Origin of the sequence: Micromonospora sp. NBC_00389, assembly GCF_036059255.1 — a bacterium.
Lineage (GTDB): Bacteria > Actinomycetota > Actinomycetes > Mycobacteriales > Micromonosporaceae > Micromonospora.
On record NZ_CP107947.1, the window covers coordinates 4,045,465 to 4,101,583 of the forward strand.

The window sequence follows — 56,119 nt, forward strand, 5'->3', positions numbered from 1 at the left end:
GGGGTCTGCCTGACCGTGGTGGAGGTGGCCGACGGGACCTTCACCGCCGACGTGATGGGCGAGACGCTGCGCCGCTCCGCGCTCGGCGCACTGCGCCCCGGCGACCCGGTCAACCTGGAGCGGGCCGCCGCGCTGGGCAGCCGGCTCGGCGGGCACCTGGTGCAGGGGCACGTGGACGGGGTCGGTGAGCTGATCTCCCGGGAGCCGGCCGAGCAGTGGGAGACGGTCCGGTTCCGGCTGCCCGCCGCCCTGTCCCGGTACGTCGTGGAGAAGGGCTCGATCACCATTGACGGCGTCTCGCTGACCGTCGCCGAGGTGGGCGCGGACCAGTTCGCCGTCGGGCTGATCCCGACCACGCTCAAGCTGACCACGCTCGGCGCGAAGGGCGTCGGCGACCCGGTCAACCTGGAAGTCGACGTGCTGGCCAAGTACGTCGAGCGGCTGCTCGGCGCCCGGCTGACCGACGGCCCGACCGGCCCGGTCGGCGGCGTCGCCGCCCTGGACGGGGTGGCCTGATGGGCCCGCTCGGCTGGCTGCTGGACGCCCAGGTGCAGATCGCCGGCTCGCCGGTGCTGGTCCGGGAGATCGTCGGCAACGTGTTCGGGCTGGTCTCCGCGCTGCTCGGGCTGCGTCGGCTGGTCTGGGCCTGGCCGGTCGGCATGATCGGCAACGCGTTGCTGTTCACCGTCTTCCTCGGCGGGGCGTTCGCCACCCCGCAGGCGCACGACCTGTACGGGCAGGCCGGCCGGCAGGTGTTCTTCTTCGCGGTCAGCGTCTACGGCTGGTGGCGCTGGCAGCGCAACCGCAGCGCCGGCGCCGGGCACGCCGCGGTGCTCCCGCGCTGGGCCACCGGGCGGGAGCGGCTGGCGATGCTGCTGGCCGCCGCCGTCGGCACCGCCGTGGCATACCCGGTGCTCGCCGCGCTGGGCTCCTGGGGCCCGCTGCCGGACGCCTGGATCCTCACCGGCAGCCTGCTGGCCACCTACGGCATGGCCCGCGGCTGGGTGGAGTTCTGGCTGGTCTGGATCGCGGTGGACGCGGTCGGCGTGCCACTGCTGCTGCGCGGCGGGTTCTACCCGTCGGCGGTCATGTACCTGATCTATGGCGCCTTCTGCGCCTGGGGCTTCGCCGCCTGGTGGCGCACCTCGCGCGCCGTCCGTCCGGTCGCCTCGATCCCGCCCACCTACACGGAGGCTGTCGCATGAGCGAGCGAATCATCAGGTCCAGCGCCGTGGTGCCGGCATGAGCACCTTCGCGAGCATCGAGCAGGCGGTCGCCGAGATCGCGGCCGGTCGTCCGGTCGTCGTGGTCGACGACGCCGACCGGGAGAACGAGGGCGATCTGATCTTCGCGGCCGAGCTGGCCACGCCGGAACTGCTGGCCTTCATGGTGCGGCACACCTCCGGCTACGTCTGCGTGCCGTTGACCGAGAGCGAGTGCGACCGGCTCGACCTGCCGCCGATGCACCACACCAACCAGGACCGCCGCGGCACCGCGTACACCGTGACCGTGGACGCCCGGGAGGGGGTCAGCACCGGCATCTCGGCGGCCGACCGCGCGCACACCATCCGGCTGCTCGCCGACCCGACCACCGACCCCACGGACCTGGCCCGACCCGGGCACGTGGTGCCGCTGCGGGCCCGCGAGGGCGGGGTGCTGCGCCGGCCGGGACACACCGAGGCGGCGGTCGACCTGACCCGGCTGGCCGGGCTGCGCCCGGCGGGCGTGCTCTGTGAGCTGGTCAACGACGACGGCACCATGATGCGCGTGCCGGACCTGGAGAAGTTCTGCGCCGAGCACGGCCTCACGCTGATCACCATCGCCGACCTGATCGCCTACCGACGGCGGACCGAGAAGCAGGTCGAGCTGGTCGCCGACGCCCGGATGCCAACCCGGCACGGGGTGTTCCGGGCGCTCGGCTACCGCGCCGAGCACGACCCGGCCGAACACATCGCGATGGTGCTGGGCGACCTCGGTGACGGCCAGGACGTACTGGTCCGGGTGCACTCCGAGTGCCTCACCGGGGACGTGTTCGGCTCCCTGCGCTGCGACTGCGGGCCGCAACTGGACGCCGCGCTGGCCCGCGTCGGGCAGGAGGGCCGGGGCGTGGTGCTCTACGTGCGCGGGCACGAGGGGCGCGGCATCGGGCTGCTGCACAAGCTGCAGGCGTACCAGCTGCAGGACCTGGGCCGGGACACCGTGGATGCCAACCTCGACCTGGGCCTGCCGGCGGACGCCCGCGACTACGGCACCGGCGCGCAGATCCTGTACGACCTGGGCGTGCGTTCGATGCGGCTGCTCACCAACAACCCGGCCAAGCGCGCCGGGCTGGAGGGCTACGGGCTGACCATCACCGGCCGGGAGGGACTGCCGGCCGGCGCGCACCCGGAGAACCTGCGCTACCTGCGCACCAAGCGGGACCGGATGGGTCACCTGCTGGACGAGTTGGACGAGGTGACCGAGGCTCCCACGGGGCGTGCGGTTGCCAGCGACGAGATCGGAGCATAGACATGGCGGGTTTCGGGGAGCCGGGCGTCGACGCGGTGGACGCGGCCGGGATGACCGTCGGGGTGGTGGCCGCCCGTTGGCACGGTGAGTTGACCGACCACATGCTGGAGCGGGCCGTCGCCGCCGCCGAGGCGTGTGGCGCGCGGGCCGTGGTGGCCCGGGTCGCCGGGTCGGTCGAGCTGCCGGTGGTGGCCCAGGCCCTCGCGCGCCGCTGCGACGTGGTGGTCGCACTCGGCGTGGTGGTCCGTGGCGCCACGGCACACTTCGACTACGTCTGCCGTTCGGTCACCGACGGGCTCACCCGGGTGGCGCTGGACGAGGGCAAGCCGGTGGCGCACGGTGTGCTCACCGTGGAGACCATCGAGCAGGCCCGGGACCGGGCCGGGCTGCCCGGATCGGCGGAGGACAAGGGCTGGTCGGCCACCGTCGCCGCGCTGGACGCCGCGCTGGCCGTCCGGACGCTGGCCAGCAACGGTCAGCGGGTCGGCTTCGGCGGCTGACCGGCCGACTGGAAGAATCGGGTTCCGTGAAGACGTTCGAGGAGTTGTTCGCCGAGCTGCAGGCCAAGGCCGCCGCCGGCACCCCGGGCTCGGGCACCGTCGCCGCCCTGGACAAGGGGGTGCACTTCATCGGCAAGAAGGTCGTCGAGGAGGCGGCCGAGTCGTGGATGGCCGCCGAGCACGAGGGGCCGCAGCGCACCGCCGAGGAGATCTCCCAGCTGCTCTACCAGGTCCAGGTGCTGATGCTCGCCAGCGGTCTCGAGCTCAAGGACGTCTACCGACATCTGTGAGTGCCCCCACCCGTTGATCAGAACCGCGATCGAAGGAGCACTCCGTCATGCTGCGTGTCGCCATTCCCAACAAGGGCACCCTGGCCGAACCGGCCGCCCAGATGCTGCGCGAGGCGGGCTACCGCCAGCGCACCGACCCCAAGGACCTCATCTGCCGGGACGAGGCCAACGACGTCGAATTCTTCTACCTGCGCCCCAAGGACATCGCCACCTACGTCGGCTCCGGTGACCTCGACCTCGGTATCACCGGCCGGGACCTGCTGATCGACTCGGCCGCGCCGGCCGAGGAGGTCGTCGACCTCGCCTTCGGCCGGGCCACCTTCCGCTTCGCCGCCCGCCCCGACGACATCGCCTCCGTGCAGGACCTGGGCGGGCACCGGATCGCCACCGCATACCCGGGCCTGGTCGAGCGGCACCTCGGCGAGGTAGGCGTCAAGGCCGACGTGATCCGCCTCGACGGCGCGGTGGAGAACGCCGTCCGGCTCGGCGTCGCCGACGTGATCGCCGACGTGGTGGAGACCGGCGCCACCCTGCGCCAGGCCGGCCTGGTCGTCTTCGGCGAGCCGCTGCTGCGCTCCTCCGCGGTGCTGGTCCGTCGGGCCGCTGCACCGGCGCACCCGCAGGCCGAGCAGTTGCTGCGCCGCCTGCACGGTGTGCTGGTGGCCCGCCGCTACGTGATGCTCGCCTACGACGTGCCGGCCGGCCTGCTGGACCGGGCCAGCGGGCTCACCCCGGGTATCGAGTCGCCCACCGTGTCGCCGCTGCACCGCGAGGGCTGGGTGGCGGTGCAGGCCATGGTGCTTCGCGATGACGTGCACCGGATCATGGACGAGCTGTACGAGCTGGGCGCCCGGGCCATCCTGGTCACCAACATCCACGCCTGCCGACTCTGACCGCCGCCTGACCGCCGGGCCGCTGCCTGGCCGCTGCCTGGCCGCCTGTGCAGCGCTGCCCGAAGGCCGGCGCAGCGCACTCGGGCGGTCGACCTGCTTGATCGACTCGGGATCGCCGATATGGGGGTGTCGGCCCGCTCGGGACACCCCCACATCGCCGATCTCGAGTCGACCTACCGCACCGCGCGGCACCTGCCGGCGTGAGTGGCCGCGCGACGATCACGCACGAACGTGGAAGATCACGCTCGAACATGGAAGTAGTGGCCTCCGGCGCGGCCGAGGCCACTAGATCCCGGATCGAGCGTGATCTTCCGCAGCGCCGCGCGGTCGGCTCGGCGGCCTCGGCGCGGCTCGGCTCCGGCTCGGCGGGTGGTGCGGTCGTCGGGCGAGGGCGGATGGCAGACTGATGGGGTGAGTGACACCGAACTGGTCCGCCTGAAGCCCCGCCGCATCCGAGTGGTCTGCTGGTCTGCGGCGGTCGCGCTGGTGGTGGTGTTCAGTCTGGTGGCCACATCGCTGAGCGGCCCGACCGGCAACGGCTACGGCAGCTTCCAGCGTGGCGACCAGTTGGCCATGATCGGTCTGGGCATCTTCGGGGCGCTGGCCTTCCTGCTGTTCACCCGCCCCCGGGTCGAGGCCGACGCGCGCGGTGTCCGGGTGCGCAACGTGATCAGCTCGTACGAGCTGCCCTGGGAGGTCGTCCGGGGGGTCCGGTTCGACCGGGGCGCGCCGTGGGCCAGCCTCGAGTTGCACGACGACGACCTGATGCCGATGGTCGCCTTGCAGGCCGCCGACAAGGAGTCGGCCGTCGAGGGGGTCCGCTCGCTGCGCCGGCTGCACGAAGCGCACCAGGCTCGCCTAGCCGAGCGCGCCACCGGGCGCTAACCCACGCCGCCCCCACCAATCCGCGCTGCGGGTCGCGCCGGGTTGCACCGGCCTACGGCGTGGCACCGCCGGGGGCCAGGGCGGTGATCGGTCGACCTTCGGGCGGGCAGCAGGTGGTGGGTGGTGTCCGGTTTGGGGGCGACCGGGTCAGGGGTGTAGTGTTATCGAGTCGACCAGGCTGTCTCCGCGTGCGAGCAGGCAGCCACGAAAGCGGAGCGCCTGCTCCCACCCGAGTCGCCGCTACGGTGGCCGGGTCCGGTCCCCGGTTCCGGGCATGTCCCGGTGCCGGATGCGCGATCATATGATCGTGCCGGCCGGTCGAGCGGGCCCTGGCGTATGCCGGGGCCTTCTGCTTTCCGGGTCGGTTCCCACCCGGGAGCCGCGGGGTCGGCACGAAAGCAGAAACGACTCGAGGAGGCCCCATCAGCGTCGAACCACGCGTGAACGAGCAGATCCGGGCACGTGAGGTCCGACTGGTCGGCCCCGAGGGTGAGCAGGTGGGCATCGTCCCACTGGAGCGCGCCCTTCAGCTGGCCGCGGACGTCGACCTGGACCTGGTCGAGGTTGCGCCGATGGCGCGCCCGCCGGTGTGCAAGCTCATGGACTTCGGCAAGTTCAAGTACGAGAGCGCACTGAAGGCGCGCGAAGCGCGGCGTAACCAGCAGCAGACCGTCATCAAGGAAATGAAGCTTCGGCCGAAGATCGACCCGCACGACTACGAGACCAAAAAGGGTCACGTGGTGCGGTTCCTCAAGGCGGGCGACAAGGTCAAGGTGACGATCATGTTCCGCGGTCGCGAGCAGAGCCGCCCGGAGCTGGGCTACCGGCTCCTGCGCCGGCTCGAATCCGAGATCACGGAACTGGGATACGTCGAGGCCGCTCCGAAGCAGGACGGTCGAAACATGATCATGGTTCTCGCTCCGCATCGGGCCGTCAAGGCCTCCGCGGTTGCCGCAACGGCGTCCCGCGGTGCACCTCGGGACCGGGCAGCGGACGAGTCCGCCGCTCCGGAAGCCGATGAGACCGCGGCGGCCGGCGAGACCGCAGCAGCCGGTAATACCGGCACCGCCGCCGACACCAGCGGCGAGTAACAGGGGAGAAGACGTTCCACATGCCGAAGATGAAGAGCCACACGGGTATGGGTAAGCGGGTCAAGGTCACCGGCAAGGGCAAGATCGTTGCCCAGCAGGCCGGCCTCCGCCACAACCTGGAGAAGAAGCCCTCCACCCACACCCGCCGGCTGACCGGCACGGTCGTGCTTGCCAAGGCCGACGTCAAGCGCATCAAGAAGCTGCTCGGCCGCTGACGCGCGCCACCTTTACGTAAGAAGGAGTTGAGATGGCACGCGTCAAGCGGGCTGTAAACGCCCAGAAGAAGCGTCGTACCCTGCTGGAGTCCGCGAGTGGTTACCGCGGTCAGCGCTCCCGGCTGTACCGCAAGGCCAAGGAGCAGGTGCTGCACTCGATGCAGTACGCCTACCGGGACCGTCGTGACCGCAAGGGCGACTTCCGGCAGCTGTGGATCCAGCGGATCAACGCGGGTGCCCGGGCCAACGGGATGACCTACAACCGCCTGATCCAGGGCCTGCGTCTGGCCGGTATCGAGGTCGACCGCAAGATCCTGGCCGACCTGGCCGTCAACGACGCCGCCGCCTTCGCGGCGATCGTCGAGCTGGCCCGGGCCGCGGTCGCGGCCGAGGGCACCGGCGGCGCGGCGGCCCAGGCCGCCTGATCCCCGCGCACAAGAGCGAGGCGTCTCCCGTGTCGGCACCGCCGTCCGGGGGGCGCCTCAATCGTGCCGGAGGACCCCACACCATGGCCTTCACCCCGCGTACACCCAGGGTTGTCACCGCCCGCCGGTTGCAGCGCCGCCGGGACCGCGAGGCCACCGGCCGCTTCCTGGCCGAGGGACCGCAGGCGGTCCGCGAGGCGCTGGCCCGGCCCGGGGTGGTCACCGAGCTGTTCGGTACGCCCACCGCCCTCGACCGGTACGCGGAGCTGGCCGCTGCCGCGGCCCGAGCCGACGTGCCGGTCTCCGAGGTGACCGACGAGGCGCTGGCCGCGCTGGCCGAGACCGTCGCCCCGCAGGGGCTGGTCGCCGTCTGCCGGCACCTGGACGTGCCGCTGGAGCAGGCGCTCGCGGGCAGGCCCCGTCTGGTGGCGGTGCTCGCCGAGATCCGTGATCCGGGCAACGCCGGCACCGTGCTGCGCACCGCCGACGCCGCCGGGGCGGGCGCGGTGGTCTTCGCCGGCGACGCCGTCGACCCGTACAACGGCAAGTGCGTGCGGGCCTCCGCCGGCAGCCTCTTCCACGTCGACGTGGTTCGCGCCGCCGACCCGGTCGAGGTGGTCGGCGCACTACGCGCCGCCGGGCTGACCGTGCTGGCCACCACGGGCTACGGCGACAGCGACCTGGACGACCTGGCCGACTCCGGACGGCTCGCCGAGCCCACCGCATGGCTGTTCGGCTCCGAGGCGCACGGGCTGCCCGAGGAGTTGACCGCCGCGGCCGACGCCCGGGTCCGGGTGCCGCTGCACGGGAGCGCGGAGAGCCTGAACCTGGCTGCGGCCGCCGCGGTCTGCCTGTACGCTTCGGCGAGAGCACAGCGCTGATGGTGGCCTCACCCGGCGGATCAGCAGGGGAGTCTCCGTCGATGAACGCGCCACGGCGTTCGTTTAGCCAGCCCGCCGGTGTCGGTGGGCGGCGGGTCTGACCTGCTCCCTGCACAACTCCTACCGGCGGGCTGCGGCGCAGCCGCGCGTCCGTAGACTCGCTTAGCCGCCCCGGTGAGGGCTGGCGCCGCCGTGAGGGAGTGCCCGTACGCCATGAGCTACCGCAACGATCCGTACGACCCGAAGCAGGTCGCCCTACTCGACCCGGCCGCCCTGGCCGAGGCCGTCGCCGACGCCACGAAGGCGTTCACGGCCGCCGCCGACCCGGACGCGCTGACCGCGCTACGCCCCGCGCACCTCGGTGACCGGTCTCCGGTCTCGCTGGCCCGCCGGGAGATCGGCGCGCTGCCACCGGCCGCGAAGTCCGACGCCGGCAAGCGGGTCAACGAGGCCCGCCGGGCAATCGAGACCGCCTACGCCGACCGCGCCGAGGTCGTGGAGCGCGAGCAGGCCGAGCGGGTGTTGGTCGAGGAGCGGGTGGACGTCACCCTGCCGTACGACCGCCGTCCGCGCGGCGCCCGGCACCCGCTGAACACCCTGATGGAGTCGGTCAGCGACCTGTTCGTCGGGATGGGCTACGAGGTGGCCGAGGGCCCCGAGGTCGATCTGGAGTGGGTCAACTTCGACGCGTTGAACATCCCCGCCGACCACCCGGCGCGCGGGCTGATGGACACCTTCCACATCGCACCGGAGGGTTCCGGCCTGGTGCTGCGGACGCACACCTCGAACGTGCAGACCCGCACCATGCTCAGCCGCAAGCCGCCGATCTACGTGATCTGCCCGGGCCGGGTCTACCGCACCGACGAGGTGGACGCCACCCACAGCCCGGTCTTCCACCAGGCCGAGGGTCTCGTCGTGGACAAGGGCATCACGATGGCCCACCTGCGCGGCACCCTCGACCATTTCGCCCGGGCGATCTTCGGCCCGGAGGCGAAGACCCGGTGGCGGCCGCACTACTTCCCGTTCACCGAGCCGTCGGCGGAGTTCGACGTCTGGTTCCCGGAGCACCGCGACGGCCCCCAGTGGGTCGAGTGGGGCGGCTGCGGGATGGTCAACCCGCGGGTGCTGCGCGCCTGCGGCGTGGACCCGGAGGTCTACTCCGGATTCGCGTTCGGCATGGGCATCGACCGGACCCTGATGATCCGGCACGGGGTGAGCGACATCCGCCATCTCTTCGAGGGCGACGTGCGGTTCAGCCGCGCGCTCGGGACCGGGGCGTAGGCGATGCGGGTACGAGACACGGGAACGGTGGTCTGAAGTCATGCGAGTTTCTGTCAGTTGGCTGCGGGAGTACGTCGACCTCCCCGCCGACCTGCCCACCGGTGACCTGGAGCAGGCCCTGGTCGACCTCGGCATCGAGGTCGAGTCCGTGGTGGACCTGCGGGAGACCGTCACCGGCCAGTTGGTCGTCGGCGAGGTGCGCGAGATCGAGGAGCTCACCGGCTTCAAGAAGCCGATCCGGTTCTGCCGGGTCGACGTGGGCGACGCCAACGGCACCGGCGAACCGCAGGAGATCGTCTGCGGAGCGCGCAACTTCGCCCCTGGCGACCGAGTGGTGGTGATCCTGCCCGGCGGTGTGCTGCCCGGCGGCTTCGCCATCGGCGCCCGCAAGACGTACGGGCACAACTCCGCCGGCATGATCTGCTCGGCCAAGGAGTTGGGCCTGGGCGACGACCACTCCGGCATCATCGTGCTGCCGCCGGACGTGGCGGCCAAGCCCGGCGACGACGCGCGGCCGGTGGTCGGCCTCGACGACGTGGTGCTGGAGCTGGAGATCACCCCGGACCGGGGGTACGCGCTGAGCCTGCGCGGCCTGGCCCGCGAGTTGTCGCACGCGTTCGACGTGCCGCTGCGTGACCCGGCCCTGGTGCCGGCGCCGGGCGGCACGGCCGAACCGGCGTACCCGGTGGAGGTGCGCGACCCGGTCGGCTGCGACCGGTTCGCTGCCCGCCTGGTCCGTGGCGTCGACCCGACCGCGCCCACACCGTCCTGGATGCAGCAGCGGCTCGTCACCGCCGGCATCCGCAGCATCTCGCTGCCGGTCGACATCACCAACTACGTGATGCTGGAGCTGGGCCAGCCGATGCACGCCTTCGACGCCGACCGGATCGTGGGGGCGCTGGTGGTGCGCCGGGCCGAGCCGGGGGAGAAGCTGACCACCCTGGACGGGGTCCTGCGGGTGCTCGCCTCCGACGACATGGTCATCTGCGACGCTGGGCTGCCCAACCCCGGCGCGGGCGAGGGTGCCGGCATCCCGATCTCGCTCGCCGCGGTGATGGGCGGTGAGACCAGCGAGGTCATCGCCGGCACCACCGATGTGCTCTTCGAGGCGGCGCACTGGGACCCGGCGATGGTCGGGCGGACCGCCCGCCGGCACAAGCTGTTCAGCGAGGCCGCGAAGCGCTGGGAGCGTGGCGTCGACCCGGCCCTGCCGCTGGTCGCGCTGGAGCGGGCGGTGCGGCTGCTCACCGAGCACGGCGGCGGCACGCCCGGCGCGGAGATCCTGGATATCGATCACGTCCGCCCGCGTACCCCGATCAGCCTGCCGGCGGACCTGCCCACCCGGCGGATCGGCGTCGAGTACCCGCCGGCGCGGGTCGTCGCCCTGCTGGAGCGGGTCGGCTGCACGGTCGCGCAGGGCGCGGACCGGTTGGCCGAGGACCCGGGCTCGGTCGGCATGGCCAGCGGCGCCGGTGTCGCGCTCAGCGTCACCCCGCCGAGCTGGCGGCCCGACCTGACCGACCCCGCCGACCTGGTCGAGGAGGTGGTCCGCCTCGACGGGTACGACCGGGTGCCGTCGGTGCTGCCGACCGCGCCTCCCGGCCGTGGGCTGACCCCGGAGCAGCATCGGCGCCGGGCGATCGCCCGGTCCCTGGCCGAGCGGGGATACGTGGAGGTACTCGCGCACCCGTTCGTGTCGTCCGAGCTGGCCGACCTGCTCGGGCTGCCGGCCGACGACCCGCGGCGGCAGGCGGTGCGGCTGGCCAACCCGCTGTCCGAGGAGGAGCCGCTGCTGCGTACCACGCTGCTCGGCCCGCTGCTCGGCATCCTCAAGCGCAACCTCGGCCGGGGCCTTCGCGACCTGGCGCTCTCCGAGATCGGTGCGGTCTTCCACCCGCGGGTGGACGCCGGCAGCCCGCCGGCGATGGGTGTGGACCGGCGTCCCACCGACGCAGAGTTCGCGGCCGCCGACGCGGTGGTGCCGGCGCAGCCGGTGCACGTCGCGGTGGTGCTGACCGGCGACCTCGACCCGGCCGGCTGGTGGGGTCCGGGTCGGCCGGCCGGCTGGGCGGACGCGATCGAGGCGGCCCGCGCCGTGCTGGACGCCGCCGGCGTTCCGGCCGAGCGGGTCGAGGTACGTGCCGCCGAGTACGCCCCGTGGCACCCGGGCCGCTGCGCCGAGGTGCGGGTCGACGGCACAGTCGTCGGACACGCCGGCGAGCTGCACCCGGTGGTGGTGGCGGCGCTGGAGCTCCCGCGCCGTACCTGTGCCATGGAGCTGGACCTGGACGCGTTGCCGTCCGCGCCGGTGACGCCCGCCCCGGCGGTCTCCGGCTTCCCGCCGGCGCTGATCGACGTGGCCCTGGTGGTGGACGACTCGGTGCCGGCGGAGCAGGTGCGCCGGGCGCTGGAGGCGGGCGCCGGCGAGCTGCTGGAGGACGTGCGGCTGTTCGACGTGTACGCCGGTGAGCAGCTCGGTGCGGGTCGCCGGTCGCTGGCCTACAAGCTCACCTTCCGGGCGCCGGACCGGACGCTGACCGTCGAGGAGGCGGTGGCCGCCCGCGACGCGGCGGTCGCCGTCGCGGCGGAGCGCCTGGGGGCGATCCTGCGCGGCGCCTGAGGCGATCTGACACTGGCGTGTCCTCCGTCGGCATGGTCCGACGGAGGACACGTCCGTATCGGGTGTGCCGCGCGTCACCCTCTCATCTCCATGCACTCGCCTGTATGAAGTTGCAACGGCTGATCATGGCTGCTAGCCTTCGTTGCATAGTCATGCGGAGGTGAGTATGGGAATCCGAGTCGCGGTCGCCGGAGCGAGCGGCTACGCCGGGGGCGAGCTGCTGCGCCTGGTCGCCGGGCACCCGGAGTTCGACCTGGTCGCTGCCACCGCGCACCGCCAGGCCGGGCACCGCGTCGACGTGGTGCACCCGCAGCTCACCGGTCTGGACCTGGTGCTCGGCGAGACCGACCCGGCGACCCTGGCCGACGCGGACCTGGTCTTCCTGGCCCTGCCGCACGGTGAGTCGGCGGCTCTTGCTGCCCAACTGCCGGCCGATGTCCGGATCGTGGACCTCAGCGCCGACCACCGGCTCGCCGACCCGTACGCCTGGGCGCAGTACTACGGCGGTACGCACGCCGGCCAGTGGACCTACGGCCTGCCCGAGCTGCCAGGCCAGCGGGAGCTGATCGCCGGCTCCACCCGGGTGGCGAACACCGGCTGCTACGCCGCAGCGATCACCCTGGCGCTCGCGCCGCTGATCGCGGCCGGTGCGGCCAGCCCCGCCGACGTGGTGGTGGTCGCCGCCTCCGGCACCTCCGGCGCCGGGCGGGCCGCCAAGCCGCACCTGCTGGGCAGCGAGGTGATGGGGGACCTGTCGCCGTACCGGGTCGGCACCCACCAGCACGTACCGGAGATCAAGCAGGCCGCCGGCGCGACCAGCCTCTCGCTCACCCCGGTGCTGGCGCCGATGTCGCGCGGCATCCTGGCCACGGTCACCGCGACGCCGGCGCGCGGCGTCGACCCGCAGCAGGTGCTGGCCCAGGCGTACGCGGACGCGCCGTTCGTGCACGTGCTGCCGGAGGGTCGTTGGCCGCACACCGGCGCCACCCTCGGCTCGAACTCCTGCCACCTGCAGGCCACCGTCGACGTCGACTCCGGCCGTCTGATCGTGCTCAGCGCGTTGGACAACCTGGGCAAGGGCGCGGCCGGCCAGGCCGTCCAGAACGCCAACCTGATGCTCGGCCTGCCGGAGACGACAGGACTTTCCGTCTGGGGGGTAGCCCCGTGAGCGTCACCACCCCTCGCGGGTTCCGGGCGGCCGGCGTGGCCGCCGGGCTGAAGGCCAGCGGTGGCGCCGACGTCGCGCTGGTGGTCAACGACGGCCCGGACGCCGGGGTCGCCGGGGTCTTCACCACCAACCGGGTCAAGGCGGCACCGGTGCGCTGGACCCAGCAGGTCGTGCACGGCGGCGTGGTCCGCGCGGTGGTGCTCAACTCCGGGGGCGCCAACGCCTGCACCGGCCCGGCCGGTTTCCAGGACACCCACGCCACCGCCGAGCACACCGCCGCCGCGCTGACCTCGGTCAGCCCACGGCTGATCCTCGGCGCCGGCGAGGTGGCGGTCTGCTCCACCGGCCTGATCGGTGAGCGACTGCCGATGCCGAAGCTGCTGCCCGGGGTCCGCTCGGCGATCCGGGGTCTGTCCCGTGACGGCGGCCCGGCCGCCGCCGAGGCGATCATGACCACGGACACCCGGCCGAAGACCACGGTGGCCCGGGGCAGCGGCTGGACGGTCGGCGGTATGGCCAAGGGCGCCGGGATGCTCGCGCCGGGGATGGCCACCATGCTCTGTGTGCTGACCACCGACGCGGTGGCCGGGCCGGCGATCCTGGACGAGGCGCTGCGCGCGGCCACCCGGGTCAGCTTCGACCGGGTCGACTCCGACGGCTGCATGTCCACCAATGACACGGTGCTGCTGCTGGCCAGCGGCGCGAGCGGCATCGAGCCGACCCCGGCCGAGCTGACCGCCGCGGTCACCGCGGCCTGTCACGACCTGGCCCAGCAGTTGATCGCCGACGCCGAGGGCGCCACCAAGCAGATCGCCATCGACGTGGTCGGTGCGGCCGACGAGGACGACGCGGTCGAGGTGGGCCGCTCGGTGGCCCGCAACAACCTGGTCAAGACCGCGCTGTTCGGCAACGACCCGAACTGGGGCCGGATCCTCGCCGCCGTCGGCACCACCGCCGCCGCGTTCGAGCCGGACGGAGTGGACGTGGCGGTCAACGAGGTGTGGGTGTGCAAGGCCGGCGCCGCCGCCGAGGACCGCTCGAAGGTCGACCTGACCGGGCGGGACGTGACCATCCGGATCGACCTGCACGCTGGCACATCGGCCGCGACGATCTGGACCAACGACCTGTCCCACGCGTACGTGCACGAGAACTCGGCGTACTCCACATGAGCCTCAGCACCGACCTCACCCGGGCCCAGGTCAAGGCGGAGGCGCTGATCGAGGCGCTGCCCTGGCTGGCGCGTTTCTCCGGCTCCACGGTGGTGGTCAAGTACGGCGGCAACGCCATGACCGACCCCGAGCTGCAGCGGGCGTTCGCCGCCGACATGGTCTTCCTGCGCTACGCCGGCCTCAAGCCCGTGGTGGTGCACGGCGGCGGCCCGCAGATCTCCGCCATGCTGGGCCGGCTCGGCATCGCCAGCGAGTTCCGGGGTGGGCTGCGGGTGACCACCGCCGAGGCGATGGACGTGGTCCGGATGGTCCTGGTCGGGCAGGTGGGCCGGGAGCTGGTCGGTCTGATCAACTCGCACGGCCCGTTCGCCGTGGGTCTCTCCGGCGAGGACGCCCGGCTGTTCACCGCGGTACGCCGCCCGGCGTACGTGGACGGGCTGCCGGTCGACGTCGGCCAGGTCGGCGACGTCGAGTCGGTCGACGTGTCGGCGGTGACCGACCTGATCGGGGCCGGCCGGATCCCGGTGATCTCCACGGTCGCGCCGGACGCCGACGGTGTGCTGCACAACCTCAACGCGGACACCGCCGCCGCCGCGCTGGCCGTCGCGTTGCAGGCCCGCAAGCTGGTCGTGCTCACCGACGTGGCCGGCCTGTACGCCGACTGGCCGGACACCACCAGCCTGATCTCCGAGATCAACACCGACGACCTGGCGAAGCTGCTGCCCAGCCTCGAATCGGGGATGGTGCCGAAGATGGAAGCCTGCCTGCGGGCGGTGAGCGGGGGAGTGCCTGCCGCACACGTCGTCGATGGTCGGGTGGCCCACTCCACGTTGCTCGAGGTCTTCACCTCGGAAGGGTTCGGAACGATGGTGATTGCGGCATGAGCACGTTGGTGCAGCGCTGGGGACAGTCCATGATGGACAACTACGCCACCCCACCGCTGGCGCTGGTCTCCGGCGCCGGTGCGGTCGTGGTCGACGACGCCGGCCGGGAGTACCTCGACCTGGTGGGCGGGATCGCGGTGAACGCGCTCGGCCACGCCCACCCGGCCGTGGTGGCCGCCGTCTCCAAGCAGGTCGCCACCCTCGGGCACGTCTCCAACCTCTACGTCGCCGAGCCGCCGGTCGCGCTGGCCGAGCTGCTGCTGGCCCTCGCCGGCCGGCCCGGCCGGGTCTTCTTCGCCAACTCCGGCGCGGAGGCGAACGAGGCCGCGTTCAAGCTCTCCCGGCGGACCGGCCGCAGCCACGTGGTCGCCACCCGGGGCGGGTTCCACGGCCGCACCATGGGAGCCCTCGCGCTGACCGGCCAGCCGGCCAAGGCCGACCCGTTCCGCCCGCTGCCCGGCGACGTGACCCACGTCGACTACGGCGACGTCGCCGCCCTCGACGCGGCGGTCACCGACGCCACCGCCATGGTGATCCTGGAGCCGATCCAGGGCGAGGCCGGCGTGGTCGTACCGCCGGCCGGCTACCTCGCTGCGGCGCGGAAGATCACCGCCCGGCACGGTGCGCTGCTGGTGCTCGACGAGGTGCAGACCGGCATCGGTCGTACCGGACACTGGTTCGCCCACCAGGCCGAGGGCGTGGAGCCGGACGTGGTCACCCTGGCCAAGGGGCTGGGCGGCGGGCTGCCGCTCGGCGCCACGCTGGCCTTCGGCCGGGCCGCCGACCTGCTCACCCCGGGCTCACACGGCACCACCTTCGGTGGCAACCCGGTCAGCTGCGCCGCCGCGCTCGCCGTGGTGGCGACCATCGCCAACGAAGGGCTGCTCGACCACGTGAAGCGGGTCGGCGAGCGGCTGCGCGGCGGGATCGAGGCGTTGGACCACCCGCTGGTCGCCGGGGTGCGGGGCGCCGGGCTGCTGCTCGGTGTGGCGCTCACCGCGCCGGTGGCGCCGGTGCTGTCCGAGGCGCTGCGCGAGGCCGGTTTCCTGGTCAACCCGGTGCAGCCGGGCGTGGTCCGGCTCGCCCCGCCGCTGATCCTCACCACCGCCCAGGTCGACGCCTTCCTCGCCGCGCTGCCCGCCGCTCTGAACGCGTCAACCCCCGCCGCTGCCGCAGATCTCGGAGGGGACCTGCCCTCCCAGGGGTCGGCAGCTGCCAAGAACTCCGCGCCGACCACCGCCACCGCCACCGCCACGACGGGAACGACCCCATGACCCGGCACTTCCTGCGCGACGACGACCTCTCGCCCGCCGAGCAGGCGACGGTGCTCGACCTGGCCGCGCGGATGAAGGCGGACCGGTTCGGCCACCGGCCGCTGGCCGGGCCGCGCTCGGTGGCGGTGCTCTTCGACAAGCAGAGCCTGCGGACCCGGATCTCGTTCGACGCCGGGATCGCCGAGCTGGGCGGCCACCCCCTCATCGTGGACACCCAGCTCACCCACTTCGGACGGGGCGAGACGCTGGCCGACGCCGGGCGGGTGCTGTCCCGCTACGTCGCGGCCATCGTGCTGCGCACCCACGGCGACGACCGGATCGCCGAGGTGGCCGCGGGCGCGAGCGTGCCGGTGATCAACGCACTCACCGACGGCTTCCACCCCTGCCAACTGCTGGCCGACCTGTTGACCGTTCGCGAGCGGTGCGGTGGCACGGCCGGCCGCACGCTGACCTACGTGGGGGACGGCGGCAACAACATGGCGCAGTCGTACCTGCTGGCCGGCGTGACGGCCGGGATGCACGTGCGGATCGCCGGGCCGGCCGGCTTCGCACCGGACCCGGCCGTGGTGGACCGGGCGGCGGAGATCGCCGCCGGCACCGGCGGGTCGGTGCGGGTGCTGACCGATCCGGGCCAGGCGGTACGTGACGCCGACGTGGTGGCGACCGACACCTGGACCTCGATGGGGCAGGAGGACGACGGGCTGGACCGGATCACCCCGTTCCTGCCGTACCAGGTCAACAAGGAGCTGCTCGGCCAGGCCGCGCCGGACGCGTTCGTGCTGCACTGCCTGCCCGCGCACCGGGGCGAGGAGATCACCGATGAGGTGTTCGACGGCCCGCAGAGCGCGGTCTTCGACCAGGCCGAGAACCGGCTGCACGCCCAGAAGGCGCTGCTGACCTTCCTGCTGGGGGCCGACGTCGTAACCGGGGAGACCCGATGACCGCCCCGTTGACCCGCGCCGCCCGGCACGCCCGGATCGTCGAGCTGATCCGCGACCGGGTGGTCCGCTCGCAGACCGAACTGGCCGACCTGCTGGCCAGCGACGGCGTCGGGGTCACCCAGGCCACCCTCTCGCGGGACCTGGAGGAGCTCGGCGCGGTCAAGGTGCGCGGCGGCGACGGGCCGGCGGTCTACCTGATCCCCGAGGACGGCCATCGGCCGCTGCGCGACGCCGAGGCGGCCCCCGCCCGGCTGGTGCGGCTGCTGCGCGAGCTGCTCAACGGGGTCGACTCCAGCGGCAACATCGCCGTGCTGCGCACCCCACCGGGCGCAGCCCAATACCTGGCCAGCGCGTTGGACCGAGCGGGCCTGCCCGAGATCGTCGGCACCATCGCCGGTGACGACACCATCCTCGTCGTGGCCCGCGAGGCCGTCGGCGGGGCCGCACTCGGCGAGAAGCTCGCCGGCTGGGCCCGCAGGGAAGACAACGTTGAAGGGAGCACCACACCATGACCGAGCGGGTCGTCCTGGCGTACTCCGGAGGGCTGGACACCTCCGTCGCCATTCCTTACCTGGCCGAGCAGACCGGCGCCGAGGTGATCGCGGTAGCGGTCGACGTCGGGCAGGGCGGCGAGGACCTTGACGCCATCCGGCAGCGCGCGCTGGACTGCGGTGCCGCCGAGTCCGAGGTGGTCGACGCGCGCGACGAGTTCGCCGCCGACTACTGCCTGCCGGCCATCCGGGCCAACGCCCTCTACATGGACCGCTACCCGCTGGTCTCGGCGCTGTCCCGGCCGCTGATCGTCAAGCACCTGGTGGCCGCGGCGCGTCAGTACGGCGGAACGATCGTCTCGCACGGCTGCACCGGCAAGGGCAACGACCAGGTCCGGTTCGAGGTGGGCCTGAACGCGCTCGCCCCCGACCTGAAGATCATCGCGCCGGCCCGGGACTTCGCCTGGACGCGGGACAAGGCGATCGCCTTCGCCGAGGAGAAGGGGCTGCCGATCGACGTCTCGGCGAAGTCGCCGTACTCCATCGACCAGAACCTGTGGGGTCGCGCGGTGGAGACCGGGTTCCTGGAGGACATCTGGAACGCCCCGATCGAGGACCTCTACTCGTACACCGACGACCCGGCGCAGGACCGCGACGCCGACGAGGTCGTGATCACCTTCGACGCCGGCGTACCGGTGGCCATCGACGGTGAGACGGTCACCCCGTACCAGGCGATCCTGGAGCTGAACCGGCGCGCCGGGGCGCAGGGCGTGGGCCGGCTCGACATGGTCGAGGACCGGCTGGTCGGCATCAAGAGCCGCGAGGTGTACGAGGCTCCCGGCGCGATCGCGCTGATCACCGCCCACCAGGAGCTGGAGGCGGTCACCGTGGAGCGGGACCTGGCCCGGTTCAAGAAGGGCGTCGACCAGCGCTGGGGTGAGCTGGTCTACGACGGCCTGTGGTTCTCGCCGCTGAAGGACTCGCTGGACGCGTTCATCGACGACGCGCAGCAGCACGTGAGCGGCGAGGTGCGGATGACCCTGCACGGCGGCCGGGCCACCGTCACCGGCCGGCGCTCCGAGGCGAGCCTCTACGACTTCGGAATGGCCACCTACGACACCGGCGACACCTTCGACCAGTCCCTGGCCAAGGGTTTCGTGCAGCTGTGGGGCCTGCCGAGCCGGATGGCCGCCGCGCGGAACGCCCGGCTGGGCGGCTCCGGCCAGTGACCCCCACAATGGGCGGCGTGGACGACAAGAGCCTGACCGAGAACAGCGCCGCCACCAACCGGACGAGCCTGTGGGGTGGCCGGTTCGCCGGCGGCCCCGCCGAGGCGCTCGCCCGGCTGTCGGTGAGCGTGCAGTTCGACTGGCGCCTGGCCCCGTACGACATCGCCGGTTCCCGGGCGCACGCCCGGGTGCTGGCGGGGGCCGGCCTGCTCGACCCCGACGAGCTGGGCCGGATCCTGGCCGCCCTGGACGACCTGGAGGCCGCCTGCGCCTCCGGGGCGTTCCGTCCCACGGTCGACGACGAGGACGTGCACACCGCGCTGGAGCGCGGGCTGCTGGAGCGGCTGGGCAGCCTCGGCGGCAAGCTGCGCGCCGGCCGGTCCCGTAACGACCAGGTCGCCACCGACCTGCGGCTCTACCTGCGCGACCACGCCCGGGGCGTGGCCAGCCGGCTGGTCGAGCTGGCCGATGCGCTGGTCGAGCAGGCCGAGCGGCACGTCGACACCGCCGCGCCCGGCATGACCCACCTGCAGCACGCCCAGCCGGTCACCTTCGGGCACTGGCTGCTCGCCCACGTGCAGCCGCTGCTGCGGGACCTGGAGCGGCTGCGTGACTGGGACCACCGGGCGGCGATCAGCCCGCTGGGCGCCGGCGCGCTGGCCGGCTCCGGGCTGCCGCTCGACCCGGTGGCCGTGGCCAAGGAGTTGGGCTTCCGCACGTCGTTCGCCAACTCGATGGACGCCGTCGCCGACCGGGACTTCGTCGCCGAGTTCCTCTTCACCACTGCCCTGATCGGGGTGCACCTGTCCCGGCTCGGCGAGGAGGTGGTGCTCTGGACCTCGCACGAGTTCGGCTGGGTGGAGCTGGACGACGCGTTCGCCACCGGCTCGTCGATCATGCCGCAGAAGAAGAACGCGGACATCGCCGAGCTGGCCCGGGGCAAGTCCGGCCGGCTGGTCGGCGGCCTGATGGCCGTCCTCACCATGCTCAAGGGTCTGCCGATGACCTACGACCGGGACATGCAGGAGGACAAGGAGCCGGCCTTCGACGCGGTCGACACCCTGGAGCTGCTGCTGCCGGCGCTGGCGGGGATGATCTCCACGATGACCGTGCGGGTGGACCGGCTGGTGGCCGCCGCGCCGGTCGGCTTCTCGCTGGCCACGGAAGTGGCCGACTGGCTGGTCCGCAGGGGCGTGCCGTTCCGTGACGCGCACGAGATCACCGGCCGGCTGGTGGCGCTCTGCGCGGTCCGGGAGTGCGAGCTGGAGGAGGTCTCGGACGCCGATCTGGCCGCGGTCAGCGAGCACCTCGACCCGTCGGTGCGCGACGTGCTCTCGGTCCGTTCGGCCCTCGCGGCCCGGACCACCCCCGGCTCCACCGGCCCCGGCCCGGTCGCCGACCAACTGGCCGCCGCCGCGGACCGGCTGGTCGGCTGGCGGGAGTGGGCCACCGAGCGGGTCGTACCCCGCTGATCCCACCGTGGCGCCGGCGCGACTCGCCGCCGGCGCCACGGTCCGTTCAGGCCGTCGGGCGCTCCCGCTTCGGGAGCTTGGCCACCACCATGTCGTACGACGCGTCGACCGCCTCGGTGAGATCGTCCTCGTCGATCCCGCCGTCCAGGCGCAGGGTGTTCCACCCGGACCGGCCGATGTAGGCCATCACCCGGGCGTCGTCGGGGTGGCGGTGCAGCCACTCGTCGGCGACCTCACGGGTCTGGCCGCACTTCACCCCGACCGTCGGGTTTCCCTCGCCGTTGCCGAGGAAGGCGAAGATCCGGCCGCCGACCTTCACCACCTCGTCGCCCTCCCATGGCCGGTCCAGCCACGCCCCCGGCTTGGCCAGGCAGTACGCCAGCATCTCCGCGCGCTCCATGGGTGCCTCCCGGAATCGTCGTGCGCACAGTCTGCGCGCCCGGCCGGCGTGCGGCATGCCAGTCGGCCGGGCGGGTCGCCACGCCGTCAGCGTGTCTGCTCGGCCGAGCGGGCGGCGACCCGCTCGTAGCGCTGTCGGGCGGCCTGCGCGCTGCCCAGGCCCAGCCCGTACGCGATGGCCTGCCAGGTCAGCCCCCGGTCGCGGGCCAGCGTCAACAGCCCGGCTTCCAGGGCGTCCAGCTCCGCGCGGACGTGCGGCAGCAGGGTCAGCGCGGCCGTGAGGTCGGCGCCGTCGACCGGCTCCTCCGTGGGCTCCCGCTCGGCTCCGCCCGCGGCCAGGGCGGTGACCAGGGCCACCGCCTCCCACGGGTCCAGCACGTACGGATGCGCCCAGCGCCCTCGCTGGGCGTCGGTGCTGGCGTGTCGCTCGCTGATCCGTTGCAGCGCCTCGTGGGTGCGGTGGGCGCGGACACGAGCCGGGTTCGGCGCGGTGAACGGGTCGTCGGTCGTCATGGTCCGATCACAGCTCATCAACGCAGTCTTGTCAACAGAATGTTGAAAGACGCCCCGACCGCGCCGACGGCCGGGCGGAGGGCTGGGTACCTGTCGGTTCTCACCAGAGGTTGCAGTAGGCACCGCGGTGAGATTCGATGGATAGTCCGCCGTCCGGCAACCGAGCACTAGACGGAGGTTCGAAGTCGCGGCGGTTGAGCGAACGCCGTCATCCCAGCCGTTCCCGCGGCCTGGTCCGTCACCACGATCGCTTTCATCTGAATGCCTCTCTGTATCAGTCCTCGCCGACCCCCGTTACGACGTAACGGGGGTCTCTGCTGTCTCCGCGTCCTTATACGACCGCTGATGATGGTCTTGCCCTTGACCGGCCCGGTCGGGTTGAAGGCGGCAACGGCGTCGTCGAGGGTCGCGACGTGGCCGATGTTCGTCCGCAGTCGCCCATCCCGGACCCGCTGGACGACTCGAACGACGTCTGAACGCCGGACGGCTAGGTCATGTCGTTCTCGAACGCGGTGAGCTCCTCGTCGTGGTCGCCTTCCGCGGGTTCGTGCTGGGGGTAGGCGCCGGCGCCGGGATGGACCTTGTCGATGAGATCGAGGTATTCCGGGTTGCGGGCAATGAACTCACCCACGACCGGGCAGATGACGGTGATCTTCTTCCCGCTCTCGCGGATCTCGTCCAGCACGCGAGCGACGAGCTCCGTGGCCACCCGATTGCGTCGGTAGGCGGGGTCGACCCAGGTCGTTAGCAGCACGACACGGCCGCCCACGAACCGGTACGGGAGCTCGGCGATCGCTTCGGCGCCGAGGGCGGCGATCCAGCGACCGCGCTCCGCGTCGTTGATGACATCGAGCTCCCAGCTGGATTCCACCTCGCTGAGACTTGTCTCGTTCAGAGCAGCGATGAGCGCCGCGTTGTTCTCTTCCCGGGTGGCCGCCTCGGCCTCGAGATTGATCGTCATTGTCACACTTCTGTTGGGGGAGCGAATAGGTGGGTTTAGGACAAATGGGTGTGACCCTGGGTCACTCCCGGGTGCTCGGGGTCGATGAGGTCGGCGTACTCGGGGTTGTGCTCGATGAAGGTGCGCACGATCGGGCACCTGATGGTGACCGTCTTGCCTTGCACGCGCACGTCGTCCAGGACGCGTCGGATCAGCTCGGTGGCGATGCCCTGTTTGCGGAACTCGGGGAACACCGAGGTGGCCACCAGCACGAGTCGGTCGTCTCCGGCGACGTTGTAGGTCAGCCCGGCCACCTCTCGGTCCCCGACGATGGCGTCGTAGATGCCGAGTTTCTCGTCGTTGACGACTTGGAAGTCGAACGCGGGGGCGTGGGGATCGTCGATTACCTCGTCGACGAGGACGGCCTGGTCCTGGCTGAGGGTGCCTTTCTCGTCGGGGTATCCGGCCTCGTCGGGGTACTCGACGGCGTAGCGGGTCGGCTCGGTTGGGTCGGTCATCGGGGTGTGCCTTCGTTGATGGTCATCAGATCACTCCCGGGTCGTGGCGGTAGTCGTACTCGCCCAGCCGCATGTCGTCGACGGGAGGTGAAGGCCCAGCCATCGACGTACTTCTCGCTCCTGCGGGGTCGTTCTCGTGCTTGGGTGTGCCGAGTCCTTACGAGCGAACGCGGATGATCGTCTTTCCCTTGATCCGCTCGGTCGGGTTGAAGGCGGCGACGGCGTCGTCGAGGGTCGCGACGTTGCCGATGTTCGTCCGCAGTCGTCCGTCCCGCACCCGCCGGACGATCTCGCCCAGTTGGGCGCGATCGGACACGACGACGAAATCGACCGCCAGGCCGTCCGCGGGCCGCGCCTCGGACGGCCCGACGACAGACACCAGCGTTCCTCCGGCTCGAATCAGGCCTGCGGACCGCTTCCCGATGTCACCGCCGATGACATCGAAAACCAGATCGACTCCGCCGACGTCTTCCAGGGCGTCGTTGCCGAGGTCGACGAACTCCTGTGCGCCGAAGTCGAGCGCGGTCTGACGGTCGGCAGCGCGTCCGGTGCCGATGACGTAGGCGCCGAACTCACGTGCGAGCTGCGTCACCATCGAACCGACTGCGCCGGCCGCGCCGTGCACGAGGACGCTCTGCCCCGCCTGAAGGCGGCCGTGCTCGAACAGTCCCTGCCACGCGGTCAGGCCCGAGATCGGCAGGCTCGCGCCCACCGTGAAGTCGACGTCGGCGGGCAGCGGCGCGAGGTTACGCGCCTCGACGGCCACATACTCCGCCAGGGTGCCGTCGCGAGTCCAGTCCGTGAGGCCGAACACCCGCTGTCCCACAGACAGTCCCGTCGTGCCATAGCCGAGAGCGGTGACCACTCCGGCCAGCTCGTGCCCAGGGATCGACGGCGTCCGGTCACGGCCGAGGCGATCGGTCCAGGTCGAGGGCCACGCCATCTCAGTCGGGACGAATCCCGACGCATGAACCTGAACGACGACGTCGTTCAGCGCCGGTTCCGGCTCGGGCCGCTCCACCAGCGTCATCCCGGCCGTTCCCGCAGCCTCGTCCGTCACCACAATCGCCTTCATCTGGTACCTCCTTTTATCCAGTCCTCGTTTGCACGGTCACGAGGAGCAAATTTCGTTTTAACAGCATTAGCGGCGCTCGCCTCGGCGTCTTACCACGCTGATCGGTAGCGGTTGTGGCGCGAGGGTGTCGAGGAACGAGCGCGACAGCGAAGTCGTCGGTAGGACGGCGCCGGGGTCGAGGCCCCGCTGGCGCGATCCCGGCGTTACGTGTCGACCTGGTCGCGGTCGGTCAGCTCGGCTGTGATGCCCCATGCCTTTCCGTTCTGCGACAAGGCGTCGACCGCGGCCCCGACCTTGTCCTGGTCTCGGCCCGTGATCACGCCGGTGCCGCCCCCGGCGACGACTTGGTGGGCCGTGGCGAGGCCCATGCCGCTGCTGCCGCCGACGACCACGGCCTTACGGCCCTCGAAACTCTCACTCATGACAGTTGTTCCTTACCCACTGAATGGCGATTTGTGTTTGGCAGCAACCGGTTCCCCGGGAGTGGCGCGACGTCCGTAGAACTCGGCGCCGGTGGGCAAGTCGGACCGTTCGTCGCTAGCGGAGGCACGCAGCCGGACGCCCCGAACCTAGTCGCGGTATAACTGGTCGGTCAAGTCCACTCTTGGGGTCAAGCGGATGCTACTGTGACGGCGAAGTGTCCCAGGTCAACCACCGTAACGACGGCACCCAGTCGGCCACGTCCGGGCATTCTATCCGGACTCTATGGTCCACAAAAGGTGAGGGCTGCGGGAATACAACCGGTCCGTAGGGTGTCTGTACCTTCGCGCACCCAGGTGCGTTTCGCCTGGTTCCTCAGCTTCACGCCGAAAGGCCGGGAAGGGAGAGCTGTGCCCCAGCAGACCCAGTACCACAAGAACCCGGAGGCCGTTTCGCGGCTCGACCCGGAGCAGTACCGCGTGACCCAGCAGGACGGCACCGAGCGCGCGTTCGCCAACGCCTACTGGGACAACCACGAGCCCGGCATCTACGTCGACGTCGTGTCCGGCGAGCCGCTGTTCGCATCGGTCGACAAGTACGACAGCAACTCCGGCTGGCCGAGCTTCACGAAGCCGGTCGCCAAGACGAACGTCGTCGAGCGCGAAGACTCCAGCCACGGGATAATCCGGACTGAGGCCCGCTCGCGGCACGGGGACAGCCACCTCGGCCACGTCTTCAACGACGGTCCCCCCGACAAGGGTGGACTGCGCTACTGCATCAACTCCGCGTCGTTGCGGTTCATCCACCTCGACCACCTGGAGAACGCAGGGTACGGCGAATACCGCACCCTGTTCAGGAGTGACACCAAAACTGACACCGACGACAAGTAGGGAGACGACGTGACCACCGAAAAGGCGATCCTCGCCGGCGGCTGCTTCTGGGGCATGGAGGAGTTGTTCCGCCGCCAGCCCGGCGTCGTGTCCACGCGCGTCGGCTACAGCGGTGGCGACGTCCCGAACGCCACCTACCGCGACCACGGCACCCACGCGGAGTCCATCGAGGTCGTCTACGACACCGAGAAGACCGACTTCCGCGCGCTGCTCGAGTTCTTCTTCCAGGTGCACGACCCCTCGACGAAGAACCGCCAGGGCAACGACATCGGCATCAGCTACCGCTCGGCGATCTTCTACGCCAGCGACGAGCAGAAGCGGGTCGCCGAGGACACGATCGCCGACGTCGACGCCTCGGGCCTGTGGCCCGGCAAGGTCGTCACCGAGGTGACCCCGGCGGGCGACTTCTGGGAGGCTGAGCCCGAGCACCAGAACTACCTGCAGACCTACCCCAACGGTTACACCTGCCACTTCCCCCGCCCCGGGTGGAAGCTCCCGAAGCGGGCGGCGGCCTGACACCTCCGGCGCGCGGACCCCGGGTCTGCGCGCCGGCCAGGGATGTCTTCGTCTGCCGGGAGCGGGACACGCGACAGTGATTCCCTCTTGTTGTTTCATGGCCGCAGCCAGGATCAGCTGCGGGTGATGCGTGTGACGTGCAGACGCATGTCAAAGAGGTTGACACGCGCTGACCTCCGGCGCGCCGCTCACGATGCATCGGCCGAGCAACTCCTGAGCAGCAGCAACTTGCCACAGCGAGGACCAAGCAGTCCAGGAAGAGACCCGCCCTATCGATGATCTCGCGGACGGACACCCGTTCAATCAAGCCGTCGGCGCATGCGTTCGTTCTTCACCATCACGCGAATGCGACAGGCCGCCGGATGGACTCCAAGGTCCCATTCTCCATGGGCTATCTGGCGCGCTGGATACACTTGACCGATGAGCGACGAGCAGCTGGCTGCGCCGACGAATCAGCGGAGGATCAGTCAACGGGGCATCGCGACGCGAGAGCGGATCCTCGAGGCGGCGAACCGGCTAATGTTCGTGCGCGGAGTGAACGCGACGACCCTTGACGACGTCCGCGAGGCCAGCCAGACGAGCAAGTCTCAGCTCTACCGCCACTTCGCCGACAAGCAGGAGCTCGTGCGCGCGTTGGTCAAATATCGAGGCGCGCTTGTGCTTCAGCGCGAGCGCGGAGGGCTCGAACGACTGAGATCGTTCTCAGGGCTGGTCCGGTGGCGTAACGCGCTGGTCCAGGCCAACTCGCTGAACAACGGCAAATACGGGTGCGGCCTTGGGTCGATGGCTGTCGAGCTGTCCGATCAGGATGAGCAGGCTCGATCGATGCTGTCGGAGACGTTTGCGGCATGGGAAAAGCTGATCAGTGATGGTCTGCACCGGATGCGGGACAGCGGTGCACTGCGCCAGGACGCCGACCCGGAGAAGTTGGCCACGGGGTTGATGGCAGCTTTGCAAGGCGGCTACTTGCTGGCGAACGCCGCGCACAACGTCGCACCCATGGAAGTTGCTCTGGACATGGCGCTGGAAAACATCAGATCGTTCCTCTTGGAGCCGTCCGGCGAGCCGACCCGTTAATTGAGCCCTTTTCATCGTGATCAGGCTGGTCACGGCGGGTGCGAGCAGCCCGGAGATCGATGAGGGCGAGGCTCCAGGTCAGGCAGCAGTCGAACCACGATGCCCCGACCGGGAGCCTCGCCGTGCTGTCTCACCCCGCCACGATCCCGCTGTCCGGCCGAACCCTGAACCACCTCGCTGAGTGCCTCCGTAACCACCGCCAGCAGCGTCGATCCCGGTGGCGGCGCCTGGACCCCGCCCGGCAAGCCCTACTCACCCTCGCCCATCTGCGCAACGGCGACACCTACGCCCGCCTCGCAGCGGGTTCGGCATCGGCGTCGCCACCGCCTGGCGCTACGTCCGCGAAGCTGTCGCTCTACTCGCCGCAGCGGCGCGGTGAGAAAGCTGCCATCGAGTCGTTCCTCGCGTCGTTGGATCGCCTCGTGCTGCGACTGCGGATCACTGAGTATCGATGTTCCTCATGTTGTCCGGATTTGAGTCGGCCCGAGTCGCGGGAGGCGCCGACGGTCGCCGCCCTGATGCGTGAACGACGGCATATCCTAGCCTTAGCGGACTGACGAGTCCATATCTGGGTTTGGCATCGAGCGAGTTCAGCTGGGGGCGTCTTGGTCCGAATCGCCTCTCAGTGCAGCTTAAGGCACCCCGAGGTGATGGTTCACGAGGGCCGAGCGGTTCTGGCCACGAGCGATCAACTGGACTATCTAGTCCGCGAAGGCTAGCCTGCGGAGGTACCCGGTCACGGGGTGATACGCCCGGCCACAGCCCCCGCTCAGACTGCGGCTCGGCTGCTGCTGGACCCGCGTATCTGGACCGTCACTACCAGGATCTACAGGAAGGCACGGCTGATGGAAACCGATCGGGATCGTGTCGTCGCATCCGCCCGAGCTGTCCTTCCGGCCACTGAGCGCCGGCGCACGGACATGACCACCCGCGGCTTCACGTTCGTCGCCGATGAACCGCACAACGGCGCACTCGGCGAAGGCCCGACGCCGACGGAGTACCTGTTGATGGCGCTCGCGTCGTGCACTGCTCAGACGCTGCGGCAGTATGTCGACTATAAGTACGACACCGCCGGTGACATCACCGTCGAGATCGACTACCACGAACCCGACCAGGAAGGCGCAGAGCGTTACCTGCAGCGCACGATCACGCTGAGTGAAGAACCTGACCCCGACGACTTGAAGGTGATGCATGACATTGCCGAGAAGTCCCCAGTGACCCTGCTGATTCAGTTCGCATGGAGCGTGAGGACAGAGTTCGTCGGGCCGCGCTGAAATCAGGCCGCTTGCTGCTCGGCGATCACGGCCGAGCAGCAACCGGTTGTCGTTCCGCCCCAGGCGGCGACAGTGTTTCCGTCGACCGCGACAGCTTGAACGCGATGCGGTGCCTTGCATGCGGCGCAGGTCCTGGTCCTGGCGGATGGCCGGTGACTCGTGCCGGCAGCTCAGGACTGAGTCGGTGCGGTCGGCTCGGTGACGGCCGAGCAGGGCGAACTCGTCGGAGGTCGTGTCGTCGGGGGTCGGCAGCCCGTGGCGCTGCAATGCCTGGTTCACGCGTGCCCGGACGAGGTCGCGGTAATGACGGGCCGTGCACGAGCCGTGCGCGTAGAGGTCGGCGTACGTGGAGAGCAGTTCGGGATGCTGGCGGCGCAGCCAGGCGAAGACCAGGTCTGTGACGCCGCGCATCAGGTACAGCGGTGTCGGGAGAAGTTGCCTGCCCCTGCGTCGGCCAGGGTGCCGATCAACTCGTCGATCTGCTCGGTGCTGTCTGTCAGTTCGGGCAGGATCGGCGCGACGAACACGATGGGGTGAGGCCGGCGTCGCGCATGGCTCGCAGTGATCGGCCGGGCCACGGTGGACGGTGCGCCGGGTTCGAGCGAGCGTTGCAGTGCCTCGTCGAGGAAGGCGATGGACATGCCGAGCTCGACGTTGACGCGCTGAGCTGCGACAGCGAGCTGATCCAGGTCGCGGCCTGGCCGCGCTGATCCTGCTGGCCGGCGCGCTCGGCGACCGCTACGGCCACAGGCGAATCCTCCTCGTGGGTATCGCCGGTTTCACCATCGCGTCGATCATGTGCGCGGTCGTCCCGACCATGAACTCACTGATAGTCGCCCGCATCCTGCAGGGCATCGGCGGGCCTCGTCGCTCTCTGCGCAGTCGGCCACAGCTGGGGCAGCGCGATCAGTACTGAACCGAGAGGTCGCGTGCCCGCATTTGCGGCACGTGATCTAGCTATCCATGCTGGCCCGGCCAGCGCGTCGGAAGGTGACGTGTGACCGAAACCAAGATGAGCGACCGAACGATCTCGAAGCGGAATCTAGCGGCACCGCTGCGAGCCTTTCTGCGAACTGAGTCCGGCAGCGCCCGCGTGCTCGTGGCCGCCATCGTCGCCGCACTGCTCTGGGCCAACATCGACCTCGGCTCCTACGAAGCCGTCTGGCGCACCCAACTGTCCCTGCGCCTCGGGCACCTCGAGCTCTCCCGCGACCTGCACACCTGGATCAACAGCGGCTTGATGACTCTGTTCTTCCTGGTCGTCGGCCTTGAGGCGCGGCGCGAGTTCGACCTCGGCGACCTACGCGACCGGCGACGTTTCGTGCTGCCCAGCGTGGCCGGCGTGATCGGCATGCTGATCCCGGTGCTGATCTTCCTGGTGATCAACCACGGCGGGCCGGGCGCGCATGGCTGGGGCGTGGCTATGTCGACCGACACCGCCCTCGCGTTGGGCCTGCTTGCACTGCTCGGCCGGGGCGTGCCCGACCGGGTCCGGATCTTCCTGCTCACCGTGTTCGTGGTCGACGACTTGATCGCACTCATCGTCATCGCCCTGGTCTACAGCGACGACATCAAGATGATGCCAATCGTGGTGGCCGTAGCGGCGTTCGCGGTCATGCTGGCCATCCGCGCAGCCGGCGTCCGACGTGGCTCGGCGTACGTGCCGGTCGCCATCGTGATGTGGGGCGCGCTGCTGGTCAGCGGAGTCGACCCGGTGGTGACCGGACTGGCCATCGGGTTGACCGCGTTCGCCTACTCTCCCGGCCGAGCTGAGCTCGAGCAGGTCAGCGGGCTGTTCCGGTCGTTCCGTGAGCAGCCGACGCCCACGCTCGCGCGTACGGCTTCGATCGGCCTCGCGAATACGCTATCGCCCAACGACCGCCTTCAGCGCATCTACCACCCTTGGTCCAGCTACGCCATCGTGCCGCTGTTCGGCCTGGCCAACGCTGGCATCAGCATCGACGGTCCGTTCCTGGCCCAGGCGTTCACGTCGCCTGTCACCTGGGGCGTGCTGCTCGGGTATGTCGTCGGCAAGCCGCTCGCCGTGATCGGCACCTCGGCCGGGCTCACCTGGATCTCACACGGCCGCATCCGTCCGGCCGTGGGCTGGGCGGGCGTGCTCGGCAGCGGCACGATCGCCGGTGTCAGCTTCACGGTGTCGCTGCTGATCGCCAGCCTGGCCTTCACCGGCGACCAACTGGCCGAGGCCAAAGTCGGGGTGCTCAGCGCCGCGATCGTATCCTCAGCGCTGACCTGGAACGCGTTCCGCGTCACCAACATGTTGCCCAGGGACAAGCGCACCCGGGCGCTCTTCGGCGACATGACGGAGCTGATCGACCTCATCCCAGGAGTCGACGAGAAGCAGGACCACGTCCGCGGCCCAGCCGGTGCGTCGGTAACGCTGGTGCAGTACGGCGACTTCCAGTGCCCGTACTGCGGGAAGGCCGAGCCAGTCGTCCGGCAGTTGCTGGGCCACGCCGACCTGCGTTTCGTGTGGCGTCACCTGCCTCTGTCAGACGTGCACCCGCAAGCCCGGCTAGCAGCCGAGGCCGCCGAAGCAGCGGCCGATCAGGGCAAGTTCTGGCAGATGCACGACCTGCTGCTCGAACACCAGGACAAGCTGAACATCACTGATCTAATCAAATACGCCGGCGACCTCGGTCTGGATCAGAAACGCTTCCACGACGATCTGATAAGCCAGGCCCACGCCGGCCGCATCGAAAGCGACATCGACTCGGCCGACAACAGCGGAGTGTCCGGCACCCCGACGTTCTTCATCAACGGCCGTCGCCACTACGGCGCCTACGACATCACGGCCTTGACCGCCGCCATTCGTATGGCCCGAGCCCGGGCCCGCCTCGGCCGCGAGGCACCAGCGACCCGTAAATAAGCGCGTTCCGTTGACTCGACAGTATGCTGGTCGGCCGTCAGATCCTGCCGCGCGAGCTCTTGCCTTGACGCGAAGCGATGGGAGCGTCAAGAGGATCCGACACCTCATCGAGGCTTGTGCAGAAGCGCCAGCGCGGCGTAGCCGATCGACGGTGGCCGGGACCGACGCCGAGTAGCGTCGTCACCAGCAGCGGGTGAATGACCTGTGCGGTCGCGACCTGCGACACGTCGTCGTAGCGGTATGCGGTCGGTGCTTTACCGGCCAGCTGAAATCGTCACTGAGAACCGACAGTACTGTCGGGGTCATGGACCTGCTGCCGGAGGACCGCGCCGTCGAGGCCGACCTGGCGATGCTGGGGGACCTGCTCGCCGGCCCGCTGCTGCCGGCCGCCCGCGGGCTGCTGGGCTGTCGGCTGGACGCCGGCGGGGTCACCGTCCGGATCACCGAGGTCGAGGCGTACGCCGGGACGGCCGGTGACCCGGCCTCGCACGCGTATCGGGGGCGCACCCCGCGCAACGCGGTGATGTTCGGGCCGGCCGGGCACGCCTACGTCTACTTCACCTACGGGATGCACTGGTGCATGAACGTGGTCACCGGGGTCGAGGGGGAGGCCGCCGCGGTGCTGCTGCGCGCCGGGGAGGTGGTCGACGGCCTGGCCACGGCGCGGGCTCGTCGACCGGCGGTACGTCGGGACGTGGACCTGGCCCGTGGTCCGGCCCGGCTCTGCGCCGCGCTCGGGATCGACCGGGCGGCGTACGGCGGGTACCTGCTCGGCGACGGGCCGGTCCGGTTGCGTCCGCCGGAGCGTCCGGTGCCGGCCCAGGCGGTGCTCGCCGGGCCGCGGGTCGGCGTGACCGGCGCGCACGACGTGCCGTGGCGGTTCTGGCTCGACGGTGACCCGACGGTCAGCGCGTACCGGCGGCACGTGCCCCGCGCCCGGGGCTGAGCGCCCGGCCCCGGCGTGTGCCCTGGTGAAACTGTCGGTGGGTGTGGCCATAATCACCGCACCTGCACGCCGACGGTTCGGAGGACGTCATGACAACGCTGCTCGCGATCGGCACGGCCAAGGGGTTGTTTCTCGCCACCAGCGCCGACGACCGGCGCAACTGGGAGATCACCGGCCCGCATTTCCCGATGACCGGCGTCTACTCGGTCGCGGTCGACACCCGCCGCCCCACCCCGCGGCTGCTCGCCGGGGTGACCAGCTCACACTTCGGGCCCAGCGTCGCCACCAGCGACGACCTCGGCGCCTCGTGGGACGAGCCCGACCAGGCCCCGGTCGCCTTCCCTGCCGACACCGGCGCGACGCTGGGGCGGGTCTGGCAGCTGATGCCGGCCGGCCCCGACGAGCCGGACGTGGTCTGGGCCGGCACCGAGCCCTCGGCGCTGTTCCGCTCCACCGACGGCGGTCGCAGCTTCGAGCTGGTCCGGTCGCTGTGGGACCACCCGCACCGGCCCGAGTGGGGGGCCGGGTTCGGCGGCCAGGCCGTGCACACCGTGCTGCCCCACCCGCGTGACCCGGCTCGGCTGCTGGTCGCCATGTCCACCGGCGGGGTCTACCGCTCGGAGGACGCCGGGGCGAGCTGGGCGCCGGGCAACACCGGCATCCGTGCCTACTTCATGCCCGACGAGTGGCCGGAGTTCGGCCAGTGCGTGCACAAGGTCGCCCGGGACGCCAGCAACCCCGAGCGGCTGTACGCGCAGAACCACCACGGCGTCTACCGCTCCGACGACGACGGCCGCACCTGGTCCTCGATCGCCGATGGGCTGCCCAGCGACTTCGGCTTCGCCATGGTGTCCCACCCGGCGCGGGCCGGCATGGTGTGGACCTTCCCGCTGGTGGCCGACAGCGAGCGGTTCCCGACCGACCACCGCTGCCGGGTGTTCCGCTCGGCCGACGCCGGCGGCAAGTGGGAGCCGTTGTCGGTGGGGCTGCCCGAAGGGCCGTTCTACCCGGCGGTGCTGCGCGACGCGATGTGTGCCGACGACGCCACCCCGGGCGGGGTCTACTTCGGCACCCGCTCCGGTGAGGTCTACGCCAGTCGCGACGAGGGCGACTCCTGGTCGTTGGTGGCCGCGCACCTGCCCGACGTGCTCTGCGTCCGCGCTGCGGCGGTGTGAGGTGGTCACCGTGCTGCTGCCCGGCCCGCTGCGCGGCGAGGCGGGCGGCGCCAGCCGGCTGAGCGTCACCGCGGCCGGGACGCTGCGGGCGGTCCTCGACGAGGTGGCCGCCGATCATCCGCGGCTGGCCCGGCGGATCCGCGACGAGCGTGGCGAGCTGCGCCGTTACGTCAACGTCTTCGTCGACGGGGAGGATTGCCGGCATTCCGGCGGGCTGGCCACCCCGGTGGGTGACGGTGCCGAGGTGCAGGTGCTGCCCTCGGTCGCGGGGGGCTGAGCCGGCACCCCACGTCCGTTGTCGGGTGACCGGCGCCACCGAGGGGCGTACCGCCGACGGAATAGTTGACTCGTCAAATATGTTGGGCGCAGTGTCCGGATACCACGGACCCGTTCGACACTTGAGGAGCTGGTCATGCAGTTCGGAGTCTTCACCGTCGGCGACGTCACGGTCGACCCGACCACCGGTCGGGAGCCGACCGAGCATGAGCGGATCAAGGCGATGGTCACCATCGCGCTCAAGGCCGAAGAGGTCGGCCTGGACGTCTTCGCCACCGGCGAGCACCACAACCCGCCGTTCGTGCCCTCGTCGCCGACCACGATGCTCGGCTACATCGCGGCGCGTACCGAGCGGCTGCTGCTGTCCACCGCGACCACGCTGATCACCACCAACGACCCGGTGAAGATCGCCGAGGACTACGCGATGCTCCAGCACCTGGCCGACGGCCGGGTGGACCTGATGATGGGCCGGGGTAACACCGGCCCGGTGTACCCGTGGTTCGGCAAGGACATCCGCGCCGGCATCCCCCTGGCCATCGAGAACTACGACCTGCTGCGCCGGCTCTGGCGCGAGGACGTGGTCGACTGGAAGGGCCGCCACCGCACCCCGCTGCAGTCGTTCACCTCGACGCCGCGCCCGCTCGACGGGGTTCCCCCGTTCGTATGGCACGGCTCGATCCGCAGCCCGGAGATCGCCGAGCAGGCCGCGTACTACGGTGACGGCTTCTTCGCCAACCACATCTTCTGGCCGAAGGAGCACACCCAGCGGATGGTCGGGCTCTACCGGGAGCGGTACGCGCACTACGGCCACGGCTCCGCCGACCAGGCCATCGTCGGCCTCGGCGGGCAGGTGTTCATGCGGCGCAACTCGCAGGACGCGGTCCGGGAGTTCCGGCCCTACTTCGACAACGCGCCGGTCTACGGGCACGGGCCGTCGCTGGAGGAGTTCAGCCGGGAGACCCCGCTGACCGTGGGCAGCCCGCAGCAGGTCATCGACCGGACGCTCAGCTTCCGTGACTACGTCGGTGACTACCAGCGGCAGTTGTTCCTGATGGACCACGCCGGGCTGCCCCTGAAGACGGTGCTCGAGCAGCTCGACCTGCTCGGCGAGGAGGTCGTGCCGGTGCTGCGTAAGGAGTTCGCCGCACTGCGCCCGGCGCACGTGCCGGAGGCGCCCACGCACGCCTCGCTGGTGGCCAATGCCGGCGGCGCCAAGGACAGCACCGTCCACGCCGTCGACGACGTGACGGGTAAGGCGCCCGAGGTGGCCCGGTGACCCGCCGCACCCTCGCCGTGATCTCGGCCGGCCTCAGCCAGCCCTCGTCCACCCGGCTGCTCGCCGACCAGCTCGCCGCGGCGACCCGCGACGAGCTGGTCCGGCGCGGCGCCGAGGTGGAGCTGCGCGTCGTCGACCTGCGCGAGTACGCCCACGACGTCATGAACAACCTGCTCACCGGGTTCCCGCCGGCCGCCCTGCGCGGGGCCCTCGACGCGGTGACCGGGGCCGACGGGATCATCGCCGTCACCCCGATCTTCAACGCGTCGTACAGCGGGCTGTTCAAGTCCTTCTTCGACGTGGTGGAGTCCGAGTCGCTGGTCGACCGGCCGGTGCTGATCGCCGCCACCGGGGGCACCGCCCGGCACTCGCTGGCCCTGGAGCACGCCGTCCGCCCGATGTTCAGCTACCTGCGGGCGGTGGTGGTCCCCACCACGGTCTTCGCGGCCCCGGAGGACTGGTCCGGTGGCACCGCGGACGGCGCGTTGCGGGGTCGGATCAGGCGCGCCGCCGGGGAGTTGGCCGACCAGGTCGAGCGGCGGCTGCCGGTCAGCGGACCCGCCGACCCGTTCGCCCTCACCACCGACTTCCTGCAGATGCTCGGCCGGGGCGACGACGACCAGGTCAGCCCTCCCGGTCGTACGGATGAGCGACCAGCACCGGGCAGTGCGCGTGCTGGATCGCCGCCTGGCTGACCGAGCCGAGCAACAGCCCGGTGAATCCGCGCCGGCCCCGGGTGCCCACGACCAGCAGCGACGCTCCGCCGCTCGCCTCGATGAGCCCCTGGGCCGTGCCGGCCGCCCGGACCGGATGCTCCCGCACCACCAGGCCGGGATGGTCGGCCCGGACGGCGGCGGACGCGTCGGCCAGCAGCCGCACCGCCTCCGCGTGGTACGCGGCCTGTGACTCCTCGACCTCGTCCGGGACCGGCCGGCCGCCGTCCGGCGCGCCGACATGCACCAGCACCAGCGGGACGTCGCGCAGCGCCGCCTCGTCGGCGCCGTACCGGGCGGCGAGCCGGGACGACTCGGATCCGTCCACGCCGACCAGCACCGGCTCGTCCACCGGGATCGGCTGCTCGTCCGGGCGGACCACCAGCACCGGGCAGTGCGCGTGCGCGGCCACCTGCCCGCCGACCGAGCCGAGCAGCAGCCCGACGAACCCACCCAGCCCTCGACTGCCCACCACGACGAGTTCGGCACGCCGGGACGCCTCGACCATGGTGGCGCCGGGACCGCCGGCGACCTGGCGTACCTCGACGTCGAGGCCGGGCCAGCGGTCGGCCAGGTCGGCCGCCGTGCGCTCCAACATCTTCTGCGCCTCCTCGGAGGGCGCCGGCACCCCGAGGTCGTACGGGTTGAGCGGCACGCCGTAGCCGAGCGGGTGCAGGTAGCCGTGTACGAGGAGCAGCGGCCGGGACCGGAGCAGGGCGGCACGGGCCGCGTGTTCCGCGGCGACGAGGCTGGACGGCGATCCGTCCACACCCACCACGACAGGTCGGTTCATCGGCACTCCCTCGGTCGGTCAGGTCATTGTCGACGCACCCGGCGTGCGACGCCGGCATTTGCTTCGACGCGCTGCCGCGTCGGCCGGAGCAACGGCCGACGCGGCGGGGCCGGCGACGTTAGTCCTCGCGGCTCCCGGCCTGGTGCCGCACGATCGCCAGCGGACCCTTCGCGTGGTGCAGCACCGTGTGGCTGACCGAGCCGAGCAGCATCCCGCCGAGCGCGCCGCGTCCGTGCGCCCCGACCACGGTCAGCTGCGCCGCCACGGACTCCTCGATCAGCACCCGGGCCGGTGCCCCGTAGACGACTCGCTGCCGCACCGGCACCTCCGGGTACCGCTCGGACCAGCCGGCCACGGCTTCGGCGAGAATTCGCTCCTCCGCGGCGGTGGCCGCGTCCAGGTCGTACACCAACGGGAGCACCTCACCCGCGATGAACGACGTCGGGATCTGCCAGGCGTGCACCGCTACCAGCGTGGTGTCCCGCCGTGCGGCCTCGGCGAACGCGAAGCCGAGCGCCTCGGTGGACAGCGCCGAGCCGTCGACGCCCACCACCACCGGACCGTCGGCCCGGGACTCGCCCCGGACCACCAGCACCGGGCAGTCGGCGCGGGCGGAAACCTGAACGGCCGTCGAGCCCACCAGCAGTTCCGTGAAGCCGCCGAGACCACGGTGGCCGAGTACCAGCAGCGCCGCGTCGCGGGTCGCGCGCAGCAACACCGGCGTGGGCGTGCCGTCGACCACCGCGCCGGTGACCGGCAGGTCCGCGGAGACCTTCTTGGCCTCGGCGACCGCCTCGGCGACGAGTTCGTCGGCCTCGCGGCGAAGCCCGACATCGGTTGGCAGCGGGCCCTGCACGGTCGCGTACAGCGGCCAGACGAACGCGTGCACCACCCGCAGCGGAAGGTGTTGGGCGGCGGCCGCTCGGGCGCCCGCGCGTACCGCGTCCAGCGCGGAGGCGGAACCGTCGACACCCACCACGACGAAAGCACCGGATCTGGTGGTCATCACATCCTCCTCTGTTCAACCTCAGCCTCCCTCCGCGCCGCCGCCCCGGTCAGAGGCATGGTGCCCGCGTCAAGGGGGACCAACGGCCCTGACGCGGCAGCCGTGGCAGGAGTCCGATGGACTCGCGACGAGTGACCCAGAGGTCGAGGAAAGGGGCGCCGCCATGACCGCGTTGGACGTTCTCCGGGAGCATCCCTTTCTCACCGGCGTGCCGCAGGAGTGGCTGCCGCGGCTGGCCGGGTACGCCCGGCCGGTGGTGTGGCATCCCGGCCACCGGGTGTTCCGCGCCGGCCAGCCGGCCGAACGGTTCTGGCTGATCAACCGCGGCGAGGTGGCGCTGGACTTCCCGGTGCCCGGCCGCGGAGACGTGGGGATCGAGACGATCGGCGCGGGCGGGGTGCTCGGCTGGTCCTGGATCTTCCCGCCGTACCGCTGGCAGTTCGGTGCGGTCGCGGTGCAACGCACCACGACAATCGAGTTCACGGCCGAGGGCGTGCGGCGGCTGATCGAATCCGATGACGCCCTTGGCCGGCAGCTCACCCTGCGGCTCATGGCCGTGGTGGTGGACCGGCTCCAGGCGTCCCGCAGCCGGCTGCGCGAGCTGTACGGCTATCCGGCCGCCTGATTCAGTAGACGGTCACCCCCCGTTCGGCGAACTGGCCGCAGACCCGGCTGGCCGCAGACCCGGGCCAGCAGGTCGGGGCCGGGTGGCGGGGTGTCGGCCCGGTGCCGTTCAGGTCTGCTGCTGTGCGCTCGGTCGGTGGTGACGGTCGGACGGCGGTCACGGCTGGATTGCCGGCGAGCGGGTTGGATTGGGTGTCGTTCGAGGTCATCCGGCCTGTCTTCGTCGTTGCCGGTCTGGTTCGGCTGGCACGGTTGCTGTACTTCGCTGCTGTACTGCTGGCGTCAGACGAGGCGCTGGATGCGGACCTTCGGGTGCTCTTGTCTCAGGTGGCCGTGCTTGTGTTGGCGGACCTGCTCGTCCCAGACCTCCTGGTCGTAGTCCGGGTTCGGCGGGATCCATCTGTGGGAGCCGTCGCTGTAGTGGAACTTCTCGTCGCCGGGTCGCAGGATGCTCATCGGGTCCAGCCGAGGAACCGGTGGTGTAGGCGGCCGGCGGGGACGTGGGCCAGGTCCTCGGCGGCGTCGACGAGCTGAGCGGCCAGGTAGAGGGCGAGCGACACCGGGACGCGGTCGTACTCGGCTCGCAGCTCCCGCTGCCGCGTCTGGCAGGGCCAGTCGGCACCGCAACCGCCGCACGTCCAAGCGGGGCTGACCGGAAGGTGTGTGATCATCTCGGCGCGTCCTGGCACGGCCAGTGGCCGCGGTTGATCGGAATAAGATGACGGCTTCGGCACGGCAGATCGCCTCCGCAGCGGCAGATACGCCGCCACTGCCGCCACGACCAGACGGGCCTGTGCCGGCGGGCGAGAGTGAGCGCCGCCGCAGGACGTACTCGTCGTAGGACACGCGCCGCCGACTGTCCTCCCGCCTCTGCTGCCCGTAACCCGTTTCCGGCCCGGCGGGGACGGCACCTGTGGTGGAAGCAGTTGCATCGTTCGGTCTGAGCACAACGCCTCCCGCCGACGCTTGGGTCGGCTCACGGGCGGCCATCGAGTAGTTGGTCGAGGTTCACGGCGGCGGTGATCAGTGAGAGGTGGCTGAACGCCTGCGGGAAGTTGCCGACCTGCTCGCCGGTGGGGGTGATTTCCTCTGAGTAGAGGCCGAGGGGGCTGCTGTAGGTGAGCATCTTCTCGAAGGTCAGCGTGGCGTCTTCGAGCCGTCCGGACTGCGCGAGTGCCCGGACGTACCAGAAGCTGCACATGGTGAAGGTGTTCTCCTGGCCGGGCAGGCCGTCGGGTGAGGCGTTCGGGTCGTAGCGGTAGACGAGGCTGTCGGAGACCAGTGTTGCGTCCATGGCCCGCAGCGTTGACTGCCACATCAGGTCGTCAGGCGACACGAGTCCGATCGTTGGCATGATGAGCAGGGACCCGTCGAGGACGTCGGACGCGTAGTGCTGCACGAAGGCACCGGGTCCGGGGTGGAAGCCGCGGGCCATGATCTGGTCGTAGATCTGGTTTCGGGCACTCACCCACCGGTTGGTGTCGCCGGGTCGTCCGCGTCGGTGTGCGAGGCGGACAGCTCGGTCGAAGGCTACCCAGGACATCAGGCGCCCGTAGGTGAAGTCCTGGCGGCCGCTGCGGGTTTCCCAGATCCCGTCTTCGGGCTGGTCCCAGTTGTCGCAGAGCCAGTCCACTGTTCCTGCCGCGTTCATCCACCCCTCGCGGGTGGCCTGAAAACCGTGACAGTCGGCGACGTGGAGGGCCATGAGTACCTCGCCGTAGATGTCGAATTGCAGCTGGTTCGCGGCGCCGTTGCCAATGCGCACGGGTGCTGATCCGCGGTAACCCTCGAAGTGGTCGAGCGTCTCCTCGGTGATGTCTGATGAGCCGTCGACGCGGTACATGATCTGCGGCCGCGTCTCCCGTTCCTTGGCCTCCCGGACCCGGTCGTTCACCCAGTGCAGGTACTGCTGAGCTTCGTCGGTGAAGCCCAGGATGAGCAGCGCGCGCACCGAGAATGCCGCGTCGCGCATCCAGGTGTAGCGGTAGTCCCAGTTGCGTACCCCGCCGATCTGCTCGGGCAGGCCTGCGGTGGGGGCGGCGACCAGCGCGCCGGTCGGCGCGTACGTCATGAGTTTGAGCGTCATCGCGGACCGCTCGACCGTCTCCCGCCAGCGGCCTGTGTACCGGGAGCGGCTGAGCCAGCGCCGCCAGAAGTCGCGGGTCTGCACGAGCAGGTCGCGCACCTCGCCCGTACCAATCACCCGCGGCTGATCAACCGATCCTGTTTCCAGGACCACCCCGCCGTAGGCGCCCTCATGGAACGTGCCGACGATGGATACGCCCTCCTTGCTACGTCGCATCTCCGCGTCGACCCTGAGCTCGTCGAAGCCGACGGGACTCAGGGCGAGGGTGAGGCTGGGACTGCGGAAGACGTGTCCCTCCGGGTACACGTCGAGCTCGTGCGGATCCCGGCCGTAGTTGAACCGGGGTTGGCAGTCGATACGGAACCGCATGCTGCCTCGGACGATCCGGATCATGCGGACCAGGCGGTGCCGGTCGGTCGCGACGTCTCCCGCGACGGGCATGAAATCCACCAGCTCACCCACGCCGTCTGCGCTGAGAAAGCGGGTGATAAGGATCGGCGTGCCGGGCAGGTACAACTGCTTACTCGTGTAGTCGACGCCATCGGGCGAGACCTGGAAGTGCCCACCCTTGTGCCGATCGAGCAGCCCACCGAACAGGCTCGGGGAGTCGAAGCGTGGGGCGCAGAACCAGTCCACCGTCCCGTCCATCGCCACGAGCGCCGCGGTCTGCAGGTCACCGATCAAGCCGTGGGCCTCCACAGCAGGGTACGAATCCAATGGACCTCCCACCCTCATCTCACCGACTACGGGCGGATACCCCTGAACGGGCGGGACACACCTCGCGGCTCGTAACTCGCGAACGTAACGCCTTGCTACCGGTCCCGGCGGAAGAGCGCAGACGCGACAGCTGGACCACCGCAGCCCGTACTCGGGCGACACCCTGCGCCGGACGAGCGGTGCTTGGTGAAGGGGCCAGACGAGCAGCTGCCGACTACGCTCGACGACTCTGCCAGCTTGGCAGTTCGAGGCCGCCGCGCCGCTGTCTGAGCCGTCGTCGGTCGGCGCGCTCTCGGAGGGCACGAGCTTGCCACAGGACTTGATCGCGCAAACGACGTCCTGAGCGGGATCCGCGTGGAAAGAATGAGGCCGTAAGGGGGCAAACCGTGAACTTGCTGAGCGTCCTGCCGCTTACGGTGGTGATGATCGCCGGTCCGCAGATCATCAGCGCCGTCTTCCTCGCCTCCAGCCGGGAGGCCAAGCGCAGCTCGCTCGCCTACCTGGTTGGGGCCGGCCTCGCCATGCTCATCGGGCTGACCGTCTGGTACTTCGTCTTCCACGCCGTACGGGGCATGGGCGGCGGGCACGGCAAGCATGCCGGTACTCGTCACCTGATCGACTGGGTGGTGTTGGCCGTGCTGTTGGCGCTGATGGTGATCGTCTTCGCCCGCCGCGAGCGGAGCCAGCCGCCGAAGTGGATGAGCAAGTTGCAGGCGGCCAGCCCCCGCTTCGCTTTCGGGTTGGGCTTTCTGCTCTTCATCGCCATGCCCACCGACGAAGGCACCATGCTGGTGGTCGCTGGAAGCCTGGCCGGGCACGACAAGCCCTGGTGGCACCTGCTGCCATTCCTGGTTCTGACGCTGCTGTTTCTGGCGTTGCCGCTACTCGCCCTGCTCGCGCTCGGTCAGCGCGCGCTGGCGGTGCTGCCGAAGATCCGGGACTGGGCCAACGCCCACTCGTGGCTGATCAGCGAGGCGGTCATCCTGATCTTCGTGGCAATCGTCGTTTCCGATCTGCTCAAGTAACCCACCTTCACCTGGGCGTCAATCGCTGGGCGGGTTGGCATGCATCTCCGTGCCGCGCGTCACCTGGTGTCAGGAAGGAGCTCCCGGTCAGCGGTGGCGGGTACGTGGCCGCCTCGAAGGTGACGGAGGGCGTGAGGTCTCCTACAACTTCCCGGACGAAGGATCCGCCGGAGCGATGGTCACCGGATGATGAGGCCTCGCCGCGCACCTCGGCCCGGGCCACCCGCGCCGTCAGCTCGTGCAACGGGGGAAGAAACTCGTGCAGCGGCGGGTCGATCAGGCGGATCGTCACCAGCAGCCCGTCCATCGCGGTCAGGATCTCCACGAAGTCGGCCCGCTGCAACGGCAGCAACGCGTCCAAGGCGTCGGTCACCTCGCCCGGCCCGTCCGCCAGGATCAGCCGTTCCACCAGCTCCCGACGCTCGCCGAGGAACATGTGCTCGGTGCGGCACAGGCCGATGCCGGTGGCGCCGAACCGCCGGGCCCGCCGGGCGTCCGCGCCGGTGTCCGCGTTGGCCCGTACGCCCAGCCGGCGCACCGCGTCGGCGTGCCCGAGCAGCCGGTGCACCGCCGCGACCAGCGGGTCGGCCTGCGGCGCCAGGTCACCGGCGAGGTAGCGGGCGACCGGGGAGGGCTGCACCTGCACCTCGCCCGGGTAGACCCGACCGGTGGTCCCGTCGATCGAGATCACCTCGCCGGCCCGCACGACCCGGTCGCCGACGATGAACTCGCCGCGCTCGGAGTCGATCCGCAGCGCGTCCGCGCCGCAGACGCAGGTACGCCCCATGCCCCGGGCCACCACGGCGGCGTGTGAGGTCTTGCCGCCGCGCGAGGTGAGCACTCCCGCCGCGGCGATCATGCCGGGCAGGTCATCCGGGTTGGTCTCCCGCCGCACCAGGATCACCGGCCCGTCGGCCGTTGCCGCCGTGGCTGAGTCGAAGACCACCCGGCCCACGGCGGCGCCGGGCGAGGCACCGAGGCCGACGGCCAGGCGGGCGCGCCGGCCAGGTCGAACGCGCGGAACATCAGCTGGGCCAGTTGGGCGCCGCTCACCCGGTGCAGGGCCTCGTCCAGCGTGATCAGCCCCTCGTCGACCAGCTGCGCGGCGATCACGAACGCCGCCGCGGCGGTCCGCTTGCCCACCCGGGTCTGCAACATCCAGAGCCGACCCCGCTCGATGGTGAACTCGATGTCGCACAGGTCCCGGTAGTGCCGCTCCAGCGTCGCCATGATCTCGACGAGCCGGCGGTAGCTCACCGGGTCGGTGTGCGCCAGCTCGGGCAGGCCGACGGTGTTGCGGATGCCGGCCACCACGTCCTCACCCTGGGCGTTGGTGAGGTAGTCGCCGTAGATGCCGCGAGTGCCGGTGGCCGGATCGCGGGTGAACGCCACCCCGGTGCCGGAGTCCGGGCCGAGGTTGCCGAAGACCATCGCCATGACGTTGACCGCCGTGCCGAGGTCGTCCGGGATGTGCTCCTGGCGGCGGTACAACCGCGCCCGCTCGGAGTTCCACGACTCGAACACCGACCGGATGGCCAGGTAGAGCTGCTCGTGCGGGGCCTGCGGGAACTCGTGCCCGACCTGCGCGGCGAAGATCTTCTTGTACGTCTGCACCAGGTCGCGTAGCTGTTCGGCGTTCGGCCCGGCCGGCCCGGCCGTCGCACGCAGCGCCTCGAGCTCCCGCTCGAACTCCTCCGCCGGTAGCCCGTGCACCGTACGGCCGAACATCTGGATCAACCGCCGGTACGAGTCCCAGGCGAAGCGGGTGTCGCCGCTGTGCGTGGCCAGACCGCCGACGGTGGTGTCGTTGAGCCCGATGTCCAGGACCGTCTCCATCATCCCGGGCATCGAGTACCGGCCACCGGAGCGGACCGCCAGCAGCAGCGGGTTGTGCGGGTCGCCGAGCCGCCGGTCCAGCCGCGCCTCCACGTCGCGCAGGTGTGCGTTGACCTCCGTGAAGAGCCCGTCCGGGGGCGCCCCGGTCTTCAGGTACTCCCGGCAGGCGTCGGTGCTGATGGTGAAGCCCGGCGGCACCGGCAGCCCCAGCTGGGTCATCTCGCTCAGGTTCGCACCCTTGCCCGTTACCTTTCACTAAGTGCGTGTTTGAGAAGGCCCAATATGGACGGTGTGGCGGCGTGACGATGGCCGCCGGGGCGGGCAGGGTGTCCGGGTGTCGTCGCCTCGTCGTGGATACCCGTCGGACCTGACCGATGCCCAGTGGGCGTTGATCGAAGGGTTGTTGCCGGAGCCCAGCACGGACGGGCGGCGGGAGAAGCATCCTCGTCGGGAGATCGTCAACGCGATCTTGTACGTGGTCCGCTCGGGGTGTCCGTGGCGGTACCTGCCGGCGGATCTGCCGCCGTGGCAGACGGTGTACTGGTACTTCGTGCGCTGGGAAGACGCCGGTGTGACCGAGAACCTGCTGGCCACGCTGCGGGTCAAGGCGCGGGTGCAGGACGGGCGGAATCCGGAGCCCTCGGCGGGGATCATCGACTCGCAGTCAGTGAAGGGCGCCGACACCGTCGGGCGGCAGACGCGTGGCTACGACGCGGGTAAGAAGGTCAACGGCAGGAAACGGTTCATCATCACCGATACCGCCGGGCTGTTGGTCACCGTGGCGGTGATGGCGGCGTCGTGGCAGGACCGCGACGGCGCGAAGATCGCCCTGCTCAGCGCTTATCTGGCCACCCCGATCCGGCACGTCTTCGCCGACCAGGGCTTCGCGGGCCGTCTCGTCGACTGGACCCGTGACACCTTGAAGATCACGCTGGAGATCGTGCGGAAGCCCGCTGACCAGCGGGGCTTCGCCGTGCACCCGCGCAGGTGGGTCGTGGAGCGGACCCTGGCATGGCTCACCGCCTGCCGCCGGCTGGCCCGCGATTACGAACGCCACCCTGAAATCTCCGAAGGCATCGTCAGGTGGGCCGCCATCGCCGGCATGACCCGCCGCATCACTCGCGGCCGGCCAGCCCGACGGCAGGCAAAGCGCACCTTCATCTGGACCTGATCAAGTCCTCTCAAACACGCTCTAAGCACTTGACAGCGCGTGATCGGCAGCCGTCCGTTGCCGGACGACGTTGACCGGATGGACCGGTCTAGACGCTTCGCGGCCCACTGCCCTGCCTGCGGGCGCAGGTCTTACGGGTCTTACATAGGCTCCACGTCCTGTTTTTGCGTCGCCCGGCAACTCCAGGTCGACGTGCCGCACGAGTGCGGCGAGTTTCCGTGCGGCGTTGACGTCCCGGTCGAGGGACAGGCCACACGCGGTGCAGTCGAACGTGCGCTCGGCCAGCGACAGCTTGGGTTTCACCGTCTGGCAGCCAGAGCAGGTCTTGGAACTGGGGTACCACCGGTCAGCGATGTGTAGCGTGGCGCCGTACCAGCCAGCCTTGTAAGCCAGGTGCCGGCGCAGCGTCGCCGGGGCGGCGTCTGTCAGGGACCGGGCCAGCTTGCGGTTGCGGACCATTGCGGCCACATGCAGGTCCTCGACCACGACGGTGTCGAACTGCTGCGCGAGGCGGGTGGTGAGCTGGTGCCAGGAATCGGCACGGACGGCATGCGCGGTGCCGTGCAGCCGGGCCACCGTCGCCTGCGCCCGGCGCCACCGGTTCGACGGGGTTCGTTTCCGCTTGGCCACCGGTTCGTACGGTCCGACCTTGCGTGCGGCGCGGCGCTGCGCCTTGGCGAGCTTCTTCAACGCGGCTTTGAACGGCGCCGGGTTCGGCACCATCTCACCGGTGGATAGCACCGCCAGGCGCTTGATCCCGACGTCCACCCCGACGACCCGCCCGGAGCGCGGCGCGTGCGTCGGGCGTCCGACGGTGCGCCGCGCGGCGACCTGGAACGAGCAGAACCATCGCCCGGCGGCCTCGGTGATCGTCGCGGACAGGATCTTCGCGGTACCGGCCTGTACCCGCCGGGACAGTTTGCGGGTTGACTCGTGGCTGCGGATACGGCCCAGCCGGGGCAGCACCACATGCCGGTTGTCCGGGTCGAGACGGATCGCGCCGGTGGTGAACCGGGCCGACCGGCGGGCGTGCTTACGCTTGGGCCGGGGCCAACCCATCCGGCGGCCCTTACGGGCGCCGGTGCGCGAGGCGTGCCAGTTACCCAACGCGGCGGACAGGTTCGCCAGCCCGGTGTTGAACGCCTCCTTCGAGCACTCATGCCACCACGGCGCGACCCACTGCTTGGCCTCGTTCCAGGTGCGTCGCAGGTCCGGCAATGACCAGCCCTGCCACGGCGTCAGGTCCGCCTCGGCCACGCCGTACGAAACCTCGGCGGCGCGTTGCGCCTTCACCGCGGAGGTCCGACGCAGCATGTGGTTGTACGCGAACCGGGCCGCACCGGTGTTGCGGCGCAGACCGCCCACCTGCGCCTCCGTGGGGTCGAGTGCGAACTTGTACGCGTGCACGGCCCACCCGGCCGGCGGTTCGTACCGCTTCACGGCTCATCCTGGGCTGTTGCCGTGGCAACCGCGCGGCGGGCCCGGTTCGCCGCTGCGCGGCGGCCGTACAACCGGGCGCAAAGGCTGGTCAGGATTTCCGTGACGTCGCGGACCAGGTCGTCATCAACCTCGGCCGGGTCGGCGACCAGGAGCCGGCGTCCCTGCGCAGCCAGCGCAGCCTCGACGTATTCGGCGCCGAACCGGGCGAACCGGTCCCGATGCTCCACCACGATGGTCGCCACGGCCGGGTCACGCAACAGGGCGAGGAACTTCTTGAGGTGCCCGTTCAGGGCGGACCCGACCTCGGTCACCACCCGGGAAATAGTCATGCCTTGGCCCGTGGCCCACGCAGTGACCCGTGCCACCTGACGATCCAGGTCGGCCTTCTGATCAGCCGACGACACCCGGGCGTACACCACCACTACCCCTGCCGGGGCCGGGGCAGGGGGCGATTCCACCAGGATCAACCCGCCGACCCGCCGAGCAGGCACGGGTAGCTTGCCCTCCCGGAACCAGCGATACGCCGTCACCGGGTGGACCCCTTCCCGCTTCGCCCACTCTTTCAAGTTCACAGTCGCATACTATCGCGCACTCCCAAGTCCACTGTTGGCGACCCCCAGCAGGTCGGCTCTGCCCCGGTCACCCTCGATGAAGTCGTAGACGTACTTGGGCATGGCTCCGGCCTCCACTTCCGTTGCCGCACGGACCTTTGCATCTATTGGTACCAATGCGTCAGGGCGTGGCGGCAGGGCCGGACGGTACGGCCGGCGGGCCAGAGGTCCCGGCCCGGCACCTCCGCCGCGTATCCTCGCCCGATGACCTCCGACGTGCGGCTACGCCCGGTCCGCGAGGACGATCTCGTGGAGTTCTTCCTGTACCAGCAGGATCCGGAGGCCAACCGGATGGCCGCTTTCGTCGCCGCGGACCCGTCCGACCACCGCGAGTTCGCCCGGCACTGGGCACGGGTGCTCACCGACCCGGCGATCGTGGTCCGCACCGTCGAGGCCGACGGCGAGGTGGTCGGCTACGTCACCGCCTTCCCGGACGGTGACCGCACCGAGGTCAGCTACTGGATCGACCGGGCCCGCTGGGGTCGGGGCGACGCCACGGCGGCCCTGGCCGCCCTGCTGCGCGAGCTGCCCCGGCCGGTGCACGCCCGCGCCGCCAAGGACAACGCCGCGTCCCTCGCGGTGCTGCGCAAGTGCGGCTTCGTGGTGGTCGGCGAGGACTCGGGGTACGCCAACGGCCGGGGCATCGATGTCGAGGAGTGGCTGCTGGAGCTGCCCGCCGACGACTCTGACCTGGGCGGGCACTAGTCTCGCGTGGTGAACTGGTTGGATCTGGTCGGCTGGGCCGGCTCCGCGGTGCTGGTCTGGTCGCTGCTGCAGTCGCGCATCCTGCGGCTGCGCGCGCTCAACCTCGTCGGCTGCCTCGTGCTGATCGGCTACAACGGCGCACTCGAGGTCTGGCCCATGGTCGGGCTCAACATCGTCCTCGCGGTGATCAACATCTGGTATCTGCGCGGGATGCTCGCCACCCGGCACGACGAACAGACCTACCAGGTCGTCGAGGTCGGCGTCGGCGACCAGTTCCTGGCACACACGCTGCGGGTGCACGCACCGGACATCGCCCGCTTCAACCCCGACTTCCACTGGGACCCGGACGCCGCCGGCCACTCCGCGTTTCTGGTGGTCAGGGCAGATGAGGTGGTCGGGGTGGTGCTGTCGCACGCCGAGACGCCCGGGGTCGCCCAGATCGACCTGGACTACGTGACCCCGAAGTTCCGCGACTTCACCCCCGGCGAGTTCGTCTACCGGCGCAGCCGCCTCTTCACCGAACGGGGCTTCCACCGGGTGGTCAGCCCGCCCGGGATGGTCGCCCCCTACTACCACCGGCTCGGCTTCCGCCCGGAGGGCGACTCGTACGTCCTCGACCTGCCCGCGTCACCGGCGGCCGAATCGGCATAGCGTCGCCAGCGGAGGATTCGGCTGGCGCCGCACGGGGCACAGACACGCGTACGCCGGGCGGGGCTGCCGACCGGCTGGCACCGCGCGGAGCGGCCGGTGCCACCACGACGAGGGAGCGAGCCAGGCGTGCAGAGCTACGGGAGCCAACTGGCCCTGGTCGGAATTCTGGTCGTCATCAACGCGCTCTTCGCCGGCAGTGAGATGGCCCTGGTGTCGCTGCGGGACAGCCAGATCCAGCGGTTGGAGCGCACCAGCCGGGCCGGGCGGGTGCTGGCCCACCTCGCCAAGGACCCGAACCGTTTCCTGGCGACCATTCAGATCGGCATCACCCTGGCCGGCTTCCTGGCCTCCGCCGCCGCGGCGGTCTCACTGGCCAAGCCCCTGGTGCCGCTGCTCGGGATGTTCGGGAGCGCCGCCGAGACGGTGGCGATCGTGGCGGTCACCCTCGCGTTGACCTTCGTCACGCTGGTCTTCGGTGAGCTGGCCCCCAAGCGGATCGCCATGCAGTCGGCCGAGCGGTGGGCGCTGCTGGTGGCCCGGCCGCTCGATGTGCTCGCCACTCTCACCCGCCCGGCCGTCTGGGCGCTCGGCGCCACCAGCGACCTGGTGGTCCGCCTGTTCGGGCTCAACCCGAAGCACCAGCCGGAGGAGATCGGCCCGGACGAGCTGCGGGACATCGTCGCCGGCAACCACGGCTTCACCAAGGAGCAGCGCACCATCATCGCTGGCGCCGTGGAGATCGCCGACCGGCGGTTGCGGGCGGTCCTCGTACCCCGGTTGCAGGTTTTCACGCTCGACAGCGGAACCACCGCGGAGGCCGCGCGGCTGGTGCTGGCCGCCACCGGGCACTCCCGGGCACCGGTGGTGCGCCACGGCGGCCTGGACGACACGGCCGGCGTGATCCACCTGCGCGACCTGGTGGGGGTGCCCGACGACCGGCGGGTCGACGAGATCGCCCGCCCCCCGATGTTGCTGCCCGACTCGCTGCCGGTGGTGGACGCGCTGCGCCAGTTCAAGGCCGAGCGCCAGCAGATCGCGCTGGTGGTCGACGAGCGCGGCGCCGTCGACGGCATCGTGACGTTGGAGGACATCCTGGAGGAGATCGTCGGAGAGATCTACGACGAGACCGACCGGGACGTGAACTCGGTGCGCCGCGACCCGGACGGCGCGCTGGTGCTGCCCGGCACCTTCCCGGTGCACGACCTGACGGACATCGGCGTCGAGCTGCCGTCGCGGCCGGCCGGCGACTACACCACCGTCGCCGGGCTGGTGCTGGCCCGCCTCGGGCACATCCCCACCGTCGCGGGGGAGGACGTCACCCTGGACGGGTGGGTGCTGATGGTGACCGGTATCGACCACCGGGCGATCACCGAGGTACGGCTGAGCCGGGTCCCCGATGAGACCGACGCCGATCGGGACGCCGAGCCGGTGCTGGACGAGGCCCGCGGCTGACCCGAGGGTTCCGCCGCCGGGTGTGCCTGCTCAGGCGGGGGAGAGGTTCTGCAACCGGACCTGACCGCGGGCGATCAGCCGCTGGTCGGCATCGGTGATCTCCACCTGCCAGAGCTGCTGGCTGCGGCCCCGGTGCACCGGGGTGCCGACCGCGGTCAGCTCGCCGTCCCGGACGGCCCGCAGGAAGTCGGTCTGGTTCGACACCCCGACGACCGTGCCCCGGTCGGCCAGCCAGAGCGAGCCGCCCACGCTGGCGGCGGTCTCCACCACCGAGCAGTACACCCCGCCGTGCTGGATGCCGAACGGCTGGTGCAGCTCCGGCCGGACCCGCCAGCTGATGACCACCCGGTCGGCGGTCGCCTCCTCGAACTTCAGGCCGAGCAGGGCGACAAAGCCACCTGTCAGGTCCGGCATCTCCACGGTAAAGCCTCCTCGATCAACTGGCCGCCAGCCTAACTGGGGCGGCTTGCGCCAAACCCGGTACGGGTCGATGCCGGCGATGGGGGAGAATCGGTGACCGTGACCGACAGCAGCCTCCCGCCCCCCGGGCGGGCCTCCCTGACCGACGACCTGCTCTGGCGTGGCCTGATCCAGGACTCGACCGGCCTCGACGAGCTGCGCGAGCTGCTCGACGGCGGGGGTGCCGCCACCTTCTATGTGGGCTTCGACCCCACCGCGCAGAGCCTGCACGTCGGCTCGCTCATGCAGGTCATCACGGCCCGTCGGCTGCAACTCGCGGGTCACCGCCCGTTGCTGCTGGTGGGCGGGGCGACCGGCCAGATCGGTGACCCGAAGGAGAGCGCCGAGCGGACGCTCAACCCGCCCGAGGTGATCGCCGGCTGGGTCGAGGGGATCCGCGACCAGCTCGCGCCCTTCGTGTCGTACACGGGCGAGAACGCGGCGCAGCTGGTGAACAACCTGGACTGGACCGGCGAGATGTCGGTGGTCGAGTTCCTCCGCGACGTGGGCAAGCACTTCCCGGTGAACAAGATGCTCGCTCGGGAGGTGGTGCGTGCCCGGCTGGAGATCGGCATCAGCTTCACCGAGTTCAGCTACCAGCTGTTGCAGGCCAACGACTTCTTCGAGTTGCACCGCCGGCATGGCTGCCAGCTTCAGTTCGGCGGCTCCGACCAGTGGGGCAACATCACCGCCGGCGTCGACTACGTGCGCCGGCGTGGCGCCGGGCCGGTGCAGGCGTTCACCACGCCGCTGGTCACGAAGTCCGACGGTACGAAGTTCGGCAAGACCGAGGGCGGCACCGTCTGGCTCGACCCGTCGATGACCAGCCCGTACGCCTTCTACCAGTTCTGGCTCAACGTCGAGGACGGGGAGGTCGACCGCTACCTGCGGTACTTCAGCTTCCGGTCGCGCGAGGAGTTGGAGGAGTTGGCGAAGGCGACCGCCGAACGGCCGGCGGCCCGGCTGGCGCAGCGCGCGCTCGCCGAGGAGCTCACCACCCTGGTGCACGGGCCTGAGGAGGCCCGGCAGGCGATCGCCGCCAGCCAGGCACTGTTCGGCCGGGGCTCGCTGGACGACCTGGCCCCGGAGACGCTGCGCGCGGCGCTGACCGAGGCCGGCCTGGTGCGACTCGCCGGCGAGCTGCCGGACGTGGCGGGCCTGCTGCGGGACTCCGGGCTGGTGCCCAGCCTCAAGGAGGGCCGGCGGGTGATCGCCGAGGGTGGCGCCTACGTCAACAACAACCGGGTGACCGAGGTGGACGCCGTGGTGTCACCGGCCGACCTGCTGCACGGGCGGTACCTGGTGCTGCGCCGCGGCAAGCGCTCCTTCGCGGGCGTTGAGCTGGGCGGATAGTCATCGGTCGACGATGTGACGGGGGACGCGTCCGGCGGATTTGACGATCACTCCGCCGGACGCGTAACTTTCTCTCTGCCAGCGCGGAACGGACGAAACAGGCGAAAGCCTGAAACGGCCGGAGCGCGGCAACGGCCTCGGGGTCGGGCGGGTTCGCCCACCGGATCCCGAACCGGGCGGTGCCCCAGATTCGCCGCGAGGCGGATTTGGTGAGGCGGAACCGACCGGGTAAGGTTGGCAAGCGGCAGGGAAACGGGCGAGTTCGCGGGAAACCGCAACGGCCGGCCTGCCGACCCCGTGACGAGAGCGGCGCAAGCCGGTCGAGACATGGTGCCCGCAATACGGAGTGAAGCACGACGGACCGCGAAACGGCGGTTTGACACGGCGGAAACCGGCGGGTAACGTAGTAAGAGTGCCTAGCGCGATTGAGCGCTGGGGATGCGGTAAAAATGCCCCGAGAGGGTGCTCCACTGAGTGGGGCTTCTGGTCGGTGTGTGGTTGTTCTTTGAGAACTCAACAGGGTGCTTGAAAAGCCAGTGCCAATTATGATTTATACCCCGGACTGGTCGGGCTTTATGTCTGGCTGGTTGGGATTCCTTTGGCAACATTGTTTGTTGTCAGGATGCTGTTCGACAAGTTTTTGTTGGAGAGTTTGATCCTGGCTCAGGACGAACGCTGGCGGCGTGCTTAACACATGCAAGTCGAGCGGAAAGGCCCTTCGGGGTACTCGAGCGGCGAACGGGTGAGTAACACGTGAGCAACCTGCCCCAGGCTTTGGGATAACCCTCGGAAACGGGGGCTAATACCGAATATGACTTGGCCTCGCATGAGGTTGGGTGGAAAGTTTTTCGGCTTGGGATGGGCTCGCGGCCTATCAGCTTGTTGGTGGGGTAATGGCCTACCAAGGCGACGACGGGTAGCCGGCCTGAGAGGGCGACCGGCCACACTGGGACTGAGACACGGCCCAGACTCCTACGGGAGGCAGCAGTGGGGAATATTGCACAATGGGCGGAAGCCTGATGCAGCGACGCCGCGTGAGGGATGACGGCCTTCGGGTTGTAAACCTCTTTCAGCAGGGACGAAGCGAGAGTGACGGTACCTGCAGAAGAAGCACCGGCCAACTACGTGCCAGCAGCCGCGGTAAGACGTAGGGTGCGAGCGTTGTCCGGATTTATTGGGCGTAAAGAGCTCGTAGGCGGCTTGTCGCGTCGACCGTGAAAACTTGGGGCTCAACCCCAAGCCTGCGGTCGATACGGGCAGGCTAGAGTTCGGTAGGGGAGACTGGAATTCCTGGTGTAGCGGTGAAATGCGCAGATATCAGGAGGAACACCGGTGGCGAAGGCGGGTCTCTGGGCCGATACTGACGCTGAGGAGCGAAAGCGTGGGGAGCGAACAGGATTAGATACCCTGGTAGTCCACGCTGTAAACGTTGGGCGCTAGGTGTGGGGGGCCTCTCCGGTTCCCTGTGCCGCAGCTAACGCATTAAGCGCCCCGCCTGGGGAGTACGGCCGCAAGGCTAAAACTCAAAGGAATTGACGGGGGCCCGCACAAGCGGCGGAGCATGCGGATTAATTCGATGCAACGCGAAGAACCTTACCTGGGTTTGACATGGCCGCAAAACTCGCAGAGATGTGAGGTCCTTCGGGGGCGGTCACAGGTGGTGCATGGCTGTCGTCAGCTCGTGTCGTGAGATGTTGGGTTAAGTCCCGCAACGAGCGCAACCCTCGTTCGATGTTGCCAGCGCGTTATGGCGGGGACTCATCGAAGACTGCCGGGGTCAACTCGGAGGAAGGTGGGGATGACGTCAAGTCATCATGCCCCTTATGTCCAGGGCTTCACGCATGCTACAATGGCCGGTACAATGGGCTGCGATACCGTGAGGTGGAGCGAATCCCAAAAAGCCGGTCTCAGTTCGGATCGGGGTCTGCAACTCGACCCCGTGAAGTCGGAGTCGCTAGTAATCGCAGATCAGCAACGCTGCGGTGAATACGTTCCCGGGCCTTGTACACACCGCCCGTCACGTCACGAAAGTCGGCAACACCCGAAGCCGGTGGCCCAACCCCTTGTGGGAGGGAGCTGTCGAAGGTGGGGCTGGCGATTGGGACGAAGTCGTAACAAGGTAGCCGTACCGGAAGGTGCGGCTGGATCACCTCCTTTCTAAGGAGCACCTTCACCTGAAAGGGTGCAAGGAGCCCGCGGCCCGCGTATGTCGGGTCGGGGTGCTCAGATGGCGGAGACACTGGCGAGTTTTCCTCTGGCAACGGCCGGAACAACCTAGTACAGCCACCCTTTCGGGGGTGGTGGGAACGGATTGTGCTGGTGCGGCTGGAGAAGAATGCAGAGCACCCTGTTGGGTCCTGAAAGAACAACCATTGGTTGTTTCTTTCGGAGCCTTGTGTGGAGCGTGAGCGCTTCATGGGCTGCCAGGCATGGCCTGGTCTCACATACCGCCGATTGTGATCGGGTTTGGTGTGGGGCTAAAGGGTTGTGGGTTGGTCGTTTGTTGAGAATTGCACAGTGGACGCGAGCATCTTTGTGGTCAAGTTGTCAAGGGCGAACGGTGAATGCCTTGGCACCAGGAGCCGATGAAGGACGTGGGAGGCCGCGATAGGCCTGGGGGAGCTGTCAACCAAGCTGTGATCCCAGGGTGTCCGAATGGGGAAACCTGGCTGGAGTCATGTCCAGTCACCCACACCTGAACACATAGGGTGTGTGGAGGGAACGCGGGGAAGTGAAACATCTCAGTACCCGTAGGAAGAGAAAACAATTTAGTGATTCCGTGAGTAGTGGCGAGCGAAAGCGGATCGAGGCTAAACCGGCTGCGTGTGATACCTGTCAGGGGTTGCGTGGTTGGGGTTGTGGGACCCTGCTGAACAAGCTGACACTTGTTCGAGAAGTTACAAAGTCAGTGGCTAGTCGAACAGTCTGGAATGGCTGACCGTAGACGGTGAAAGTCCGGTAGGTGAAAGTTGCTGACCTTCTGTGGGTGTTCCCGAGTAGCGGCGGACCCCTGAAATCTGCCGTGAATCTGCCAGGACCACCTGGTAAGCCTAAATACTTCCTGGTGACCGATAGCGGACAAGTACCGTGAGGGAATGGTGAAAAGTACCCCGGGAGGGGAGTGAAATAGTACCTGAAACCGTTCGCCTACAATCCGTCGGAGCCTTGCGGGGTGACGGCGTGCCTTTTGAAGAATGAGCCTGCGAGTTAGTGGCATGTGGCGAGGTTAACCCGTGAGGGGGAGCCGTAGCGAAAGCGAGTCTGAATAGGGCGATTCAGTCGCGTGTCCTAGACCCGAAGCGGAGTGATCTAGCCATGGGCAGGCTGAAGCGCGGGTAAGACCGCGTGGAGGGCCGAACCCACCAACGTTGAAAAGTTGGGGGATGACCTGTGGTTAGGGGTGAAAGGCCAATCAAACTCCGTGATAGCTGGTTCTCCCCGAAATGCATTTAGGTGCAGCGTCGCGTGTTTCTTGCCGGAGGTAGAGCACTGGATGGTCTAGGGGGCCCACAAGCTTACCGAAATCAGCCAAACTCCGAATGCCGGTAAGTGAGAGCGCGGCAGTGAGACTGCGGGGGATAAGCTTCGTAGTCGAGAGGGAAACAGCCCAGATCACCAGCTAAGGCCCCTAAGCGTGTGCTAAGTGGAAAAGGATGTGGGGTCGCATAGACAACCAGGAGGTTGGCTTAGAAGCAGCCACCCTTTAAAGAGTGCGTAATAGCTCACTGGTCAAGTGGTTCCGCGCCGACAATGTAGCGGGGCTCAAGCACACCGCCGAAGCTGTGGCATTCACATTTTAACCTCGCTTGGACTTGATTCCTTGTGCAGGTGTGTGGATGGGTAGGGGAGCGTCGTGCCGCGAGTGAAGCAGCGGGGTGACCCAGTTGTGGACGCGGCACGAGTGAGAATGCAGGCATGAGTAGCGAAAGAAGGGTGAGAAACCCTTCCGCCGGATGACCAAGGGTTCCAGGGCCAGGCTAATCCGCCCTGGGTGAGTCGGGACCTAAGGCGAGGCCGAGAGGCGTAGTCGATGGACAACGGGTTGATATTCCCGTACCCGCGAAAGAGCGTCCCTGACGAACCTCGTTGTGCTAACCACCCAAACCGGCTGCGACCTTCGGGTCAATGTTGGGGAGCGTGGGAACCTGACGGGTAGTAGTCAAGCGATGGGGTGACGCAGGAAGGTAGCTGAGCCCGGCCGGTGGTTGTGCCGGGGTAAGCGTGTAGGCCGTGTTGTAGGCAAATCCGCAATACATGAAGGCTGAGACGTGATGCCGAGCCGATTCAGGTGAAGTCAGTGATCCTATGCTGCCGAGAAAAGCCTCTAGCGAGTTCTTAGCGGCCCGTACCCCAAACCGACACAGGTGGTCAGGTAGAGAATACCGAGGCGATCGGGCGAACTGTGGTTAAGGAACTCGGCAAATTGCCCCCGTAACTTAGGGAGAAGGGGGGCCGGAGACGTGAAGCCCCACGCGGGTGGAGCGTTGTATGGCCGCAGAGAGCAGGGGGAAGCGACTGTTTACTAAAAACACAGGTCCATGCGAAGAAGTAATTCGATGTATATGGACTGACGCCTGCCCGGTGCTGGAACGTTAAGGGGACCTGTTAGCTCTTCGGGGCGAAGCGGAGAACTTAAGCGCCAGTAAACGGCGGTGGTAACTATAACCATCCTAAGGTAGCGAAATTCCTTGTCGGGTAAGTTCCGACCTGCACGAATGGCGTAACGACTTCCCCACTGTCTCAACCACAGGCCCGGCGAAATTGCAGTACGAGTAAAGATGCTCGTTACGCGCGGCAGGACGGAAAGACCCCGGGACCTTTACTATAGCTTGACATTGGTACTCGAATTAGCTTGTGTAGGATAGGTGGGAGCCGGTGAAACCTATACGCCAGTATGGGTGGAGGCAATCTTGAAATACCACTCTGGTTGATTTGGGTATCTAACTTCGGACCGTTATCCGGTTCAGGGACAGTGTCTGGTGGGTAGTTTAACTGGGGCGGTTGCCTCCTAAAAGGTAACGGAGGCGCCCAAAGGTTCCCTCATCCTGGTTGGCAATCAGGTGTTGAGTGCAAGT

The 56,119-nt window shown here is 69.7% G+C and carries 55 protein-coding genes, 2 rRNA genes and 2 pseudogenes (2 of these 59 running past the window's edge); 43 read left to right on the forward strand and 16 right to left on the reverse strand.

The window, feature by feature from the left end; all coding sequences use genetic code 11:
* From OG470_RS19185 to argH, 22 genes are all read left to right on the forward strand, one after another.
* On the forward strand, window positions 1-516 hold the 3' portion of the coding sequence (locus OG470_RS19185; protein WP_328414122.1) for a riboflavin synthase. It extends 135 nt beyond the left edge of the window; the window shows 516 of its 651 coding nt (coding positions 136-651); the start codon falls outside the window, past its left edge; the stop codon is at window positions 514-516.
* Complete coding sequence (gene pnuC, locus OG470_RS19190; protein WP_328414124.1) at window positions 516-1,205, forward strand: nicotinamide riboside transporter PnuC; 690 nt, start codon at window positions 516-518, stop codon at window positions 1,203-1,205. The genes OG470_RS19185 and pnuC overlap by 1 nt, the downstream gene beginning before the upstream one ends.
* 37 nt (window positions 1,206-1,242) lie before the next feature.
* Window positions 1,243-2,508 (forward strand): bifunctional 3,4-dihydroxy-2-butanone-4-phosphate synthase/GTP cyclohydrolase II, encoded by a 1,266-nt coding sequence (locus OG470_RS19195; protein ID WP_328414126.1) that lies wholly within the window; start codon window positions 1,243-1,245, stop codon window positions 2,506-2,508.
* A 2-nt stretch (window positions 2,509-2,510) separates the two neighbouring features.
* Window positions 2,511-3,008 carry a 6,7-dimethyl-8-ribityllumazine synthase gene (ribH, locus tag OG470_RS19200; protein ID WP_328414128.1) on the forward strand — a complete coding sequence of 166 codons (498 nt, stop codon included), beginning with the start codon at window positions 2,511-2,513 and terminating at the stop codon, window positions 3,006-3,008.
* Window positions 3,009-3,034: 26 nt separating this feature from the next.
* Window positions 3,035-3,298, forward strand: a complete 264-nt coding sequence (locus OG470_RS19205) for a phosphoribosyl-ATP diphosphatase (RefSeq protein WP_089016570.1) — start codon at window positions 3,035-3,037, stop codon at window positions 3,296-3,298.
* A gap of 47 nt (window positions 3,299-3,345) precedes the next feature.
* Complete coding sequence (gene hisG / locus OG470_RS19210; RefSeq protein ID WP_328414130.1) at window positions 3,346-4,191, forward strand: ATP phosphoribosyltransferase; 846 nt, start codon at window positions 3,346-3,348, stop codon at window positions 4,189-4,191.
* A gap of 251 nt (window positions 4,192-4,442) precedes the next feature.
* Window positions 4,443-4,598 (forward strand): hypothetical protein, encoded by a 156-nt coding sequence (locus tag OG470_RS19215; protein WP_328414132.1) that lies wholly within the window; start codon window positions 4,443-4,445, stop codon window positions 4,596-4,598.
* A 4-nt stretch (window positions 4,599-4,602) separates the two neighbouring features.
* Window positions 4,603-5,076, forward strand: coding sequence for a PH domain-containing protein (locus OG470_RS19220; protein ID WP_328414134.1), 474 nt, complete (start codon window positions 4,603-4,605; stop codon window positions 5,074-5,076).
* Window positions 5,077-5,516: 440 nt separating this feature from the next.
* Window positions 5,517-6,167 (forward strand): translation initiation factor IF-3, encoded by a 651-nt coding sequence (gene infC / locus OG470_RS19225; RefSeq protein ID WP_328414137.1) that lies wholly within the window; start codon window positions 5,517-5,519, stop codon window positions 6,165-6,167.
* Window positions 6,168-6,187: 20 nt separating this feature from the next.
* Entirely contained in the window at window positions 6,188-6,382 is a 195-nt protein-coding gene (gene rpmI / locus OG470_RS19230) for a 50S ribosomal protein L35 (RefSeq protein ID WP_328414139.1), read from the forward strand.
* A 32-nt stretch (window positions 6,383-6,414) separates the two neighbouring features.
* Entirely contained in the window at window positions 6,415-6,807 is a 393-nt protein-coding gene (gene rplT, locus OG470_RS19235; protein ID WP_281583696.1) for a 50S ribosomal protein L20, read from the forward strand.
* Between the two features lie 83 nt (window positions 6,808-6,890).
* On the forward strand, window positions 6,891-7,688 hold the full coding sequence (locus OG470_RS19240; RefSeq protein WP_442930914.1) for a TrmH family RNA methyltransferase: 798 nt from the start codon (window positions 6,891-6,893) through the stop codon (window positions 7,686-7,688).
* A 213-nt stretch (window positions 7,689-7,901) separates the two neighbouring features.
* On the forward strand, window positions 7,902-8,969 hold the full coding sequence (gene pheS / locus OG470_RS19245; RefSeq protein WP_328414146.1) for a phenylalanine--tRNA ligase subunit alpha: 1,068 nt from the start codon (window positions 7,902-7,904) through the stop codon (window positions 8,967-8,969).
* Window positions 8,970-9,009: 40 nt separating this feature from the next.
* Window positions 9,010-11,589: a phenylalanine--tRNA ligase subunit beta gene (gene pheT / locus OG470_RS19250; RefSeq protein ID WP_328414148.1), complete on the forward strand. Its 2,580-nt coding sequence runs from the start codon at window positions 9,010-9,012 to the stop codon at window positions 11,587-11,589.
* Between the two features lie 166 nt (window positions 11,590-11,755).
* Window positions 11,756-12,757, forward strand: coding sequence for an N-acetyl-gamma-glutamyl-phosphate reductase (gene argC / locus OG470_RS19255; protein ID WP_328414150.1), 1,002 nt, complete (start codon window positions 11,756-11,758; stop codon window positions 12,755-12,757).
* On the forward strand, window positions 12,754-13,926 hold the full coding sequence (gene argJ, locus OG470_RS19260; protein ID WP_328414152.1) for a bifunctional glutamate N-acetyltransferase/amino-acid acetyltransferase ArgJ: 1,173 nt from the start codon (window positions 12,754-12,756) through the stop codon (window positions 13,924-13,926). Before argC ends, argJ begins: the two co-directional genes overlap by 4 nt.
* On the forward strand, window positions 13,923-14,810 hold the full coding sequence (gene argB / locus OG470_RS19265) for an acetylglutamate kinase (protein ID WP_328414153.1): 888 nt from the start codon (window positions 13,923-13,925) through the stop codon (window positions 14,808-14,810). The genes argJ and argB overlap by 4 nt, the downstream gene beginning before the upstream one ends.
* The gene (locus OG470_RS19270; RefSeq protein WP_328414156.1) at window positions 14,807-16,084 is read left to right on the forward strand and encodes an acetylornithine transaminase; all 1,278 of its coding nucleotides are present in this window, start codon (window positions 14,807-14,809) and stop codon (window positions 16,082-16,084) included. The genes argB and OG470_RS19270 overlap by 4 nt, the downstream gene beginning before the upstream one ends.
* Window positions 16,081-17,025 (forward strand): ornithine carbamoyltransferase, encoded by a 945-nt coding sequence (argF, locus tag OG470_RS19275; RefSeq protein ID WP_328414158.1) that lies wholly within the window; start codon window positions 16,081-16,083, stop codon window positions 17,023-17,025. The genes OG470_RS19270 and argF overlap by 4 nt, the downstream gene beginning before the upstream one ends.
* Window positions 17,022-17,537 (forward strand): arginine repressor, encoded by a 516-nt coding sequence (locus OG470_RS19280; protein ID WP_328414161.1) that lies wholly within the window; start codon window positions 17,022-17,024, stop codon window positions 17,535-17,537. Before argF ends, OG470_RS19280 begins: the two co-directional genes overlap by 4 nt.
* On the forward strand, window positions 17,534-18,745 hold the full coding sequence (locus OG470_RS19285) for an argininosuccinate synthase (protein WP_328414162.1): 1,212 nt from the start codon (window positions 17,534-17,536) through the stop codon (window positions 18,743-18,745). The genes OG470_RS19280 and OG470_RS19285 overlap by 4 nt, the downstream gene beginning before the upstream one ends.
* 8 nt (window positions 18,746-18,753) lie before the next feature.
* On the forward strand, window positions 18,754-20,217 hold the full coding sequence (gene argH / locus OG470_RS19290; RefSeq protein ID WP_328426469.1) for an argininosuccinate lyase: 1,464 nt from the start codon (window positions 18,754-18,756) through the stop codon (window positions 20,215-20,217).
* Window positions 20,218-20,263: 46 nt separating this feature from the next.
* Here the strand turns inward: argH and OG470_RS19295 are convergent, their stop codons facing one another.
* The 6 genes from OG470_RS19295 to OG470_RS19320 all read right to left on the reverse strand — a co-directional run bounded on the left by OG470_RS19295 (window position 20,264) and on the right by OG470_RS19320 (window position 24,084).
* The gene (locus tag OG470_RS19295) at window positions 20,264-20,617 is read right to left on the reverse strand and encodes an MmcQ/YjbR family DNA-binding protein (RefSeq protein WP_328414164.1); all 354 of its coding nucleotides are present in this window, start codon (window positions 20,615-20,617) and stop codon (window positions 20,264-20,266) included.
* Between the two features lie 86 nt (window positions 20,618-20,703).
* Entirely contained in the window at window positions 20,704-21,129 is a 426-nt protein-coding gene (locus OG470_RS19300) for a DNA-binding protein (RefSeq protein WP_328414166.1), read from the reverse strand.
* Window positions 21,130-21,616: 487 nt separating this feature from the next.
* A complete protein-coding gene (locus tag OG470_RS19305; RefSeq protein WP_328414168.1) occupies window positions 21,617-22,090 on the reverse strand; it encodes a GNAT family N-acetyltransferase in 474 nt (157 codons plus the stop codon).
* A 35-nt stretch (window positions 22,091-22,125) separates the two neighbouring features.
* Window positions 22,126-22,587, reverse strand: coding sequence for a GNAT family N-acetyltransferase (locus OG470_RS19310; RefSeq protein ID WP_328414170.1), 462 nt, complete (start codon window positions 22,585-22,587; stop codon window positions 22,126-22,128).
* 157 nt (window positions 22,588-22,744) lie between these two features.
* Window positions 22,745-23,662 (reverse strand): NADP-dependent oxidoreductase, encoded by a 918-nt coding sequence (locus OG470_RS19315; protein WP_328414172.1) that lies wholly within the window; start codon window positions 23,660-23,662, stop codon window positions 22,745-22,747.
* A 203-nt stretch (window positions 23,663-23,865) separates the two neighbouring features.
* Window positions 23,866-24,084 carry an SDR family NAD(P)-dependent oxidoreductase gene (locus OG470_RS19320; protein WP_328414174.1) on the reverse strand — a complete coding sequence of 73 codons (219 nt, stop codon included), beginning with the start codon at window positions 24,082-24,084 and terminating at the stop codon, window positions 23,866-23,868.
* A 408-nt stretch (window positions 24,085-24,492) separates the two neighbouring features.
* Between OG470_RS19320 and msrB the strand changes: the two genes are divergently transcribed.
* From msrB to OG470_RS19345, 5 genes and pseudogenes are all read left to right on the forward strand, one after another.
* Window positions 24,493-24,972 (forward strand): peptide-methionine (R)-S-oxide reductase MsrB, encoded by a 480-nt coding sequence (msrB, locus tag OG470_RS19325; RefSeq protein WP_328414176.1) that lies wholly within the window; start codon window positions 24,493-24,495, stop codon window positions 24,970-24,972.
* Between the two features lie 9 nt (window positions 24,973-24,981).
* The gene (gene msrA, locus OG470_RS19330; protein WP_328414178.1) at window positions 24,982-25,488 is read left to right on the forward strand and encodes a peptide-methionine (S)-S-oxide reductase MsrA; all 507 of its coding nucleotides are present in this window, start codon (window positions 24,982-24,984) and stop codon (window positions 25,486-25,488) included.
* 420 nt (window positions 25,489-25,908) lie between these two features.
* Window positions 25,909-26,565, forward strand: coding sequence for a TetR/AcrR family transcriptional regulator (locus OG470_RS19335; protein WP_328414180.1), 657 nt, complete (start codon window positions 25,909-25,911; stop codon window positions 26,563-26,565).
* Between the two features lie 122 nt (window positions 26,566-26,687).
* Window positions 26,688-26,938 (forward strand): annotated as a pseudogene (locus OG470_RS19340) (helix-turn-helix domain-containing protein); the annotation flags it as partial.
* A gap of 472 nt (window positions 26,939-27,410) precedes the next feature.
* On the forward strand, window positions 27,411-27,839 hold the full coding sequence (locus OG470_RS19345) for an OsmC family protein (RefSeq protein ID WP_328414182.1): 429 nt from the start codon (window positions 27,411-27,413) through the stop codon (window positions 27,837-27,839).
* A gap of 410 nt (window positions 27,840-28,249) precedes the next feature.
* Here the strand turns inward: OG470_RS19345 and OG470_RS19350 are convergent, their stop codons facing one another.
* A complete protein-coding gene (locus OG470_RS19350; RefSeq protein ID WP_328414184.1) occupies window positions 28,250-28,480 on the reverse strand; it encodes a hypothetical protein in 231 nt (76 codons plus the stop codon).
* 68 nt (window positions 28,481-28,548) lie between these two features.
* Between OG470_RS19350 and OG470_RS19355 the strand changes: the two genes are divergently transcribed.
* From OG470_RS19355 to OG470_RS19385, 7 genes are all read left to right on the forward strand, one after another.
* Window positions 28,549-28,755, forward strand: a complete 207-nt coding sequence (locus tag OG470_RS19355; protein WP_328426470.1) for an MFS transporter — start codon at window positions 28,549-28,551, stop codon at window positions 28,753-28,755.
* 96 nt (window positions 28,756-28,851) lie between these two features.
* A complete protein-coding gene (gene nhaA / locus OG470_RS19360; RefSeq protein WP_328426471.1) occupies window positions 28,852-30,729 on the forward strand; it encodes a Na+/H+ antiporter NhaA in 1,878 nt (625 codons plus the stop codon).
* Between the two features lie 304 nt (window positions 30,730-31,033).
* Window positions 31,034-31,675, forward strand: coding sequence for a DNA-3-methyladenine glycosylase (locus OG470_RS19365; protein ID WP_328414186.1), 642 nt, complete (start codon window positions 31,034-31,036; stop codon window positions 31,673-31,675).
* An 89-nt stretch (window positions 31,676-31,764) separates the two neighbouring features.
* Complete coding sequence (locus tag OG470_RS19370) at window positions 31,765-32,850, forward strand: WD40/YVTN/BNR-like repeat-containing protein (RefSeq protein ID WP_328414188.1); 1,086 nt, start codon at window positions 31,765-31,767, stop codon at window positions 32,848-32,850.
* 10 nt (window positions 32,851-32,860) lie between these two features.
* Entirely contained in the window at window positions 32,861-33,127 is a 267-nt protein-coding gene (locus tag OG470_RS19375; protein WP_328414190.1) for a ubiquitin-like small modifier protein 1, read from the forward strand.
* Between the two features lie 135 nt (window positions 33,128-33,262).
* Window positions 33,263-34,402, forward strand: coding sequence for an LLM class flavin-dependent oxidoreductase (locus OG470_RS19380; RefSeq protein ID WP_328414192.1), 1,140 nt, complete (start codon window positions 33,263-33,265; stop codon window positions 34,400-34,402).
* Entirely contained in the window at window positions 34,399-35,097 is a 699-nt protein-coding gene (locus tag OG470_RS19385; RefSeq protein WP_328414194.1) for an FMN reductase, read from the forward strand. The genes OG470_RS19380 and OG470_RS19385 overlap by 4 nt, the downstream gene beginning before the upstream one ends.
* Here OG470_RS19385 and OG470_RS19390 read toward each other — a convergent pair.
* Window positions 35,027-35,914 carry a universal stress protein gene (locus tag OG470_RS19390; protein WP_328414196.1) on the reverse strand — a complete coding sequence of 296 codons (888 nt, stop codon included), beginning with the start codon at window positions 35,912-35,914 and terminating at the stop codon, window positions 35,027-35,029. The genes OG470_RS19385 and OG470_RS19390 overlap by 71 nt on opposite strands.
* Before the next feature lie 112 nt (window positions 35,915-36,026).
* Window positions 36,027-36,914, reverse strand: a complete 888-nt coding sequence (locus OG470_RS19395; protein WP_328414198.1) for a universal stress protein — start codon at window positions 36,912-36,914, stop codon at window positions 36,027-36,029.
* A gap of 163 nt (window positions 36,915-37,077) precedes the next feature.
* Here OG470_RS19395 and OG470_RS19400 point away from each other — a divergent pair, with 163 nt between their 5' ends.
* Entirely contained in the window at window positions 37,078-37,539 is a 462-nt protein-coding gene (locus tag OG470_RS19400) for a cyclic nucleotide-binding domain-containing protein (protein ID WP_328414200.1), read from the forward strand.
* A 281-nt stretch (window positions 37,540-37,820) separates the two neighbouring features.
* Here OG470_RS19400 and OG470_RS19405 read toward each other — a convergent pair whose 3' ends face one another.
* The 3 genes from OG470_RS19405 to OG470_RS19415 form a co-directional block, all read right to left on the reverse strand.
* A complete protein-coding gene (locus OG470_RS19405) occupies window positions 37,821-37,994 on the reverse strand; it encodes a hypothetical protein (protein ID WP_328414202.1) in 174 nt (57 codons plus the stop codon).
* Window positions 37,991-38,209 (reverse strand): flavin reductase, encoded by a 219-nt coding sequence (locus OG470_RS19410; RefSeq protein WP_328414204.1) that lies wholly within the window; start codon window positions 38,207-38,209, stop codon window positions 37,991-37,993. Before OG470_RS19410 ends, OG470_RS19405 begins: the two co-directional genes overlap by 4 nt.
* 305 nt (window positions 38,210-38,514) lie before the next feature.
* Window positions 38,515-40,341 carry a glycoside hydrolase family 15 protein gene (locus OG470_RS19415; protein ID WP_328414207.1) on the reverse strand — a complete coding sequence of 609 codons (1,827 nt, stop codon included), beginning with the start codon at window positions 40,339-40,341 and terminating at the stop codon, window positions 38,515-38,517.
* Window positions 40,342-40,727: 386 nt separating this feature from the next.
* Between OG470_RS19415 and OG470_RS19420 the strand changes: the two genes are divergently transcribed.
* The gene (locus OG470_RS19420; RefSeq protein ID WP_328414209.1) at window positions 40,728-41,366 is read left to right on the forward strand and encodes a GAP family protein; all 639 of its coding nucleotides are present in this window, start codon (window positions 40,728-40,730) and stop codon (window positions 41,364-41,366) included.
* Between the two features lie 196 nt (window positions 41,367-41,562).
* On the opposite strand, the pseudogene OG470_RS19425 reads toward OG470_RS19420, so the two are convergent.
* Window positions 41,563-43,445, reverse strand: a pseudogene (locus OG470_RS19425) (PEP/pyruvate-binding domain-containing protein); the annotation flags it as partial.
* Window positions 43,446-43,536: 91 nt separating this feature from the next.
* Here OG470_RS19425 and OG470_RS19430 point away from each other — a divergent pair.
* Window positions 43,537-44,373 (forward strand): IS5 family transposase, encoded by an 837-nt coding sequence (locus tag OG470_RS19430; protein ID WP_328414211.1) that lies wholly within the window; start codon window positions 43,537-43,539, stop codon window positions 44,371-44,373.
* 21 nt (window positions 44,374-44,394) lie between these two features.
* On the opposite strand, the gene tnpB is transcribed toward OG470_RS19430, so the two are convergent.
* Together tnpB and OG470_RS19440 are read right to left on the reverse strand one after the other, a co-directional pair.
* A complete protein-coding gene (gene tnpB / locus OG470_RS19435; protein ID WP_328414212.1) occupies window positions 44,395-45,813 on the reverse strand; it encodes an IS607 family element RNA-guided endonuclease TnpB in 1,419 nt (472 codons plus the stop codon).
* Entirely contained in the window at window positions 45,810-46,385 is a 576-nt protein-coding gene (locus OG470_RS19440) for an IS607 family transposase (protein ID WP_328414214.1), read from the reverse strand. Before OG470_RS19440 ends, tnpB begins: the two co-directional genes overlap by 4 nt.
* 243 nt (window positions 46,386-46,628) lie before the next feature.
* On the opposite strand from OG470_RS19440, the gene OG470_RS19445 reads away from it, so the two are divergent.
* The 3 genes from OG470_RS19445 (at window position 46,629) to OG470_RS19455 (ending at window position 49,232) form a co-directional block, all read left to right on the forward strand.
* Window positions 46,629-47,129, forward strand: coding sequence for a GNAT family N-acetyltransferase (locus tag OG470_RS19445; RefSeq protein ID WP_328414216.1), 501 nt, complete (start codon window positions 46,629-46,631; stop codon window positions 47,127-47,129).
* A 9-nt stretch (window positions 47,130-47,138) separates the two neighbouring features.
* Window positions 47,139-47,780 (forward strand): hypothetical protein, encoded by a 642-nt coding sequence (locus tag OG470_RS19450; protein WP_328414218.1) that lies wholly within the window; start codon window positions 47,139-47,141, stop codon window positions 47,778-47,780.
* A gap of 126 nt (window positions 47,781-47,906) precedes the next feature.
* Window positions 47,907-49,232 (forward strand): hemolysin family protein, encoded by a 1,326-nt coding sequence (locus OG470_RS19455; RefSeq protein WP_328414220.1) that lies wholly within the window; start codon window positions 47,907-47,909, stop codon window positions 49,230-49,232.
* Between the two features lie 30 nt (window positions 49,233-49,262).
* Here the strand turns inward: OG470_RS19455 and OG470_RS19460 are convergent, their stop codons facing one another.
* Window positions 49,263-49,646, reverse strand: a complete 384-nt coding sequence (locus OG470_RS19460; RefSeq protein ID WP_328426472.1) for a PaaI family thioesterase — start codon at window positions 49,644-49,646, stop codon at window positions 49,263-49,265.
* A 105-nt stretch (window positions 49,647-49,751) separates the two neighbouring features.
* Between OG470_RS19460 and tyrS the strand changes: the two genes are divergently transcribed.
* The 3 genes from tyrS to OG470_RS19475 all read left to right on the forward strand — a co-directional run.
* Window positions 49,752-51,044: a tyrosine--tRNA ligase gene (gene tyrS / locus OG470_RS19465; protein WP_328426474.1), complete on the forward strand. Its 1,293-nt coding sequence runs from the start codon at window positions 49,752-49,754 to the stop codon at window positions 51,042-51,044.
* Between the two features lie 640 nt (window positions 51,045-51,684).
* Window positions 51,685-53,201, forward strand: a 16S ribosomal RNA gene (locus OG470_RS19470).
* A 380-nt stretch (window positions 53,202-53,581) separates the two neighbouring features.
* Window positions 53,582-56,119, forward strand: a 23S ribosomal RNA gene (locus OG470_RS19475) (it continues 573 nt past the right edge of the window).
* The 16S and 23S rRNA genes sit together here, the layout of an rRNA operon.

Bases quoted from the DNA above. Each gene is read 5' to 3' on its own strand.
- pnuC (WP_328414124.1), top strand. From the start codon at position 516: ATGGGCCCGCTCGGCTGGCTGCTGGACGCCCAGGTGCAGATCGCCGGC.
- OG470_RS19195 (WP_328414126.1), top strand. From the start codon at position 1,243: ATGAGCACCTTCGCGAGCATCGAGCAGGCGGTCGCCGAGATCGCGGCC.
- ribH (WP_328414128.1), top strand. From the start codon at position 2,511: ATGGCGGGTTTCGGGGAGCCGGGCGTCGACGCGGTGGACGCGGCCGGG.
- hisG (WP_328414130.1), top strand. From the start codon at position 3,346: ATGCTGCGTGTCGCCATTCCCAACAAGGGCACCCTGGCCGAACCGGCC.
- OG470_RS19215 (WP_328414132.1), top strand. From the start codon at position 4,443: ATGGAAGTAGTGGCCTCCGGCGCGGCCGAGGCCACTAGATCCCGGATC.
- rpmI (WP_328414139.1), top strand. From the start codon at position 6,188: ATGCCGAAGATGAAGAGCCACACGGGTATGGGTAAGCGGGTCAAGGTC.
- rplT (WP_281583696.1), top strand. From the start codon at position 6,415: ATGGCACGCGTCAAGCGGGCTGTAAACGCCCAGAAGAAGCGTCGTACC.
- OG470_RS19240 (WP_442930914.1), top strand. From the start codon at position 6,891: ATGGCCTTCACCCCGCGTACACCCAGGGTTGTCACCGCCCGCCGGTTG.
- pheS (WP_328414146.1), top strand. From the start codon at position 7,902: ATGAGCTACCGCAACGATCCGTACGACCCGAAGCAGGTCGCCCTACTC.
- pheT (WP_328414148.1), top strand. From the start codon at position 9,010: ATGCGAGTTTCTGTCAGTTGGCTGCGGGAGTACGTCGACCTCCCCGCC.
- argC (WP_328414150.1), top strand. From the start codon at position 11,756: ATGGGAATCCGAGTCGCGGTCGCCGGAGCGAGCGGCTACGCCGGGGGC.
- argB (WP_328414153.1), top strand. From the start codon at position 13,923: ATGAGCCTCAGCACCGACCTCACCCGGGCCCAGGTCAAGGCGGAGGCG.
- OG470_RS19270 (WP_328414156.1), top strand. From the start codon at position 14,807: ATGAGCACGTTGGTGCAGCGCTGGGGACAGTCCATGATGGACAACTAC.
- argF (WP_328414158.1), top strand. From the start codon at position 16,081: ATGACCCGGCACTTCCTGCGCGACGACGACCTCTCGCCCGCCGAGCAG.
- OG470_RS19280 (WP_328414161.1), top strand. From the start codon at position 17,022: ATGACCGCCCCGTTGACCCGCGCCGCCCGGCACGCCCGGATCGTCGAG.
- OG470_RS19285 (WP_328414162.1), top strand. From the start codon at position 17,534: ATGACCGAGCGGGTCGTCCTGGCGTACTCCGGAGGGCTGGACACCTCC.
- argH (WP_328426469.1), top strand. From the start codon at position 18,754: ATGGGCGGCGTGGACGACAAGAGCCTGACCGAGAACAGCGCCGCCACC.
- OG470_RS19295 (WP_328414164.1), bottom strand. From the start codon at position 20,617: ATGGAGCGCGCGGAGATGCTGGCGTACTGCCTGGCCAAGCCGGGGGCG.
- OG470_RS19300 (WP_328414166.1), bottom strand. From the start codon at position 21,129: ATGACGACCGACGACCCGTTCACCGCGCCGAACCCGGCTCGTGTCCGC.
- OG470_RS19305 (WP_328414168.1), bottom strand. From the start codon at position 22,090: ATGACGATCAATCTCGAGGCCGAGGCGGCCACCCGGGAAGAGAACAAC.
- OG470_RS19310 (WP_328414170.1), bottom strand. From the start codon at position 22,587: ATGACCGACCCAACCGAGCCGACCCGCTACGCCGTCGAGTACCCCGAC.
- OG470_RS19315 (WP_328414172.1), bottom strand. From the start codon at position 23,662: ATGAAGGCGATTGTGGTGACGGACGAGGCTGCGGGAACGGCCGGGATG.
- OG470_RS19320 (WP_328414174.1), bottom strand. From the start codon at position 24,084: ATGAGTGAGAGTTTCGAGGGCCGTAAGGCCGTGGTCGTCGGCGGCAGC.
- OG470_RS19335 (WP_328414180.1), top strand. From the start codon at position 25,909: ATGAGCGACGAGCAGCTGGCTGCGCCGACGAATCAGCGGAGGATCAGT.
- OG470_RS19345 (WP_328414182.1), top strand. From the start codon at position 27,411: ATGGAAACCGATCGGGATCGTGTCGTCGCATCCGCCCGAGCTGTCCTT.
- OG470_RS19350 (WP_328414184.1), bottom strand. From the start codon at position 28,480: ATGTCCATCGCCTTCCTCGACGAGGCACTGCAACGCTCGCTCGAACCC.
- nhaA (WP_328426471.1), top strand. From the start codon at position 28,852: ATGAGCGACCGAACGATCTCGAAGCGGAATCTAGCGGCACCGCTGCGA.
- OG470_RS19365 (WP_328414186.1), top strand. From the start codon at position 31,034: ATGGACCTGCTGCCGGAGGACCGCGCCGTCGAGGCCGACCTGGCGATG.
- OG470_RS19370 (WP_328414188.1), top strand. From the start codon at position 31,765: ATGACAACGCTGCTCGCGATCGGCACGGCCAAGGGGTTGTTTCTCGCC.
- OG470_RS19380 (WP_328414192.1), top strand. From the start codon at position 33,263: ATGCAGTTCGGAGTCTTCACCGTCGGCGACGTCACGGTCGACCCGACC.
- OG470_RS19395 (WP_328414198.1), bottom strand. From the start codon at position 36,914: ATGACCACCAGATCCGGTGCTTTCGTCGTGGTGGGTGTCGACGGTTCC.
- OG470_RS19400 (WP_328414200.1), top strand. From the start codon at position 37,078: ATGACCGCGTTGGACGTTCTCCGGGAGCATCCCTTTCTCACCGGCGTG.
- OG470_RS19405 (WP_328414202.1), bottom strand. From the start codon at position 37,994: ATGAGCATCCTGCGACCCGGCGACGAGAAGTTCCACTACAGCGACGGC.
- OG470_RS19410 (WP_328414204.1), bottom strand. From the start codon at position 38,209: ATGATCACACACCTTCCGGTCAGCCCCGCTTGGACGTGCGGCGGTTGC.
- OG470_RS19445 (WP_328414216.1), top strand. From the start codon at position 46,629: ATGACCTCCGACGTGCGGCTACGCCCGGTCCGCGAGGACGATCTCGTG.
- OG470_RS19460 (WP_328426472.1), bottom strand. From the start codon at position 49,646: ATGCCGGACCTGACAGGTGGCTTTGTCGCCCTGCTCGGCCTGAAGTTC.